The organism is Streptomyces sp. NBC_01003, from assembly GCF_045162695.1.
GTDB lineage: Bacteria > Actinomycetota > Actinomycetes > Streptomycetales > Streptomycetaceae > Streptomyces.
In genome coordinates, this window is sequence record NZ_CP108707.1 from 3,378,705 (window position 1) to 3,427,500 (window position 48,796).

Annotated in this window: 36 protein-coding genes, 1 tRNA gene and 2 rRNA genes (2 of these 39 only partly in view); 17 read left to right on the top strand and 22 right to left on the bottom strand. The window is 70.6% G+C overall.

Going from position 1 to position 48,796, the window contains the following annotated elements; genetic code table 11:
- The 6 genes from OG698_RS15465 to OG698_RS15490 all read left to right on the top strand — a co-directional run.
- Positions 1-359, top strand: partial view of a glutamate ABC transporter substrate-binding protein gene (locus tag OG698_RS15465; protein ID WP_406103556.1) — the end only. It extends 562 nt beyond the left edge of the window; only the last 359 of its 921 coding nucleotides appear in the window; its start codon lies off the left edge, out of view; the stop codon is at positions 357-359.
- A gap of 135 nt (positions 360-494) precedes the next feature.
- Positions 495-1,142 carry an amino acid ABC transporter permease gene (locus OG698_RS15470; RefSeq protein ID WP_399981942.1) on the top strand — a complete coding sequence of 216 codons (648 nt, stop codon included), beginning with the start codon at positions 495-497 and terminating at the stop codon, positions 1,140-1,142.
- Entirely contained in the window at positions 1,139-2,038 is a 900-nt protein-coding gene (locus tag OG698_RS15475; RefSeq protein ID WP_406103557.1) for an amino acid ABC transporter permease, read from the top strand. The genes OG698_RS15470 and OG698_RS15475 overlap by 4 nt, the downstream gene beginning before the upstream one ends.
- Before the next feature lie 173 nt (positions 2,039-2,211).
- Positions 2,212-3,822 (top strand): FAD-dependent monooxygenase, encoded by a 1,611-nt coding sequence (locus tag OG698_RS15480; protein ID WP_406103558.1) that lies wholly within the window; start codon positions 2,212-2,214, stop codon positions 3,820-3,822.
- Positions 3,823-4,039: 217 nt separating this feature from the next.
- Positions 4,040-4,567 (top strand): cysteine dioxygenase, encoded by a 528-nt coding sequence (locus tag OG698_RS15485; protein ID WP_406103559.1) that lies wholly within the window; start codon positions 4,040-4,042, stop codon positions 4,565-4,567.
- A 44-nt stretch (positions 4,568-4,611) separates the two neighbouring features.
- Positions 4,612-5,034, top strand: a complete 423-nt coding sequence (locus tag OG698_RS15490; RefSeq protein ID WP_406111082.1) for a rhodanese-like domain-containing protein — start codon at positions 4,612-4,614, stop codon at positions 5,032-5,034.
- Between the two features lie 77 nt (positions 5,035-5,111).
- On the opposite strand, the gene OG698_RS15495 is transcribed toward OG698_RS15490, so the two are convergent.
- The 4 genes from OG698_RS15495 to recA all read right to left on the bottom strand — a co-directional run bounded on the left by OG698_RS15495 (position 5,112) and on the right by recA (position 10,492).
- On the bottom strand, positions 5,112-7,652 hold the full coding sequence (locus tag OG698_RS15495) for an FtsX-like permease family protein (protein WP_406103560.1): 2,541 nt from the start codon (positions 7,650-7,652) through the stop codon (positions 5,112-5,114).
- Complete coding sequence (locus OG698_RS15500; RefSeq protein ID WP_406103561.1) at positions 7,649-8,374, bottom strand: ArsR/SmtB family transcription factor; 726 nt, start codon at positions 8,372-8,374, stop codon at positions 7,649-7,651. Before OG698_RS15500 ends, OG698_RS15495 begins: the two co-directional genes overlap by 4 nt.
- A 210-nt stretch (positions 8,375-8,584) precedes the next feature.
- Positions 8,585-9,364, bottom strand: a complete 780-nt coding sequence (gene recX / locus OG698_RS15505; protein WP_406103562.1) for a recombination regulator RecX — start codon at positions 9,362-9,364, stop codon at positions 8,585-8,587.
- Between the two features lie 3 nt (positions 9,365-9,367).
- A complete protein-coding gene (recA, locus tag OG698_RS15510) occupies positions 9,368-10,492 on the bottom strand; it encodes a recombinase RecA (protein ID WP_326773806.1) in 1,125 nt (374 codons plus the stop codon).
- A gap of 363 nt (positions 10,493-10,855) precedes the next feature.
- On the opposite strand from recA, the gene OG698_RS15515 reads away from it, so the two are divergent.
- From OG698_RS15515 to OG698_RS15525, 3 genes are all read left to right on the top strand, one after another.
- A complete protein-coding gene (locus tag OG698_RS15515) occupies positions 10,856-12,082 on the top strand; it encodes a hypothetical protein (RefSeq protein WP_406103563.1) in 1,227 nt (408 codons plus the stop codon).
- A gap of 151 nt (positions 12,083-12,233) precedes the next feature.
- Complete coding sequence (locus tag OG698_RS15520) at positions 12,234-12,671, top strand: hypothetical protein (RefSeq protein ID WP_406103564.1); 438 nt, start codon at positions 12,234-12,236, stop codon at positions 12,669-12,671.
- Between the two features lie 50 nt (positions 12,672-12,721).
- Positions 12,722-13,489: a hypothetical protein gene (locus OG698_RS15525; protein WP_406111084.1), complete on the top strand. Its 768-nt coding sequence runs from the start codon at positions 12,722-12,724 to the stop codon at positions 13,487-13,489.
- 25 nt (positions 13,490-13,514) lie between these two features.
- On the opposite strand, the gene OG698_RS15530 is transcribed toward OG698_RS15525, so the two are convergent.
- Together OG698_RS15530 and OG698_RS15535 are read right to left on the bottom strand one after the other, a co-directional pair.
- Positions 13,515-14,795, bottom strand: a complete 1,281-nt coding sequence (locus tag OG698_RS15530) for an AI-2E family transporter (RefSeq protein ID WP_406103565.1) — start codon at positions 14,793-14,795, stop codon at positions 13,515-13,517.
- 59 nt (positions 14,796-14,854) lie between these two features.
- Positions 14,855-15,049, bottom strand: a complete 195-nt coding sequence (locus OG698_RS15535; protein ID WP_399981918.1) for a DUF3046 domain-containing protein — start codon at positions 15,047-15,049, stop codon at positions 14,855-14,857.
- Between the two features lie 79 nt (positions 15,050-15,128).
- Here OG698_RS15535 and OG698_RS15540 point away from each other — a divergent pair, with 79 nt between their 5' ends.
- Complete coding sequence (locus OG698_RS15540; protein ID WP_406103566.1) at positions 15,129-16,082, top strand: hypothetical protein; 954 nt, start codon at positions 15,129-15,131, stop codon at positions 16,080-16,082.
- 19 nt (positions 16,083-16,101) lie between these two features.
- Here OG698_RS15540 and OG698_RS15545 read toward each other — a convergent pair whose 3' ends face one another.
- On the bottom strand, positions 16,102-17,286 hold the full coding sequence (locus OG698_RS15545; protein ID WP_406103567.1) for a PucR family transcriptional regulator: 1,185 nt from the start codon (positions 17,284-17,286) through the stop codon (positions 16,102-16,104).
- A 164-nt stretch (positions 17,287-17,450) separates the two neighbouring features.
- Here OG698_RS15545 and OG698_RS15550 point away from each other — a divergent pair, with 164 nt between their 5' ends.
- Both OG698_RS15550 and OG698_RS15555 read left to right on the top strand, forming a co-directional pair.
- Entirely contained in the window at positions 17,451-18,842 is a 1,392-nt protein-coding gene (locus OG698_RS15550; protein WP_406103568.1) for an alkyl sulfatase dimerization domain-containing protein, read from the top strand.
- Entirely contained in the window at positions 18,842-20,143 is a 1,302-nt protein-coding gene (locus tag OG698_RS15555; RefSeq protein ID WP_406103569.1) for an MFS transporter, read from the top strand. Before OG698_RS15550 ends, OG698_RS15555 begins: the two co-directional genes overlap by 1 nt.
- A 48-nt stretch (positions 20,144-20,191) precedes the next feature.
- Here the strand turns inward: OG698_RS15555 and OG698_RS15560 are convergent, their stop codons facing one another.
- Genes OG698_RS15560 through OG698_RS15570 form a run of 3 tightly spaced genes read right to left on the bottom strand, consistent with a single transcriptional unit; the run spans position 20,192 to position 22,268 of the window.
- Positions 20,192-20,500, bottom strand: coding sequence for an AzlD domain-containing protein (locus OG698_RS15560; RefSeq protein WP_406103570.1), 309 nt, complete (start codon positions 20,498-20,500; stop codon positions 20,192-20,194).
- Positions 20,497-21,270 (bottom strand): AzlC family ABC transporter permease, encoded by a 774-nt coding sequence (locus OG698_RS15565; RefSeq protein WP_406111086.1) that lies wholly within the window; start codon positions 21,268-21,270, stop codon positions 20,497-20,499. The genes OG698_RS15560 and OG698_RS15565 overlap by 4 nt, the downstream gene beginning before the upstream one ends.
- Complete coding sequence (locus OG698_RS15570; protein ID WP_406103571.1) at positions 21,177-22,268, bottom strand: AraC family ligand binding domain-containing protein; 1,092 nt, start codon at positions 22,266-22,268, stop codon at positions 21,177-21,179. The genes OG698_RS15565 and OG698_RS15570 overlap by 94 nt, the downstream gene beginning before the upstream one ends.
- Before the next feature lie 111 nt (positions 22,269-22,379).
- Here OG698_RS15570 and OG698_RS15575 point away from each other — a divergent pair, with 111 nt between their 5' ends.
- From OG698_RS15575 to OG698_RS15590, 4 genes are all read left to right on the top strand, one after another.
- Positions 22,380-27,305 carry an ATP-dependent helicase gene (locus OG698_RS15575; RefSeq protein ID WP_406103572.1) on the top strand — a complete coding sequence of 1,642 codons (4,926 nt, stop codon included), beginning with the start codon at positions 22,380-22,382 and terminating at the stop codon, positions 27,303-27,305.
- Positions 27,306-27,447: 142 nt separating this feature from the next.
- The gene (locus tag OG698_RS15580) at positions 27,448-28,281 is read left to right on the top strand and encodes an Fpg/Nei family DNA glycosylase (protein WP_406103573.1); all 834 of its coding nucleotides are present in this window, start codon (positions 27,448-27,450) and stop codon (positions 28,279-28,281) included.
- A gap of 80 nt (positions 28,282-28,361) precedes the next feature.
- Positions 28,362-29,138 (top strand): SDR family NAD(P)-dependent oxidoreductase, encoded by a 777-nt coding sequence (locus OG698_RS15585; protein ID WP_406103574.1) that lies wholly within the window; start codon positions 28,362-28,364, stop codon positions 29,136-29,138.
- Entirely contained in the window at positions 29,135-29,623 is a 489-nt protein-coding gene (locus OG698_RS15590) for a hypothetical protein (protein WP_406103575.1), read from the top strand. The genes OG698_RS15585 and OG698_RS15590 overlap by 4 nt, the downstream gene beginning before the upstream one ends.
- 185 nt (positions 29,624-29,808) lie before the next feature.
- Here the strand turns inward: OG698_RS15590 and OG698_RS15595 are convergent, their stop codons facing one another.
- From OG698_RS15595 to OG698_RS15630, 8 genes are all read right to left on the bottom strand, one after another.
- On the bottom strand, positions 29,809-30,183 hold the full coding sequence (locus OG698_RS15595) for a helix-turn-helix domain-containing protein (RefSeq protein WP_100591071.1): 375 nt from the start codon (positions 30,181-30,183) through the stop codon (positions 29,809-29,811).
- A gap of 109 nt (positions 30,184-30,292) precedes the next feature.
- Positions 30,293-30,946, bottom strand: coding sequence for a CinA family protein (locus OG698_RS15600; RefSeq protein ID WP_406103576.1), 654 nt, complete (start codon positions 30,944-30,946; stop codon positions 30,293-30,295).
- Positions 30,943-31,623 carry a CDP-diacylglycerol--glycerol-3-phosphate 3-phosphatidyltransferase gene (gene pgsA, locus OG698_RS15605; RefSeq protein ID WP_100591070.1) on the bottom strand — a complete coding sequence of 227 codons (681 nt, stop codon included), beginning with the start codon at positions 31,621-31,623 and terminating at the stop codon, positions 30,943-30,945. The genes OG698_RS15600 and pgsA overlap by 4 nt, the downstream gene beginning before the upstream one ends.
- Positions 31,620-33,080, bottom strand: coding sequence for a 30S ribosomal protein S12 methylthiotransferase RimO (gene rimO, locus OG698_RS15610; RefSeq protein WP_406103577.1), 1,461 nt, complete (start codon positions 33,078-33,080; stop codon positions 31,620-31,622). Before rimO ends, pgsA begins: the two co-directional genes overlap by 4 nt.
- 78 nt (positions 33,081-33,158) lie before the next feature.
- Positions 33,159-34,040 (bottom strand): helix-turn-helix domain-containing protein, encoded by an 882-nt coding sequence (locus tag OG698_RS15615; RefSeq protein WP_399981893.1) that lies wholly within the window; start codon positions 34,038-34,040, stop codon positions 33,159-33,161.
- 280 nt (positions 34,041-34,320) lie between these two features.
- Complete coding sequence (locus OG698_RS15620) at positions 34,321-37,089, bottom strand: DNA translocase FtsK (RefSeq protein WP_406103578.1); 2,769 nt, start codon at positions 37,087-37,089, stop codon at positions 34,321-34,323.
- A 115-nt stretch (positions 37,090-37,204) separates the two neighbouring features.
- On the bottom strand, positions 37,205-37,888 hold the full coding sequence (locus tag OG698_RS15625; RefSeq protein ID WP_406103579.1) for a two-component system response regulator: 684 nt from the start codon (positions 37,886-37,888) through the stop codon (positions 37,205-37,207).
- Positions 37,889-38,162: 274 nt separating this feature from the next.
- Positions 38,163-43,676 carry a HAMP domain-containing protein gene (locus OG698_RS15630; protein WP_406103580.1) on the bottom strand — a complete coding sequence of 1,838 codons (5,514 nt, stop codon included), beginning with the start codon at positions 43,674-43,676 and terminating at the stop codon, positions 38,163-38,165.
- Between the two features lie 270 nt (positions 43,677-43,946).
- On the opposite strand from OG698_RS15630, the gene OG698_RS15635 reads away from it, so the two are divergent.
- Positions 43,947-46,625, top strand: coding sequence for a SpoIIE family protein phosphatase (locus OG698_RS15635; RefSeq protein WP_406103581.1), 2,679 nt, complete (start codon positions 43,947-43,949; stop codon positions 46,623-46,625).
- Positions 46,626-46,677: 52 nt separating this feature from the next.
- Here the strand turns inward: OG698_RS15635 and OG698_RS15640 are convergent.
- The 4 genes from OG698_RS15640 to OG698_RS15655 form a co-directional block, all read right to left on the bottom strand.
- Positions 46,678-46,750 (bottom strand) — tRNA-Thr (locus OG698_RS15640).
- A gap of 85 nt (positions 46,751-46,835) precedes the next feature.
- Positions 46,836-47,498 carry a DegT/DnrJ/EryC1/StrS family aminotransferase gene (locus OG698_RS15645; protein ID WP_406111088.1) on the bottom strand — a complete coding sequence of 221 codons (663 nt, stop codon included), beginning with the start codon at positions 47,496-47,498 and terminating at the stop codon, positions 46,836-46,838.
- Between the two features lie 114 nt (positions 47,499-47,612).
- Positions 47,613-47,729, bottom strand: a 5S ribosomal RNA gene (gene rrf, locus OG698_RS15650).
- 89 nt (positions 47,730-47,818) lie between these two features.
- Positions 47,819-48,796: ribosomal RNA gene (locus OG698_RS15655) — 23S ribosomal RNA — on the bottom strand; it runs 2,143 nt beyond the window's last position.

The following is a 48,796-nucleotide window of genomic DNA, read 5'->3' on the forward strand; positions in this document are numbered from 1 at the left end:
CGACCCCGCTCCAGGAGATCAAGAAGCCCAAGTACGGTGCCAAGACCGTCGAGCTCTCCAAGTACTCCGAGTGCGTGCAGCAGCTGCTCAACAACGAGGTCGACGCCGTCACCACCGACGACGCGATCCTCAAGGGCTACGCCGCCCAGCGCCCGGGCAAGCTGAAGGTCGTCGGCAAGCCGTTCACCGAGGAGCCGTACGGCGTCGGCATGAACAAGGACGACAAGGCGCTGCGCGAGGCCGTCTCGAACGCCATCGAGGCCCACGAGAAGAACGGCGACTACAAGAAGGCGTACGACGCGACGCTCGGCCTGTCCAAGTCCGCGTACACCGCGCCGCCGGCGCTCGAGCGCTACTGACGCGCTGACGGTGCGGGCCCCGGCCCGCACCGTACGACCCCCCGGCAGTGAACGGCCCGCCACGGGCGCAACCGCACAGTGCGCCCGTGGCACGGCCCGCGCTGCCTGTCCGCCGCCGCCCACGAGGACATCCCCGTGAACGTATTGCTCGACCATCTCGCGGAATTCCGCGAGGGGTTCATAGGCACCGTCCTGCTGACCCTGGCCAGCGGGCTCCTCGCGATGGTCCTGGGTGTCATCATCGCCGGGTTCCGTGTCTCACCCGTACCCCCGCTGCGCTTCTTCGGCACCGCCTGGGTCACGCTCTTCAGGAACACCCCGCTGACCCTGCTCTTCCTTGTGGCGTGGTTCGTCGTTCCGGTCATCTTCGTGCCGGGCCTCAGCCCGTGGGCCAAGGCCCTCATGGCGCTGAGCTTCTACACCTCGGCGTTCGTGTGCGAGGCTGTCCGGTCCGGCATCAGCACAGTGCCGCTGGGACAGGCCGAGGCCGCCCGGTCCATCGGGATGACCTTCTTCCAGACGCTGCGCCTGATCATCCTTCCGCAGGCCACCCGGACCGTCCTGCCGCCGCTCAGCTCGATCTTCATCGCGCTGACGAAGAACTCGGCGATCGCGGGCGCGTTCAGCGTCACCGAGCTGTTCGGCGTGCAGAAGCTGCTCAGCGACCAGGGCTTCGCCATCGCCTGGATCTTCCTCTGGGTGGCTCTCGGCTACCTGGTCATCACCTTCACCATCAGCGGTCTCTTCCGGCTGCTCGAGCGGCGCATGGGGGTCGCACGATGAGTTCGAGCGTCCTGTACGACGCACCGGGCCCCAAGTCCCGGGTGCGCAACCGCATCTACACGATCGTCGGCTCCCTCGCCGTGCTCGGCCTGATCGCGTTCACCGTCTACCGGATGAACGTCAAGGGGCAGCTGGAGCCCGAGGTCTGGAACATCTTCAACAACGCCGGTGTGCGGACCAGCATCCGTGACGGCGTCCTCACCACGCTGAAGGTGTTCGCCGTCGCCGGCGTGCTCTCCCTGGTGCTCGGCCTGCTCCTGGCCGTCGCGCGCCTGTCCGAGCACAAGACCGTCCGCTGGGCCGCCACGGGCTTCATCGAGCTGTTCCGTGCGATCCCGCTGCTGATCACGATCTACGCCCTGTGGGTCCTGTTCCTGACCTACAAGAACAGCCTCGGCATCATCGGCGACAACACCGCCTTCTGGGCGCTCGTCATCGGTCTGACCGTCTACAACGGCTGTGTACAGGCCGAGGTGATCCGGGCGGGCGTCAACGCCGTGCCGCGCGGACAGGTGGAAGCCGCGTACGCACTGGGGCTGCGCAAGTCTCAGGTCATGACGATGCTGCTGCTCCCGCAGGCCGTGCGTTCCATGATGCCGACGATGATCAGCCAGCTCGTGGTGACCCTCAAGGACACCTCGCTCGGCTACGTCATCACGTACGCGGAGCTGCTGTTCGCGGCCCGCACGATGGCCAACAACATCATCGTCAACGGCGAGAACCCGATCACCGCGGTGGTCATCGTCGTCGGTGCCATCTACGTGGCGCTGTGTCTGGCCCTGGCCGGGCTCGCCAACTGGATCGAGCGACGCGGCCGGCGCGCAAAGACAGGCATCACAGTGGCGGCCGCCACCGAGCCCTCCGTCGTGGACAGCACCGACGGAGCGGCTGCGTAGAAGAACTGACGAGATGTGAGCAAACGGAGGCAGTGGCGTGATCGCCACTGCCTCCGTCACTTGACGCAAGCACCAGCAATGGGTTGCATACGTTCTGTGATCGCGCACCCCGCTCCAACTGCCCTTTCTTGTACGCCTCCCACCGCACTCCCAGGGGCAGGAGGAGCCGCGCCGTGGACCCGGTGATCGTCGTCGGCGCCGGGCCCGTCGGGCTCACGCTCTCCCTCGCTCTCGCCCGCCACGGCGTGCCCTCCGTGGTGCTCGACGAGGGCCCCGGCAAGGACGAACAGCGCCCCGCCCGGACCGTGATCCTCCGCGAGGACACCGCCGCCCTCGTGGAGCGGCTCGCCCGGACGTCGTTCGACAAGACGGGCGCGCGCTGGACCGGCTGGCGTTCCCTGCGGCGCAAACAGGTGATGCGGGAACTCACCTTCGGTGAGCAGATGCCCTCGCCCCTGCATCTGGCCCAGCACGAGCTGACCGGCTCACTGCGGGAGGCCGCCGACGGCGAGCGGCTCATCAAGATCGCTGTGAACAGCCGCCTCGACTCGATCGAGCAGGAGCGCGGCGCACTGACCGCACACACGCGCGGGCCGAAGGGCACCTGGTGGCGCGGGAGCTTCCTGGTGGGCTGCGACGGCCCGCGCTCCACGGTCCGCAAGCTGCTCGACATCCGCTTCCCCGGCCGCACGTCCGTCGAACGGCACGCCGTCGCCGCGCTGCGCACGGAACTTCCCTGGCCCGGCGAGGCGTTGCTCCATCGGAGCCTTCCCTGGCGGACGTCCGGCCTGTCCGGCGGGGAGGTCGTCGGCCGCCCCCTCGCCGACGGCGTCTGGCGCCTGGACTGGCTGCTGCCGCCCCGCAGCGAGCTCGTCACGCCCGACATCCTCGTGACCCGCATCCGGGAGACGCTGGCCGGCTGGTGCGCCGGCTCGACCCCGCCGTACGAGCTGCTCGACACGGGGGTGCACACGGTTCACCACCGGCTGGCCCGGCGGTGGAGGGTCGGCCGGGTCTTCCTCGCCGGTGACGCGGCGCACCTGCTCGGCGCGCTCGGCACCCAGGGTCTCGACGAGGGACTGCGGGACGCGGACAACCTCGCCTGGAAGCTGGCCCTCGCCTGGCACGACGGGGGCGCGCACGAGGCGCTCCTCGACAGCTATCAGGCCGAGCGCCGCGCCGTCGTCGCGGGCCGGCTGCGCGCCGCCGACCAGGCGCTGCCGATACTGCGGGGCGGCAAAGGGCTGCGCTCGTACGTCGCCGGATCAGCGCGCGGCCATGACGTGCTGCTCACGGACGGTCATCTGGGGCACGGGGCGCTGGGCGGTCTGGGGGCGTACGCCGAGTCGCCTCTCGCGCCGGAGCCCTCGGAAGCCGAGGTCGACGTGGGTACGGCTCCGGGCGCGCCTGTCCAGGACGTGCGGGTCACAGCGCCCGACGGGTCCTTCGCCCGGCTGCGGGACCGGCTCGGCCTCGGGCGCCTGCTCGTCGTTCTGATCGCGCCCGGCACTGGCGTGTGGGAGCGGCGGCACTGGGTCTCGGCCGGGGTCATGCCACGGCTCGCGGCCGCCGTCACGGCGCTGCCGCACGAGGCGGAGCTGCTCGTTGCGGAGAGTTACCCGGGCGCCCCGGCGCACTCCGTGCTGCTCGTGCGCCCGGACGGCCACCTGGTCACGGCCCTGAGCGGGGTGCATCCCGCTCAGCTGTACGCGGCCGCGCAAGCCGCGCTCGGGGGGCCCGCGGAGAACGGCGCGAAGGCCGGGAGCGCCGCCGGAACGAGTTGACCGACCCCCTCCGCCATGGTGTACTCCGGAGCGTGACCGACACCGATGTGCGCCTGTGGCGGAGGGTCCATATGGACCTCGTCCGCTATGTGGGCTGCGTGTGTCGCCCGTCCTGCTGAATTCGCCTCTTCCTCTGCGCGATCCCCCCTTTTTCCCGGGTTCACCGGTTCTTCCGGGGCTTCCAGCGCGCTCTCCGCGAACCTTCAGGACGGTATCTGTGTCTGCCTCACCCTCCCCTTCCCTGGCGACCGCCGCGCCCACGCAGCGTGACCTCCTCGACTTCGTACGCCGTACCGCCGAGGACCACGAACTCATCGCCTCGCTCCCCCTGGACCCCGAGGGCCGCACGTGGGTGCGGCTCGAAGGGCCCGGCGGCAGCGAGGCCTGGCTCATCGGCTGGCCGCCCGGCACGGGCACCGGATGGCACGACCACGCCGAATCCGTCGGCGCCTTCCTCACGGCGTCGGGCGAGCTCGAGGAGAACTCACTCGCGGCCCGGCTGCCCGCCGACGGCTGGAAGACGCTCGAGCTGTCCGAAGGCGTCGACCGCGAGCGGAGGCTGGCCGCGGGCCAGGGCAGGGCCTTCGGACAGCACCACGTGCACGAGGTCCTCAACGAGTCCACGAGCGAGCACGCGATCTCCGTGCACGCCTACTACCCGCCGCTCCCGCAGATCCGCCGCTACAGCCGCACCGGCCAGGTGCTGCGGCTCGAGTCGGTGGAGCGGCCCGAGGACTGGCAGTGATCGGAGAGGGCAGGGTGAGTGACGTGACGACTGGGACGAGCGGCGTGGACGGCGCCGGCGGCGTGAGCGGTTTGCGGGGTGAACGGCCCGAGGGAATCGACGAGTTGCTCGACCGGGTGCGCCTCGGTCTCGACCGGGTCGAGGCCGGTGATGCGTACGCGGCCGCCGCGGCGGGCGACGCGCTTCTGGTCGACATCCGGTACGCGGCACTGCGTGAGCGGGACGGGCTGATCCCCGGGGCGCTCGTGGTGGAGCGCAATGAACTGGAGTGGCGGCTCGATCCGCAAGGCAGCCACCGCGCGGCCGAGGCCACGAGCCACGATCTGCGCGTCGTGGTCGTCTGCAACGAGGGCTACGCGTCCAGCCTCGCCGCCGTCTCCCTACGGCAGTTGGGGCTGCACCGGGCCACCGATCTGGTGGGCGGCTTCCAGGCGTGGAAGGCGGCGGGACTGCCGGTGGCCGGGTGACGGTCGCGCGAGGTTGTAGGTGTACGTGGCGGTGGGCGCCCCCGAGGTAAGGGGCGCCCACCATTGCATACCGCCCCTTACTCCTTGGCTGTTGCCACCTCGACCGGGCGGGGCTTCAGGGCGGCGCGGCCGGGCAGCGCGGTCGCGGTGAGCGCGAGGAGTCCGGCGGCGGCGACCACGGCCACGTAGACGAGGGGTGCGACAGAGGGGGCTGCGCTGCCGGTCATGCCGACACTGAACGCCGTCAGGACGGCCAGAGCGATACCGCTGCCCAGAGTCGTGCCGATGAACAGCACGGCGAGGGCCTCGGTGCGCAGCATCCTCAGGACCTGACGGCGTGTGGCGCCGGCGAGACGGAGCATCGCGAACTCCCGGATGCGTTCGGAGACCGACATCGCGAGGGTGTTGACGACCGCGATCGCGGTGAACGCCAGGATCAGGCCCATGGCGAGGAGGTTGACCTCGGCGTTGCCCTGCTGGCGTTCGGCCTGGAGGTCGTCGGCCGCCGCGGGAGCGAGGACGCGCAGACCCGGGAACTCCTGAACGGTGCCCGCGAGTTGTTTCTGTGTACGGCTGGTCCTGACGAGTACGGAGGAGGCGAGGGGATTGTCGACGTGCCGGGCCACCAGGTCGTGGGCCAGGGTCAGATCGCCGAAGCCGAGACCCTTCGCGTAGACGGCCTCCACGGTGAGGGTGGCCGGTGTGCCGTCCCCGAGCGTCAGCTTCAACCTGCTGCCGGGCTTCAAGTGGAGCTGGTCGGCGGCGAGTTCGCTGACGGCGACGCCGTCCTGCCGGAAACCCTGCAGCGATCCCGCCGTGACGTCCGGGTCCCACGTGCGCGTGAGGCCCTCGCGGGTGACTCCCTGAGCCGGGTACTTGGCAAGTCCTACGCGCACGGTGGTGCGGACGACCTCGGTCGCGACGGTGCCCTTGGTTCTACGGATCTTGCGTGCGGCGTCGGCGGGCACACCGGGACCCTGCGCCGCGACGATCCAGTCTGCCCGGATGCCTTCGCGTACCTGGGCGCGGGCCGCGTTGCCCAGGGTCGGCTGGGCGAAGAGGACGGTGCAGGTCATGCCGATGAGGAGGGCGAGCGGGGTGAGGACGGCGGCCATCCGGGCCGCGTTGCCGCGGAGGTTGGCGGTGGCCAGTTTGCCGCCGGGTCCCGCAAGGCGCAGAGGTCCGGCGAGGAGGGCCGCGGTGCCCTTCACCAGGAGCGGGCCGAGCAGCGCGACGGAGGAGGCGAGGACGACAACGGCGAGGAACGTAACGGGAGTTGACGCGGGTTCGGTGCGCAGCACGCTGAGTACGGCAACGAGGACGGCGCCGCCCGAGAGAAGCGCGATTCCGGCTGCGATGCGGCCCCAGGTGGGCCGAGAACGCTCGACGCCGGCCTCCGCGAGCGCTTCGGCGGGGCGGATACGGGCGATGCGGCGGGCTGAGATCTGGGCGGCGGCCCAGGCGCCGAGCAGCGTGGCGCCGACTGCCGCGAACAGGGGGAAGACGCTGACGGTCCGTTCGAGGGTCGGCGGCACCGCTCCGAGCTCGACGAAGCGGTGGTACAGCCATCCTCCGAGCGGGAGCCCGGCGAGGGAGCCGAGGACGCCCGCGGCGGCGCCGACGATGAGCGCCTCACGTCCGAGGAGCTTGCGGATCTGCCCGGGCGTGGCGGCGATGGCGCGCAACAGGGCGAGTTCGCGGTGGCGTTGCTGGACGGAGAGCGCGAAGGTGCCGACGACGACCAGGACGGCGACGAGGAGGGAGGTGCCGCCCATCGCGCCACCCATGCTGACGAGCTTGATCCGGGCCCCCGCGGCGTCGAGGAATTCGACGGGGCCTCGGGCGTCGCCGATGGTGACCTGGGCGGTCGTGCCGTCGAGAGCCTTCGCGACAGCACGCGCCAGCCCTGCCGGCTTCTGGCCGGGGGCGGGGATGACGCCGAGGGCGGTGACCTGGCCGGGGTGGTCGGCGAGGCGCCGGGCCTCTGAGGTGGTGAAGAACAGGGAGGTCTGGTGGGTCACTGACGCGTGCCCGGCGGGCGCGGCGATTCCGGTGACGCGGTAGGTGCGCGGTGCCTGGGTGGACTGGACGGTGAGGCTGTCTCCGGGCGCGAGGTGGGCGCGGTCGGCCAGATCCCGGTCCACGACGAGGTCCTGGGGCTTGGTGGGTGCGGTGCCGGCTGTCAGCGCGTAGGGGGTCAGCGCGGCGGAGTCCCAGGCATGCCCGTACGCGGGCCTGTCGGGGTCGGCGGCTCGTGGCGGCAAGGGCTGGGCCAGGAAGGTGAGTTCGGGGACGACCCGCTCGACGCCCGGGAGGTCGCGGAGCCGTCGCACGGTGTCCTGAGGCAGCCAGGCCCGCTCGGCGATCGGTTTGGCCTTGTGCTTGACCTTGGTCTTGCCCTTCTTGTGCTTGACCGTGGTCTTGTGGACGTTCTGGTCGGCGGAGACGACGACGGGGGCGGCCGCGTACCGCTCGGTGCGGATGGTGCCGCGCAGGCCGGTCTCCAGAAGGGTGCCGCAGGCCGTGATGAGGGCGGCCGCGCACATGAGGGCGAGGAAGGCACCGAGGAACCCCCCTTTGCGGTCCCGGACGGTGTGCAGTGCGTAGCGCAGCATCATGGCGTGTCCGTCTCTGCGGTGTTGTCGAGGGCCTGGATTCCCTCGGTCGGGGCCTGATTTCCGACGGCCGGAACCCGGCGCGCCGGGGCCTGGGCGTCGTCGGGGCGGGCGTCGTCGGCGTCGTCGGGGTGGGCCGGCGCGGGGAAGGCGAGCAGGCGGGTCAGGACGGTGCGTGCGCCGTCCGGAGTCTCGCTCTCGGGGCGCTTGTAGCGGTTGAGGAGCGCGATGAACTCCTCGAAGAACGCGCGGAGTTCGGGCAGCGTGAGTCGGATCGTGCCGCGTGAGTACGGGAAGGCGTCGGCCCACTCCCCCAGGTCCTGCCCCTGCCGCTGGAGCCGCTCGAAGAGTTCGAGGTCGGCGGCGTACGAGAGGTGGTTCAACTCGTCCATGACGAGCCGGGTTTCGGGGTTCTGGCGGCTGCGGGGTGGGAAACGGCGGTCGCCCGGGACGGCTCGCCACCAGCGCTCGCGCCCGCCCAGACTCCGGTTCTGGGGCGAGCTCTCCTCGGTGAATCCGTAGCGGGCCAGCTCACGCAGGTGGTAGCTGGTGGCGCCGGTGTTGAGTCCGAGGTCGCGGGCCAGCATCGCCGAGGTCGCGGGGCCGTGGAGGGTGAGGTGCTGGAGGATCTGCTGGCGGCGAGGCTGAGCCAGCGCCTTCAGAGCGCTGAGATCGCTCAGCTCCTGGCCGCCCGCGGGAGCGGCGGAGCCGGGTTCCGGTGTCATGCGTACACAGTCGCCTGTGCACACATCCCTGTGCACTGCGGCGACCAGGCGTCATGACCCGGGGGTTAACCCCACCTGGGTGAGGGCGAGTTCGGCGTCGGACCCCCGTACCGACGCCGCCCTCCCCCTCACCAGGCGGAGCTCACCACCCCCTCACCCGGCAGAGCTCGGCCCCTTACCGAGGGAAGCTCAGAATCCTCACCTGGGGGGCTAGAAGTCCCCCAGCCCGAGGTCCTCGGTCTCCTCGCCCTCTTCCTCCAGCGCCTGGCGGACCACCCTGAGCGCCATGCCCTCCGGGTATCCCTTGCGGGCGAGCATGCCCGCAAGGCGGCGCAGGCGCTTGTCGCGGTCGAGACCGCGTGTGGAGCGGAGCTTGCGGGCCACGAGCTCGCGGGCGGTGTCCTCCTCCTGCTCGGAGTCGAGCTGCCCGACGGCCTCGTCGATCACCGCGGAGTCCACCCCCTTGGTGCGCAGCTCCCGGGCGAGCGCCCGCCGGGCCAGCCCCCGGCCGTGGTGCCGCGACTCCACCCAGGCGTCCGCGAAGGCGCCGTCGTTGATCAGGCCGACCTCCTCGAAGCGGGACAGCACTTCCTCCGCCACCTCATCGGGGATGTCCCGCTTCGCCAGCGCGTCGGCGAGTTGCTTGCGCGTACGCGGTTGCCCGGTGAGCAGGCGCAGGCAGATGCCGCGCGCCCGCTCCGCCGGGTCGGCAGGCGGCTCCCCCGTCTCGGCCCTCGACGAGGATGGGGAGCCGCTGCCCTGTCGCCCTTCGGCCGCTTCGCCGAAGCTGCCGCGCCGACGGCCACGGCTGCGCCCGCCGTCACGAGTACCGCCACGGGTACCGCCACCGCCCCGTGGACTGCCGCCGTCACTCGGTCCGTCGCCGTCACGCGGCGCCCCGCGCCCGTCCAGGTCGCCCGGGCCCCCGTCGCCCAGGTCCGCCGGGGAGGCGGAGTAGGCGTGATCGGCCCAGTCGGTTCGTCGCGTCACGGACTAGCTCTTGGCCGCCGCGGCCTTGGACTTGGTGGCCTTGGCCGCGGGCGCGGGCACCGTCTTGGCCGCGTCCTCGGCGGGGGTGGCACCCGCCGCGTCGGCACCGGGCTCGGCCGTGGGCGCCTCCGGCTTCACACCGACGCCCAGCTTCTCCTTGATCTTCTTCTCGATCTCGTTGGCCAGGTCGGGGTTGTCCTTCAGGAAGTTGCGCGCGTTCTCCTTGCCCTGGCCGAGCTGGTCGCCCTCGTACGTGTACCAGGCGCCGGCCTTGCGCACGAAGCCGTTCTCCACGCCCATGTCGATCAGGCCGCCCTCGCGGCTGATGCCCTGGCCGTAGAGGATGTCGAACTCGGCCTGCTTGAAGGGCGGCGCGACCTTGTTCTTGACGACCTTGACGCGCGTGCGGTTACCGACCGCGTCGGTGCCGTCCTTCAGCGTCTCGATACGGCGGATGTCGAGTCGCACCGAGGCGTAGAACTTGAGCGCACGGCCACCGGTCGTCGTCTCCGGGGAGCCGAACATCACGCCGATCTTCTCGCGCAGCTGGTTGATGAAGATCGCGGTGGTCTTCGACTGGTTGAGCGCGCTGGTGATCTTCCGGAGCGCCTGGCTCATCAGGCGGGCCTGCAGACCCACGTGCGAGTCACCCATCTCGCCCTCGATCTCCGCGCGCGGCACCAGGGCGGCGACGGAGTCGATGACGATCAGGTCGAGCGCGCCGGAGCGGACCAGCATGTCGACGATCTCGAGCGCCTGCTCGCCATTGTCCGGCTGGGACAGGATGAGGTTGTCGATGTCGACGCCGAGCTTCTTCGCGTACTCCGGGTCGAGCGCGTGCTCGGCGTCCACGAACGCCACGGCGCCGCCGGCCCGCTGCGCGTTGGCCACGGCGTGCAGCGTCAGGGTCGTCTTACCGGAGGACTCCGGCCCGTACACCTCCACCACACGGCCGCGCGGCAGACCGCCGACGCCGAGGGCCACGTCGAGCGCGGTCGACCCGGTGGGGATGACCTCGATGGGCTCATTCGGCCGCTCGCCCATGCGCATCACTGCGCCCTTGCCGAATTGCCGTTCAATCTGTGCGAGCGCGGCGTCGAGCGCCTTCTCGCGGTCAGTACCTGCCATGGGTTCCACCCGATTTGCTTGAGTCGATCGCTTCACGTCAATGACGCTAGCGCCTGCCACTGACAATCGGCCTCGGCGCCCGTCCGCCTGTGGATAACTCGAGGCTCACAGCCCTGCCGCTCTCACCGAAATCCCCGGAAACACTGGGGAGAGAGCCGCCAGACACTCCATAAGAATGGATGTTCGATTTTGATGTCAAGCGCACCACGCGCACCACGCACCCTGCGATGCGGAAGCTCGTAGACTCTGGCGCTCCCCGAGGCGACTCCGGGGCTCCCGAGGCCTGGAGGGTCCGCAGATGCCCTTGCCCCTGCGCTGCAGAACCGCGGTGCTGTCCGCTGTACTCATCCTCTCTCTGGCCGGGTGCGGGCCGGATGCGAGCGACTCCGGGAAGGCCTCGCGCACGCGCGCTTCGCCCACGTCTGCCTCCCCTCCGCCGGTCCGCCGGAGGGGGACAGCTGGCGCAGCGCGTACGTCAGCGAGTCCGACGACGCCGAGATCAGGGATGTCGCCGCCGCCTCTGCCACCGAGGGCTGGGCGATCGGCCGCGACAGGATCCATGTCAGCACCGCTATCGAGAAGGCCTCCGGGTACTCGACGTTCTTCCTCCACTACGACGGAAAGAAGTGGCGGGACTACGACGCCGCCGCCGAGCTGCCGAAGCTCGCCACCCTCGGGCTGACCGTCCTGGAGGCATCCGGGCCGGACAACGTCTGGCTGTTCAGCACCGACCTTCCGCTGGGCACCCTGGGGACCGATCCGGCCTTCGCGCGCTGGGACGGCAAGCACTGGCGGGAGGTGCCGCTCCCTCCGTCGATGACGGACAAGGTGAAGGACGCGGCGGTCTTCGCCCCCGACGACGTCTGGCTGCTCGCCGGAGAGCAGAGGAGGTCGCCCCCGGGCCATCGCCTGGCCAGCGAGCAGGCGGCGTGGCACTGGGACGGCCGCCGGTGGACCTCCGTCCCGCTGCCCGCCCAGGCCGAAGCCATCGACGGACGGTCCGGCGACGACATCTGGGCAGTGGGCAACGCACCGGACGACGTGGAGCTGACGAAGCTCGCCGCCATGCACTACGACGGGCACAGCTGGCGGCTGACCGAGACCCCGCGGTACCGCTTCACGGACCCGAGCCTTTTTGAGCCCCGAGCCGGCCTGGATGAAGTCCTCGTGTCCGAGACAGGTGGGGTGTGGGCGACCGGACAGCACACCTTCGACCGGGGGGACGAAGGCAACGAGCCCGACGACGAGGCCATCCTTCTGCGCTGGGACGGCCGCCACTGGGTGAAGGAAGCGGCCCCCGACGTGTCCCTGTGCTGCGTCCCCGTGGCCTCGGACGGCGCGGGAGGACTGGTCTTCGGGGAGGCGCAGCGGACGGCTGAGGGCAAGGTGATCGGCATTGGACGGCCTCCCTACCTGCCGGGCAAGACAGGCAAGGTCACAGAGGCCGACCGCCGGCAGCGACTGCTGCTTCACGAAATCGAGCGGGTACCGGGCACCCAACAGGTCTGGGGCGTTGGGGACATCGGGTCGGGCGGGGCCGGCGAGGAGAACTTCTACCACGGCGTGGTGGTGACCTACGGCTCCTCCTGAGAGCCCGGTCTCGACCAGCAGCCCAGCCTGAAGCCAGGCCATCACCGGCAGGCCACCAGCCACTCCCCCGCCGGGGATACTCCCCCCGGCGTACAGGCGGTGTCTTCGGCCGTGGGACGACGGCGCGTCCCCCGTTCGCGAGGCTTGCGCCATGGAGAACGCGCAGAACCACCTCCCGGGGATCCCGCAGGACCAGCTCCTGGAGCGCCCGCGAGACCGCCGCCCGGTCCGGCGCCCCACCGTCGTCGCCACGCTCGCCGCCCTGGCGCTGCTCGCCCTGTCGATCGTCGGCCAGATCGTGGCCGGCGCGGACTACCCCGCCGTGCCGCCCGGCCTCGTCATCCCGGTGGTGGCCGCCGCGCTGCCGGCCTGGCGGCCGAACCGCTGGACCGCCGGGCTCGCCCTGGCCGTCGGCCTGTTCATCGGCGTCGGCGCAGCCGTCACCCCCAACACCGGCGACCACCTGTCCTCCGGCGACTCCCTGCTGATCGTCTCCACTCTGGCCGAGCTCCTCGCCCTCGCCGGCACGGTCGTGGCCGGCGCCGTGTCCGTACTGCCGTTCGGCCGTCCCAAGGAGGTGCGCGTCTGATGTCCTCGCCCACTACAGCCACTCCCCTGCCGGGCCCGACAGCCCCTGCCATGACCGGCGCGGTACGGGAGCTGTGGCGCGCCGCCCGCCCCTCCGAGCGCCTCTGCTACGCCACCGGCGCCGTACTCACCCTCTCCGGCCTCGCCCACCTGCTGGTCTTCGCGGTCGACGGAGGGCCCTGGGACGGCCCTGTCTCGTGGCGCAAGCCGGTCACGTTCGGCGTCTCCTTCGGCCTGACGCTGATCGCGCTCACCTGGGTGACGTCGTATCTGCGGATCGGCGCCCGCGCCAGGAACGTACTGCTCGTCGTGTTCGCCGCCGACTGCGTCCTGGAGGTCGGCGGGATCACCCTCCAGGCATGGCGGCGGGTGCCGTCGCATCTCAACATGGAGTCCGGCTTCAACACCGCCGTGTCCATGTCCCTCGCGGTGGGCGGCGGGATCCTGGTCGTGCTGCTCTCCGTGTTCGCGGTCGCCTCGTTCCGGCGCCGGCCGTCGGGGCCCACGGGGATGCCGCTCGCGCTGTGGTCCGGGTTCGCGATTCTGCTCGTCGCGCTGGCGTCCGGCGCCGTGATGATCGCGCGCGGGGTGATCCTGACCAAGACCGGCCACCAGGAGGCGGCCTACCACTCGACCGCTCCCCTCAAGCCGCTGCACGGCGTCAGCCTGCACGCCGTGCTCGTCCTGCCCGCGCTGGCCTGGCTGATGTCCCGTACGGCATGGAGCGAGAGGACCAGGAACGGCGTGATGCGCGGTGCGGTCGCCTGCTACGCGGCAGCCGTCGCCGCCGCCGGGATCTGGGCGGCGATCACCTACTGAGACCTAGGAGGCCCACCTGGGACGCCTACTCAGAGCCGTCGCGGGTATCGTCCGCGTCCCCTTCCGGTTCCGGCCCGGGCGCCGCTTCGCCCCTCGGATCGTCCGGCTTACGCAGGGCGGCCCGCATGCGCGCGAAGGGGGACGAACCGGATCTGGTCCGATGGCCGTGCACCCGCGGGTCGTCCGTGACGGCGTAGCGCTTCACGTACGCCCCGAGGAAGGCCTGCAGCGTCGCCACCGCGGGGATGGCGATCAGCGCGCCGACCGCGCCGAGGAGCGCCGTGCCCGCGATGACGGAGCCGAAGGCGACCGCCGGGTGGATGTCCACGGTCTTCGCGGTCAGCTTGGGCTGGAGCACATAGTTCTCGAACTGCTGGTAGACGACTACGAAGATCAGCACCCACAGCGCGTACCAGGGGTCGACCGTGAAGGCGATCAGCATCGGCAGGGCGCCCGCCAGATACGTGCCGATGGTCGGGATGAACTGGGACACGAGACCGACCCAGACGGCGAGCACGGGCGCGTAGGGCACGCCCAGGGCCTGGAGCAGGATGTAGTGCGCGATCCCGGAGATCAGTGCCATCAGGCCGCGTGAGTAGAGATAGCCGCCGGTCTTGTCGACCGCGATCTCCCAGGCGCGCAGCACCTCGGCCTGCCTGGCGGGCGGCAGCACCGAGCACAGCGCGCGCCGGAGCCGGGGGCCGTCGGCTGCGAAGTAGAACGAGAACAGCAGAATCGTCAGCAGCTGGAACAGGCCTCCGAGGACCTGCCCCGACACATCGAGGACGCCGCTCGCGCTGTTCTGCACGTACTTCTGGAGCCAGTCGGAGTGCAGCAGGCTGTCCTGGATCGCGACCCTGCTCAGTTCCGTGTGGAACGTCTGGTTGATCCAGTTGATCACCGAGTCGAGGTAGGCGGGAAAGTCCTCGACCATGCTGACGATCTGGCCCGCGAGCATCGAGCCGAGCAGGACCACGAAACCCGCGCCGGCGATCGTGACGCCCAGGAAGACGATCCCGGTGGCCAGCCCCCGGCGCATGCCGCGCCCGGCCATCCAGCTGACCGCCGGCTCCACGGCGAGCGCCAGGAAGAATGCGATCAATACGTTGATCAACAGCCCGGTGAGCTGGTGGAACGCCCAACTGCCCAACTGGAAACAGGCGATGAGGGCCAGGGCGAGCACCATGGCCCGCGGCAGCCAGCCCGGCATCCGCGCACGCGCGCTCGCGGCCCCGCCCCCGGGGGGCGTCGGGCCGGGCGGGGCGGCGTCGGCTGTCGCCTGCAAGGTCTCGTCTATGGGTGCCACGGAGCCAGTCTCGCCCACGCCACCGACAGCCGGGCACCGCCCCCGCTCGTTCGAGCAGGTCAGCGGCTCTCCGACGGAACATTCATCGTGGCGCACACCGCACGCCACACGTCCTTCGCCTCCCAGCCGGCGTCGAGCGCCTCGTGCACGGTGCGCCCACCGAGTTCCGTCATCACATGATCACGCGCGAATGTTTCGGCGTAGCCAGGACCGAAGTGATCCGCCATCCGCTGCCAGAAGACCGTCAACCGCATGCCACCAGTATCCCGCCCCTGAGAGTGCAGCCCGGCACGGAAGGCTCACCGAGAACGCTTTCCGTCCTACGGTCGGTGCATGGCCGAAAACGGAGCATCCCCACTCCCTCAGACCACCTCGGCACCCTCCCCGCTCTCCCGTGCCGAGCACTTCATCTGGATGACCGCGCGCGTGCTGGAACAGCGCCGCTTCGCCTACCACTTCCTCGGCGCGGGCCGGGCGGGCGCAGACGCCGTCGAGACCGCCCTCGCCGCCTACCGCAACGAGGACGAGGGGTACGGTCACGCCCTCGAACCCGATCTCCGCGGCCCGGTGAGCCAGCCGCTGCACACTGGGCACGCGCTGCAGGTCCTCGACTCGATCGGCCGCTGCAGCGGCCAGCGGGTGGAGCGGGTGTGCCGTTACCTGACGTCCGTGTCGACCCCCGAGGGTGCTCTCCCGGCGATCCATCCCAGCCAGCGCGGCTACCCGTGCGCGCCCTTCATGCCCGTGGTGGACGACCCGCCGAGCGAGCTGCTCGCCACGGGCCCCGTGGTCGGCCTGCTGCACCGCAACCAGGTGTGGCACGCGTGGCTGTTCCGGGCGACCGACTTCTGCTGGGCCGCGGTCGAGTCGCTGAAGAAATCCCATCCCTACGAGATCGAGGCGGCCGTGGCCTTCCTGGACGGGGCGCCCGATCGCTCGCGCGCGGAGGCGGCCGCCGACCGGCTCGGCCGGCTCGTGCGCGAGCAGCGGCTTGCGCTGCTCGATCCCGAGCGCCCGGAGGAGTACCCCGTAGCGCCCGGGTACGCGCCGGGTGAGCACCACCTTCCGCACGACTACGCGAAGACTCCGGAGTCGCTGGCGCGCGCGTGGTTCACGGACGAGGAGATGGCGCGCTCGCTGGACTTCCTCGCGGGCGAGCAGCAGGACGACGGCGGGTGGCCGATCCGCTGGCGCGAGTGGGCTCCGGCGGTCGCGCTGGAGGCGCGCCCGATGGTGACGGTCGAGGCACTGCGCACGCTGCGGGCGTACGGGCGGCCCATTGCCTGACGCGTTCGTGGGCGGCACCTCAGGAGGTGTCGGCCGCGTCCCTCAGTAGAAGCGCGGCGATGGCGAGTGCCGTCCCGCGCGGAGCCGACAGGTCGATGCCCGTCTGCTCGCCGATACGGGCGAGCCGGTTGTCGACCGTGTTGGGATGCAGGCCGAGCGCGGCGGCTGTCGCCCTGCGGTCCTGCTGGTGGGCGAGATGGGTCCGCAGGGTCTCCAGGAGTTCGGGCCGGTCGGCCACCGGGTCCAGGAGGGCCGCTATCCGGTGGCTCGTCTCGCTGGGACGGGACAGGTGGTACTCCAGGAGCACGTCGTCCAGGCGGTGCAGTCCGGCCGGAATGCCGCACGCGCGCGTGATGCGCAGGATCTCGGTCGCGGTGCGGGCCGCCGCGGTCACCTCTTCGGGTCCGGCCGCCTGCACGGCGGCCACCCGGACCTCGAACCCGCCGGCCTTGGCGAGGCGGCCGGCCAGATCGTCGGGGGCCGGGCAGTCCTTGGGCACGATGACCCGCCCGCCGTCGGCCTCCAGGAGCGCGAACACTTCCACTCCGAAGGCGTGGTCCAGGGCGGTCTGCACCCGACGCAGCCTGCGCCGCACGGCGACCCGGCCCTCGGCGGGATCCGCGTCGAGGCCGAGGGCCAGTACGAGCGCGGGCCCTTCGAGGCGGAGCTGGTCCAGGAGGACGTGCCCGGGCGGGACCATCCCGTCGAGCAGGCCGCGCACCAGGGAGCGGACCTGGGCCCGCTGCTCGGCCTCCAGGGCGGACCGCTCGTCGAGATACGTCTCGGCCACGGCCCCCACGATCCCCGGATGCGACTGCAGCAGTACGTCGACGAGTTCGACCAGCGCGCCTTCCTCCCCGGGGCCCGCAGCGTCACGCAAGGCCCGCCACAGGACGTAGACGCCGTGTGCGTGGGTGCGCAGGAGGAGGTGCAGCGGCATGCCCTCCTCGGCCCGCTGAGCGGCGCGCTCGCGGAACAGCCGGTGACTGCCGGGCTGGACCAGGTCCGGCTCGCTGACACTGCGCAGAAAGAGCCGTACGCCGTGCCGGGCGGTCGCGGCGACTTCCAAGTCCTTCACGTCATCGGGGAGTTCGGCGTATCCGGGCAGTTCCTCGAACGACTCGCGAGCCATGCGGCGGGCGAGTTCGTTGACTCTCGGTTCGCAGCGCGCGGCCAGGGAGCGGGCTTCGGGCGACAGGGCCACTGTTCCTCCATTCCCCCATGGACGTGGACCGGGCACGGCGTTTGTGACGCGTCACATTACCCACGGGTGGGACATGTGACGTGAGGCGGTGTTCGATCTCACATCGGGGGCGGAAACTCGTGGCCGGTGGCGATCGACCCCACTGCGCACAAGGAGCCGATGACATGACCGAACACAAAGAGCAGGACACCCAGCACGCCGCGTACACCGACTACATCGACCGGGTCTGGCAGGGCACCGAGACGCTGCTGCCTCATCTGACGGGCACGTACTCCGGGAGTGAACTGGTGCGCCTGCGTGACCGCGTGGGCTTCTTCCCGGCGTTCGCCAACGTGGCGGCCTTCGACACGGGCGACGGCGTGGTCCTCGTCGACTCGGGCGACTTCCGTACGGCGGGCCAACTGCACGAGGCGGTCGCCGGGTTCGGCGCGGGACCGGTGCGCTCCGTGGTGTACACGCACGGTCACGTGGACCATGTCTTCGGAGTGGCCCCCTTCGACCAGGAGGCCGACGCGAGCGGCGGACCGCGCCCCGAGGTGATCGCCCACGAGGCCGTCCCCGCGCGGTTCGACCGCTACATCAGGACGGCGGGTTACAACTCCTGGATCAATCGCAGGCAGTTCGGAGTGCCCTTTTTGGAGTGGCCCACCACGTACCGCTATCCGGACGTCGTCTACAGGGACCGTCTCACCGTGCGGCGCGGGGAGCTGACGTTCGAGCTCGTGCACGCGCGCGGGGAGACCGACGACCACACCTACGTATGGATCCCCGAACTCAGGACGCTGTGCACGGGCGACCTGTTCATCTGGAACACGCCGAACGCGGGCAACCCCCAGAAGGTGCAGCGCTATCCGGAGGACTGGGCACGCGCCCTGCGCGCGATGCAGGAGCTCGGCGCCGAACTCCTGCTGCCTGGGCACGGCGTTCCCGTCGTCGGCTCCGACCGCGTGCACCAGGCTCTCGACGACACCGCGCGCCTCCTGGAGTCGCTGTGCGAGCAGACCAGGGAGCTGATGAACGCGGGCCACCGCCTCGACTCGGTCATCCACGGGGTCAAGGCCCCGGAGGACCTGCTGGCGAAGCCGTACCTCCACCCGGCCTACGACGAGCCGGAGTTCGTCGTGCGCAACCTGTGGCGCCTGTGGGGCGGCTGGTACGACCAGAATCCTGCGCACCTCAAGCCCGCCCCGGAAGCGGACGTCGCGGCCGAGTTCGCACGGGCCGCGGGCGGGGCGTCCGCGCTGGCGCTGCGCGCCTCCGAGCTGCTCGCCGCCGGGGAGCTGCGCCTCGCCTCGCATCTGGCGGAGACGGCGGCTCTGGCAGCGCCCGCCGACCAGGAGGTGGCACGCGTGCGTGCTGACGTGTTCGCACAGCGTGCCCTCCAGGAGACGTCGACCATGGCCCGCGGTGTCTTCCACTGGGCCGCGGCCGAGTCGGCGGCCGTGGCCGCCGGCACGGACGTACAGACGGAGTTGACGCGCTCCCCGGAGGGACGCAAGCGGGCCGAAGGGGCGATCAGCGTCGGTGTGGTCGACGACGAAGACGGCTGCTGCTGATGAGCCGGGCGTGGCGCACCACGTGGCTGCTGCTCGCCTTCATGCTCGTGAACTTCGCGGACAAGGCCGTGCTCGGCCTCGCGGGCCCGGAGATCCGGGCGGACTTCGGCATCACGCGCCAGGAGTTCGGCACGGCGCAGTCGGCGTTCTTCGCGCTGTTCTCGCTGGCCGCGCTCGGGGTCTCGGCCCTGACGCGGCGTGTGCGGACGACGGCCCTTCTGCTGGTGCTCGCGCTGCTGTGGTCGGTCGCACAACTGCCGATGCTGTGGGGAGCGGCTGGGTTCGGCACACTGCTGGCCACGCGCGTGCTCCTCGGTGCGGCGGAGGGGCCCGCCTCCCCGGTCGCCATGCACCACGTCCACGGCTGGTTCCCGCAGCGTGAGCGGGCCCTGCCCACCGCGGTCCTCCTGGTCGGCGCAGCGGCGGGAGTGGCCGTCGCGTCGCCGGTGCTCACCTGGGTGATCACGCACTGGGGCTGGCGCTGGTCGTTCGGTGTCGTCGGTCTGGCGGGACTTCTGTGGGCCGTCTGCTGGCGGCTGTGGGGCACGGACGGGCCGCTGGCCCCGTCGGTCACCAAGAAGCACTCCGAGGCCGCAGAGCGGACGTCCACGACAGACACAGTGCCGTTGCGCGCCATCCTGCTCTCCGGCACGTTCCTGACCGCCGCGTTCGGCTCGTTCGCCGCCTACTGGTCGATGAGCACCATGCTGACGTGGGCACCGGACTACCTGGAGAGCGTCGTCGGCTGGGACCTGCACCAGGCGGGCACGATGGTCGGCCTGGGCGCCCTCGCCAGCGGGGCGATCATCCTCGGCCACGGCCTGATCGCCCAGCGGTCCGCCCGCAAGGGCACACCCCGGCGCCTGCCCCCAGGGGCTGGTGCGGGTCTCCTCGTCACCGTCGCGGGCTGCGCCACCGCCGTGTACGGCACGACGGACTCCCTGGCGGTCAAGGTGCCCATGATGCTCGGCCCCATGGCGCTCGCCATGGTGATGCTGACGGTGGCATCCACGGCCTGTGCCCGCATCGCTCCTCCGGCCCAACGCGGCGTCGTCCTGGGCACCTTGACCTTCGTCTACGCGCTGGGCGGCATCCTGTCGCCCCTCGTGCTCGGCGGCATGGTGGACCGCGCGAGGACGGTGTCGGCCGGTTACGAAGAGGGCTGGCTCCTCACCGCCGGGCTGCTGGTGACGGCGGGGGTGCTGGCGGCGCTCTTCTGCCGCCCGGAGACAACGGCCCGGAGACTCGGCCTACCGGAACCCGCGGCAGGGTCGGTGCCGCAGGTGACCGTGGCGCACTGAGTGTGGGTGGGTGGCAGGCACGCAAGGGGTCCACGCGCGCGTGGGGGCTCAGCCCGTGACGGCGCGCAGTCCGGCCGTCACCACGACGGCCGCCGCGACGACGACGAGGAACGGCGCGCGCAGGATCAGTGCGACCGCCGCCGCGGCCAGCCCGGCCGCCTTCGCGTCGAGGACGAGCGTGGTGCCTTCGGCGAAGGTCTGCTGGGCCGTGAGCGCGGCCAGCAGGGCCACGGGGAGCAGCGCCGCCAGTCGTCGGACCACTGGCCGTTCCAGGACACCGGCGGGCACGAGGAGGCCGATGAGCTTGACGGCGTAACAGCCGACTGCGGTCACCGCGACCGCGATCCAGATGTTCATCGGCCCTCTCCTTGTCGGCCGTTGGCCTTCTGCGAGGTCGCTTGTGAGTTCTCGTCCGGGCTCTCGTGCGAGCTCTCCCCGGTCTCTCTCCGTGCCGCCCGGCGCCCCTCTACGTAGAGCACGGCCGGTGCGGCGAGTGCGGCCACCAGGACCGGCACACCGGCCGGCAGGACGGGCAGCAGCCCGAGGCCGAGGACGACGGCGATACCGGCCACGGCCCGTTCCGTCGATGTCCTCAGCATCGGCGCGAGCAGCGCCAGGAAGACCGCTGGGCCGGCCGCGTCGAGCCCCCAGGCGTCGGTGTCGCCGATGGCCTCCGCGCCGAGCGCCCCGAGCAGGGTCGTGAGGTTCCACAGCACGTACAGGGTGAGGCCCGTGACGGTGAAGCCGATACGGGCGCTGCGGCGCGTGGGCTGGGCGAGCGAGACGGCCGTGGTCTCGTCGATGACCCAGTGCGCGGCCAACGGGCGCAGCACGCGCGGGAGGGCGAGCAGCTGGGACAGGCGCAGCCCGTAGAAGGAGTTGCGCACGCCGAGGAAGAAGGCGCCCGCCGCGGCGGTGAGTGGGTTGCCCCCGGCCGCGATCGCGCCGACGAGGGCGAACTGCGAGGCCCCGGTGAACACGAGCAGGCTGAGCGCGCAGGTCTGGAGCACGCTGAGGCCGCTGCCGGCCGAGGTCACGCCGAAGGCGAATCCGGAGAGTCCGACGGCGACGCCGACGCCGAGCGCGTCCCGGACGACAGCGGAATCGGCCTTCTCAGGCCCTGTGATCCCAGGCCCACCTGCTCCGGGCCTGCCCTCCCCGGGAGTCCTGCCTTGCCCAGGCTCGCCCGGCTCCCGTTCTGATCGGGCGCGTCCTGATCCGGTGCGTATCGCTGCGAATGTTGTCTGTTCTGCCACGCCTCCGACGGTACGAGGGAGCGCGCGGCCGGGTCTTGTACGTTCTTGCGCTCCCGCTGGTAGGCGCCGGGCGGTACGCCGACGATCCGCGTGAAGTGCCGGTTCAGGTGCGGCTGGTCCGTGAAGCCGACCGTCACGGCCGCGTCTGCCGGTGCCGTGCCGCCGTCCAGGAGGCGGCGGGCGGCCCGCACGCGCGCGTCGGTGAGCCAGGTGTGCGGCGGCATGCCGTACGCGTCCCTGAAGGCGCGCAGCAGAGCGAACGGGCTGGTGCCGAGTTCGGTGGCGAGGGTCTCCAGGGACGGCGGCTCGGCCATCCGCTCGACGAGCACGGCACGCGCGCGTGCCGCGATCGAGGCGCCGGCGGACCGCATGGGGCGCGCAGTCATGGGCTGCCCGTGATCGCGCAGCAGCCGCGCGACCACGATGCGCAGCAGGCTGTCGGCGGCGAGCGCGTTGCCCTCCTCGGCGGCGCGGTGCACCTCACTGATGAGGTGAGCCGCCTGCGGGTCACTCACGATCGGCTCGGCGAACGCCGCGGTCCCTCGGACCGCCATGGTCTCGCCCGCGATCTCGGCTATGACATCGGCCGACGGGTAGAGCGTGTGGTAGGCCCACCCTTCGGGTTCCCCCGCCCGCGCAGTGTGCGCCACCTCGGGGTTGATCATGACGACGGTGCCGGGGCCCGCGTGCACCGTGCCCGTCGGCAGGCCCACGTCCTCGACCCCGCTGTTGACCGCACCGAAGACGTACCCGTCGTGGCTGTGACGGGGGAAGGTGTGGCGGACGTAGCGCGCCCGCAGCAGATCGAGGCCCGGCAGCTGTTCGTAGCGCCAGTGCCTGGCCCATTCCTTCGTTCCCGAACCTGCCATGTGTTCCATTCTGCGCCACGACCGGGCCGCTCCGCCCCGCCGCCGAGGTCAGGATGCGGAGCGTTTGCGCAGGTCCGGGCCATTGTCAGTGGGGAGGTGCACGATGGGTGCATGGTCAGGTCCGCACGCAGCCCGCTCGACGGTTTCTCCCCCGCGACCCGCAGTTGGTTCACGGGGGCGTTCTCCGCGCCCACGTCCGCGCAGGCCGGGGCGTGGCAGGCCATCGGCGAGGGCTCGGACGTGCTGGTCGTCGCGCCGACGGGTTCCGGCAAGACGCTGGCCGCGTTCCTGGCCGCCCTGGACCAGCTGGCGTCGACGCCACCGCCGGCCGACCCGAAGAAGCGCTGCCGCGTCCTGTACGTCTCCCCGCTCAAAGCCCTCGCGGTCGACGTGGAGCGCAATCTGCGCAGCCCGCTCACCGGTATCCGGCAGGAGTCGGTGCGCCTCGGGCTGCCCGAGCCCGAGGTGAAGGTCGGTATCCGCTCCGGGGACACTCCCCCGGCCGAGCGCCGCGCCCTGTCGACCCGGCCCCCGGACATTCTGATCACGACCCCCGAGTCGCTGTTCCTGATGCTCACGTCCGCCGCGCGTGACGCGCTGACGGGCATCGAGACGGTGATTCTCGACGAGGTGCACGCGGTCGCGGGCACCAAGCGCGGCGCCCATCTCGCGCTGTCCCTGGAGCGCCTCGACGAGCTGCTGCCCCGGCCCGCCCGCCGGATCGGACTGTCGGCGACGGTCCGCCCTGTCGACGAGGTGGCGCGCTATCTGTCGCCCCAGCGCAAGGTGGAGATCGTCCAGCCGCGCTCGGGCAAGGAGTTCGACCTCTCGGTGGTCGTCCCCGTGGAGGACCTGGGCGAGCTCGGCGGCTCTCCCGTCGCCGACTCCGACCAGGGCGCGGAGCGGCCGTCGATCTGGCCGCATGTCGAGGAGCGCATCGCCGACCTGGTCCAGTCGCATCGCTCGACGATCGTCTTCGCCAACTCCCGCCGCCTGGCCGAGCGCTTGTGCAACCGGCTGAACGAGATCGCGTACGAGCGGGCGACGGGCGAGGCGCTCCCCGAGGACCACACACCGGCCGAGCTGATGGGCGGCTCGGGCGCGGCGAACGGAGCGCCGGCGGTCATCGCCCGCGCCCACCACGGATCGGTCTCCAAGGAGCAGCGCGCCCTCGTCGAGGAGGACCTCAAGGCGGGCCGGCTGCCCGCCGTGGTGGCCACGTCCAGCCTTGAGCTGGGTATCGACATGGGCGCGGTGGACCTCGTCGTCCAGGTGGAGTCCCCGCCCTCCGTGGCCTCCGGCCTCCAGCGCGTGGGCCGCGCGGGACACCAGGTGGGCGCGGTCTCCACGGGCGTGGTCTTCCCGAAGTACCGGGGCGACCTCGTCCAGGCGGCGGTGGTGACCGAGCGGATGCGCACGGGCTCCATCGAGTCCCTTCGTGTCCCCGCCAACCCCCTGGACGTGCTGGCGCAGCAGCTGGTCGCGATCACGGCCCTCGACACGTGGCAGGTGGACGACCTGCTCGCGCTCGTCCGCCGTGCGGCCCCCTTCGCATCGCTTCCGGAGTCCGCGTTCACCGGCGTTCTCGACATGCTCGCGGGCCGCTATCCCTCCGACGCGTTCGCCGAGCTGCGTCCACGCGTGGTGTGGGACCGCATCGCCGGCACGGTCTCCGGACGCCCCGGTGCCCAGCGCCTGGCCGTCACCTCCGGGGGCACGATTCCGGACCGCGGCCTCTTCGGGGTGTTCCTCGCCGGATCCGACCCCAAGAAGGGCGGCGGGCGGGTAGGTGAGCTCGACGAGGAGATGGTCTACGAGTCACGGGTGGGCGACGTGTTCACCCTCGGTACGAGTTCCTGGCGCATCGAGGACATCACGCGCGACCGCGTGCTGGTCTCTCCCGCGCCCGGCGTCCCGGGCAGGCTCCCGTTCTGGAAGGGCGACCAGCTCGGCCGCCCGCTCGAACTGGGGCGCGCGGTGGGCGCGTTCCTGCGCGAGGTCGGCTCCCTGTCCACGGAGGACGCGCGGCTCCGGCTCCTCGCGGCGGGCCTCGACGCGTGGGCCGCCGACAATGTGCTGGCCTATCTGTCCGAGCAGCGCGAGGCCTGCGGCCACATCCCGGACGACCGGACCATCGTGGTCGAGCGGTTCCGTGACGAGCTGGGCGACTGGCGGGTCGTCGTGCACTCCCCCTTCGGCGCGCAGGTGCACGCCCCCTGGGCGCTCGCTCTCGGCGCCAGGCTCGGCGAGAAGTACGGCATGGACGCCCAGGTCATGCACGCCGACGACGGCATCGTGCTGCGCCTTCCCGACGCCGACCTCATGAGCCTCGACCTCCTGGACCAGGAGCCCTCGAAGGCCGGTTCGGAGTACGACGCCGACCAGGCGCCCCTCGGGGCCGCCGACGTCGCCTTCGACAAGGGCGACGTCAGCCAGATCGTCACCGACCAGGTCGGCGGCTCGGCCCTGTTCGCGGCCCGCTTCCGCGAGTGCGCGGCCCGCGCCCTGCTGTTGCCCCGCCGCAACCCCGGCAAGCGCACCCCCCTGTGGCAGCAGCGCCAGCGCGCCTCCCAACTCCTCCAGGTGGCCAGCGAGTTCGGCTCGTTCCCGATCGTCCTCGAAGCCGTACGGGAGTGTCTCCAGGACGTCTTCGACGTGCCCGGCCTCGCGGAGTTGATGGGTGACATCGAGTCCCGCAAGGTCCGCCTCGTCGAGGTCACCACCCCGGAGGCCTCCCCATTCGCCCGCTCCCTCCTGTTCGGCTACGTCGCCCAGTTCCTGTACGAGGGCGACTCCCCGCTCGCCGAGCGGCGCGCCGCCGCCCTCTCGCTGGACTCGCGGCTGCTCGCCGAACTGCTCGGGCAGGCCGAGCTGCGCGAGCTCCTCGACGCGGACGTGCTCGCCGAGCTGGAACAGGAGCTCCGGTGGCTCACCGACGACCGCCGCATCAGGGACGTCGAGGGCGTCGCGGACCTGTTGCGCGTCCTCGGGCCGCTCACGGACGCCGAGTTGGCCGATCGGGGCGCCGAGCCGGGGTGGGCCCCGGAGCTGGCGTCCGCCCGCCGCGCCATCCGAGTCCGTATCGCGGGAGCCGACCACTGGGCGGCGATCGAGGACGCGGGCCGGCTGCGGGACGCGCTCGGCACCGCGCTGCCCGTGGGCGTACCCGAGGCCTTCACGGAGCCCGTCAAGGATCCCCTGGGCGACCTTCTCGCCCGGTACGCGCGCACGCACGGCCCGTTCACCTCGGCCGCGGCCGCCACCCGCTTCGGCCTCGGCGCGGCGGTCACGGACGGCGCGCTGCAACGCCTGGCGGCGAACGGGCGGGTGGTCCAAGGCGAGTTCCACCCGGCCGGCATCGGCCAGGAGTGGTGCGACGCGACGGTGCTCCGGCGGCTGCGCAGGCGTTCGCTCGCGGCCCTGCGGCACGAGCTGGAGCCGGTCCCGCCCGCCGCCCTCGCCCAGTTCCTGCCCCAGTGGCAGCACTTGGGCGGGCACGGACTGCGCGGTGTCGACGGTCTGGTGCGCGCGATCGAGCAGTTGCAGGGCGCGTCCGTGCCGGCGTCCGCCCTGGAGAAGCTCGTCCTGCCGTCCCGGGTCTCGGGCTACACGCCCGCGATGCTCGACGAACTCACGGCGTCGGGCGAGGTCGTGTGGGCGGGCGCGGGCTCCCTGCCCGGCAAGGACGGCTGGGTCTCCCTGTACCTGGCCGACACGGCACCTCTACTGCTCCCCGCGCCGCACCCCCTGGAGCTCACCGCCCTCCACCAGTCCGTCCTGGACACGCTCTCCGGTGGCTACGGCCTGTTCTTCCGCCAGATCGCCGACCAGATCCGCGCGACGACGCACCCCGACGCCACCGATCCTCAACTGGCGGACGCACTCTGGGACCTGGCCTGGTCAGGGCGGCTCACGAACGACACGCTGGCCCCGATGCGCTCGCTCCTCGGGTCGGGCCGCACCGCGGGATCCACGGCCCATCGCGCCCGCCGCGCGATCCCGCGCGGGCGCTACGGGGGCCTCACCGCCGCCGCGCGGACCGCCTCCCGCTCGGGCCCGCCGACCGTCGCGGGCCGCTGGTCACTGCTGCCCACAGTGGACCCCGACCCGACAGTGCGCGCCCACGCCCTGGCCCGCACGCTCCTCGACCGGCACGGTGTGGTGACCCGGGGCGCCGTCGCTGCGGAGGGCGTGGAGGGCGGATTCTCCGCGGTGTACCGCATCCTGTCCGCCTTCGAGGAGAGCGGCCAGGCCCGGCGGGGGTACGTCGTCGAGGGCCTCGGCGCCGCGCAGTTCGCGATGGACGGGGCGGTGGACCGCCTGCGCGCGGCCGCGAACGCACGCGACCGCGGGGATGCCCCGCCCGACCCCTACGCCGGTCCGCCCGGCGCGCCCACGCCCCCCACGACCGACCCGTCGGCCATCTGGGACCCGTCGTGGTCCACCGCCACCGGACCGCACACCATCCCGGACTTCCCCCCGGATTTTCCCCCCGGCTTCTCCCCGGACGCCGTCCCGGACTTTCCCCCGGACTTCGCGGAACACAACGCCTGGCACGCACCCGGCCGCCCAGGCCCCGGCCCTGCACCCGGCCCCGATCGCACCCCGCGCCGCCGAAGAGCCGCGTCCAGAGCCGTCGTTCTCGCCGCCGCAGACCCGGCGAACGCCTATGGCGCTGCCCTGACCTGGCCCGACTCTCCCACCGGCGCCGGACACAAGCCGGGCCGCAAGGCGGGCTCCCTGGTCGTGCTCGTCGACGGCGAGCTGACCCTCTACATGGAGCGCGGCGGCAAGACCCTGCTGGCCTGGCCGGCGTCCGAAGGCGACGCCGGCGCGCTCTCCGCGGCCGAGGTCTCCGAGGACGCCCGGCTGCCCGCCGCCGCGGAGGCGCTGGCCGACGCCGCCAGAGCGGGTTCCCTCGGCACGATCACCGTGGAACGGATCAACGGCTCCGCCGCTCTGACCTCACCGTTCTCGCCCCTCCTGGAATCAGCCGGCTTCCACGCAACCCCGCGAGGCCTACGCCTGCGCGCATAGGCCCGGCCCCGCACGGAACACGCCCATCCGAACCCCCACGACGCCACCCCAAACCCTCACCGGCCCACCGCTCCGCCGATGCCTACCCACCGCTGCCCCACGCCGACGACCCCACCGCTGCCACCCGTGCCACCCTTGACCCATGCCCGAAGGAGACACCGTCCTGCAGACCGCGCGGCGTCTGCACACCGCCCTCGCGGGCCAGGTGCTCATCCGCTCCGACCTGCGCGTCCCCCGCTTCGCCACGGCCGACCTGACCGGCCGCACGGTCCTCGACGTCACCCCGCGCGGCAAGCACCTCCTCACCCGCATCGAGGGCGGCCTCACCCTGCATTCACACCTCCGGATGGACGGCTCCTGGAAGGTGTACGCACCGGGAGAGCGCTGGACCGGTGGCCCCGGCCACCAGATCCGCGCGATCCTCGGCAACGCTACCCGCACCGCCGTCGGCTACCGCCTCCCCGTCCTCGAACTCATGTGCACGGCCGACGAGATCAAGGTGGTCGGCCACCTCGGCCCCGACCTGCTCGGCCCGGACTGGGACGCCGAAACGGCCCTGCGCAACCTCCTCAGTGACCCGGCCCGCCCCCTCGGCGAGGCACTCCTCGACCAGCGCAATCTCGCGGGCATCGGCAACGTCTACAAGTCCGAGCTGTGCTTCCTCCTCCAGGTCACCCCATGGCTGCCCGTCGGCAACCTCCCCGACGACACCGCCGCTCGACTCCCCGAGCTCGCCAAGAAGCTCCTCGAAGCCAATCGCGACCGCCCCGCACGCGTCACCACCGGCAGCGGCCGCCCCGGCCAGCGGCTCTACGTCTACGGCCGGGCGCCTCGCCCCTGCCTGCGCTGCCGCACCCCGATCCGCGTGGCCGACCAGGGCGACGGCTCCCGCGACCGCCCCACCTACTGGTGCCCCTCCTGCCAACACGGCCCGGCCCCACGCCCGTATGCCAAGCAGCCCACGCACGCCAGATAGCGCGGCCACCTCCAGAACCACACCGGATAGCCCGTACAAGCTAATTGACGATCCGTCAGAAATGCTCGTACGGTCCCCTCATGCCCGTCACCGCGTACGACCTCACCGGACGCACTGCATTCGTCACCGGCGCCGCGAGCGGCATCGGACGCGCTTCCGCCCTGCTCCTGGCTGACGCCGGAGCCACCGTGCACTGCGCCGACCGCGACGCGCAGGGCCTGCACGAGACGGAGACGCTGATCAAGGCCAGGGGCGGCACGGCCCGCACCCACGCCCTCGACGTCGCGGACCGCACCCAGCTCGCCGAGGCGGTGGCCGCGGCCGTCGACGCGACGGGCCGTCTCGACGTCATGGCCGCGATCGCCGGGATCATGCACAGCAGCCCCGTCCTGGAGACCCGCGACGAGGACCTCGACCGGGTCCTCGGCATCAATTTCAAGGGGGTGCTGTACGCCTGCCAGGAGGCCGCCCGCGCCATGATCGCGACGGGCACTCGCGGCAGCATCGTCACCATGGCGTCGGGCGCCGTGGACACCGGCGGCCCCGGACTGCTCTGCTACGGCGCCTCGAAGGCCGCGGTCGTCCAGCTGACGAAGACCCTGGCGACCGAGGTCGGCCCGCAGGGCATCCGCGTCAACTCGGTCGCGCCCGGCTGGATCCGTACGCCCATGACCGGCCGCCACGACGCGTCGGAGCAGTCGCACACCGAGGCTCTGATGGTCCGGATGTCCCCGCTGGGCCGCGTAGGAGAGGCGGACGACATCGCCCACGCCGTCCTGCACCTGGCGTCGGACGCGTCATCGTTCACGACGGGCCAGATCCTCCGCCCGAACGGCGGCGTCGCCATGCCCTGGTGAGCAGGCCGGCCCCGGCGGACCGCCTCGCCCTCATAGCCGCCCCATCGGCCCCCGTCGCCCCCACAGCCGCCCCAGAAGACCGCTTCGCCCCCACAGAAGTCCCGCCCCGCCTCACGGCCCCCACCGCCCTCGCGGCCCGGGCCTTGGGCACACAGTGCACCGGCAGCAGGCTCAGCCCCCACCCACCGGCCGTCACGGCTCCCTCGAACGCTCCCGCGTCCGACGAGAAGGCCAGCCGCAGCAGGCCCCACCACCACAGCGCCCCGAAGGCCGCGGCCGGTATCCAGCGCGCGTTCCGCCACACCCCGGCCGGTATTCCGCGCACGGTCCGCCACGCCACGCCGCCACCTCCTGCCCGATGCCGGATCGGATCGAACCCGAACGCCGGCGCCACCCGGCGGCAGGGCGCTACGGAGGCGTTCCCGCACACCGAAGGCGCTCCCGCGCACGTCGAAATCCCCTTCACCATGGCACGGATGCCCTGATGCGGGCATGTTGAGCCCGCCCCGGCACCCCTGGCCCACCCCTCCAAGCACCCCGGCCCGCCCCTCCTGACACCCCGCTCCCGCCACCCAGCACCCTCGACATGCAAAAGCCCCGGCCGATCTCCCGGCCGGGGCTTTCACACACTTATGAGTGACACCTGCACGAGGCGTCACGCCGCGCGAACTCACGCAGCGACGACGTCCACCGCTTCCGCAGGCGCCTTGATGGTCACCCGTTCCGGTGGGACACCGGCCACGGAGACAGAATTGAGCCGCGGGCGCACCGGTGCGGGCACCGGATCAGTAGCCGCTGCCGACTCGGCCAGCTCGGCGAGAGCGAGCTCGTCGCTCACCTCGCGCATGAGCTCGGACATCCGTACGTCAAGCGCGTCGCAAATAGCGGACAGCAGCTCGGAGGATGCCTCCTTCTGCCCCCGCTCCACCTCGGAGAGATAGCCGAGCGAGACTCGGGCGGACGAGGAGACTTCGCGCAGAGTACGGCCCTGGCGCTGGCGCTGCCGACGCAGCACGTCACCCAGCAGGCGACGGAGCAGAATCATCGGTGGCTCCCTCCTCGGACCGCGTAGCCGCATCCTTCACGCCCCACCGTACCGCCTTGCGCCGCGGCCGTGCGGGGAGCGATGTCGTGTTCACTCAGGGCTGTTAACATCAAAACCCCCCGTTCTGTTCCGTATCCTGTGCCCGCTCATTCTCTGCGCGTTCGCTCAAGAGCCGCTCAAGCAGCAGCTCAAGCACACTCCGTACACTCTTCATACGGATTTCCGAACGGTCGCCGTTCAACCGCAACGCGGCCACTTTCCGGCTACGAGCGAAACTGCCGGCCTGAGCCCCGGACCCCTCAACCCCGGCGCCGGCTCCCGCGTCAGCCCCTGCGGAGCCCGCCTCGAAGAGCGTGGAATCCCCCGGCCCGGCGACGGCCACGAACACCGTCCCCACCGGCTGCCCGTCCTGCTCGTCGGGCCCGGCCACGCCTGTGGTCGCGATTCCCCAGTCCGCGCCGAGGACCCTGCGCACCCCGGTCGCCATCTGCAGGGCGACCTCGGGATCCACCGCCCCTCGCTCGGCCAGGAGAGTGCCGTCGACGCCGAGGACGTCCCGTTTCAGCTCGGTCGCATACGAGGTCACGGACCCGCGGAAGACGCGCGAGGCGCCCGGTACCGAGGTGATGTCGGCCGCCACGAGGCCGCCGGTGAGCGACTCGGCGACCGCGAGGGTCTCGCCGCGCTCGGTGAGCAGCCGGAGCACCACGGCGGCGGTGGCGAGGCCGTCCGCCCCGCCACCGCCGACCGCTCCGGACGTCACTGCTCCGCCGCCGCCTCACGTTCGTCGCGGGCGGCACGCTCGGCCGCCATGCCCTGCCGCCGCAGCACCACGGCCTGCTTCACGTAGTCGAGGCCGGTGAGCACGGTCAGCGCGACCGCCACCGCCATCACCCAGAACCGGAAGGTGGCCAGTGGCCCGGTCAGCGCCAGGACGTACATCCCGACCGCCGTGCCCTGCGCGAGGGTCTTCATCTTGCCGCCGCGGCTGGCCGGGATCACCCCGTACCGGATGACCCAGAAACGCAGCAGGGTGATCCCGAGCTCACGCCCGAGGATCACTCCCGTCACCCACCAGGGAAGGTCGCCGAGGCTGGAGAGACAGATGAGGGCCGCCCCCATGATCGCCTTGTCGGCGATGGGGTCGGCGATCTTCCCGAAGTCCGTGACCAGGTTGTACGTGCGCGCCAGATGCCCGTCGAAGACATCCGTGATCATGGCGACGGCGAAGGCCGCCCAGGCCCAGGCGCGCCAGACGGGGTCGTAGCCGCCGTCGGTGAGCAGGAGCACGACGAAGCCCGGCACGAGGAGGAGCCGGACCATGGTCAGGATGTTCGCGATGTTCCACAGGCTGGCCTGGTTGACGGCCGCGGCGCCCAGCTTCCCGCCGGGCGCCGGCCTACCGGAACCGCCCGTAGCGGACGCCGGGACTCCGGTCATCTGCCCGCCTCCTCAGAACACCCGAGCGGCTCGGCGACCAGGTCCACGCCCTGGGTGCCGATCACCTTTGCCTCGACGATACGACCCACGCTCAGGCCCTCGCTGCTCGTGAGCAGCACCTGTCCGTCCGTCTCGGGCGCCTGGTGCTCTCCGCGCCCGACAGCGCCGTCCTCGTCGTCGATGGACTCGACGAGCACGTGGACCGCCTCGCCGACGCGCTCGTCCGCGCGCTGCGAGACCAGCTCCTCGGCGAGCCGCGACACGCGCGCGAGGCGCTCGGCGACGACGTCCTCGTCGAGCTTGTGCTCGTACGTCGCAGCTTCGGTGCCCTCCTCGTCGGAGTAGCCGAAGACGCCGATCGCGTCGAGGCGAGCGCCGGTGAGGAAGCGCTCCAGCTCGGCCAGGTCGGCCTCGCTCTCGCCGGGGAAGCCCACGATGAAGTTCGACCGGACACCGGCCTGCGGCGCCTTGTCGCGGATCGTGGAGAGCAGGTCGAGGAACCGGTCGGTGTCCCCGAAGCGCCGCATGGAGCGCAGCACGGCGGGCGCCGAGTGCTGGAACGAGAGATCGAAGTACGGGACGACCTTGTCGGTGCCCGTGAGGACGTCGATGAGGCCGGGGCGCATCTCGGCGGGCTGGAGGTAGCTGACGCGCACCCGCTCGATCCCTTCGACGGCGGCCAGCTCGGGCAGCAGCGTCTCCAGGAGTCGGATGTCGCCGAGGTCCTTGCCGTACGAGGTGTTGTTCTCGGAGACGAGCATGACCTCCTTGACGCCCTGTTCGGCGAGCCAGCGCGTCTCACCGAGGACGTCGCTGGGCCGGCGCGAGATGAAGGAGCCGCGGAAGGACGGGATGGCGCAGAACGAGCAGCGGCGGTCGCAGCCGGACGCCAGCTTCACCGACGCGACGGGGTTCGTCCCGAGGCGGCGGCGCAGCGGGGCACGGGGGCCGGACGCGGGCGCGAGGCCGTCGGGCAGATCCACGGGGGCGTGTCCGGGAAGCGCCACCTCGGCGCCCGCGTCCTGCCGCTCGGCAGGGCTGATCGGCAGCAGCTTGCGCCGGTCGCGCGGGGTGTGGGAGGCGTGGATGCCGCCGTTGAGGATGGTCTGGAGCCGGTCGGAGATGTCGGCGTAGTCGTCGAAGCCGAGCACGCCGTCGGCCTCGGGGAGGGCTTCCGCCAGGTCCTTGCCGTAGCGCTCGGCCATGCAGCCGACGGCCACGACGGCCTGGGTTCTGCCATGGCCCTTGAGGTCATTGGCTTCGAGAAGGGCGTCGACGGAGTCCTTCTTGGCGGCTTCGACGAAGCCACAGGTGTTGACGACAGCGACGTCTGCGGCCTCGGCGTCCTCGACGAGCTCCCAGCCGTCCGCCTCCAAGCGGCCTGCGAGCTCCTCCGAGTCCACCTCGTTACGGGCGCAGCCAAGAGTGACAAGGGCGACGGTACGGCGTTCGGGCATGGGCTCAAGACTACTTCGTCCCACCGACAGCCCCGCCCGCGAGGGTTACCCGGAGATCATCACCGGGCAACCTCCCGCTCATCCGACCTCGGGATCACCCTTGGTGTAGGTAAGGCGCTCGACCTGTCCGGGCTCGAACTCGTTGTCCACCTGCTTGCCGTTCACGTACAGCTGGATGGCGCCCGCGTCGCCGAGGACGAGGTCGACCTTCTGGTTGTCCTGGAAGGTCTTCGACTCACCCTGTTCGAGCAGGCCGTCGAACATGATCCGTCCGTTGTGGTCCTTCGCGGAGATCCAGCTGCGGCCGTCCGCCGCGTTGATCTTGACAGTGACCTTGTCGCGGGGCGCGGCCGCGATCGCGCTGTCGGACGGGTCGGGCTTGGGGTCGGTGGTCTTGGTGGGCTTGGGGGTCTGCGTGGGCTTCGGCTTGCCGGTGGCCGGTGTCGCACCCTCGGCGGCCTGCTGCTTGGCACCGTCGTCGTCGCTGCCGCCGAACGCGGTGAACCCGACGAAGCCGATCACCGCGACGATCGCAGCGACCATGGCCGCCGTCCAGTTCGGCCGGCGCGGCTCGGACCTGATCCGCTCGGCCTCGAACAGCGGAGCCGCCGGAGTCGGCGCGGGCCGCCCGCCGTGCTCGTCGGCGAACTGGGCGAGAAGCGGCTCGGGATCGACGCCCACGGCGCGCGCGATGGTCCGGATGTGACCGCGGGCGTACACGTCGCCGCCGCACCGCGAGAAGTCGTCCTCCTCGATCGCGTGCACGATCGGGACGCGCACCCGGGTGGACGTACTGACTTCGTCGACGGTCATCCCGGCGTCGACGCGCCCCTGACGGAGGACGTGTCCGATCGAGGGACGGTCGTCCGCGGGCATGGGCGCCTGCTCGACGGCCGGTGGGGGCGTCGCGTGAAGGTCATCCGAAGGACGGTCGTCTTCAGGGGAGTTGCCGATGGACACGGGGGCGCCTTTCGAGCGTGTAACCACCTGCTGGAGGTTCAGTCTAGGGGGGGTACGAAAGGGTGGGGCAACCGGGCGGTCAGACTTTGTACGCCATCGGAATGGCCGGACACAACGGCCGGTCACCCCGATGCTGGGACACGTACCTGACCCCTCCCTCAACTTGACGTACGAGGAGGGGAAACGGTTGCCTCACGCTCCCTTACGAGTGAGCGTCGATCGCGAGTGTGAGCCGTCCGTTCTTCCTGCGGGGGCGCGCGCTGTCCCTTCGACGCGCGCCTCAGGGTTGAGCCTCCCCGCGGATCACGGCGAGCACTCCATCCAGTTCGTCAGGCTTCACAAGAACGTCACGTGCCTTCGAACCCTCGCTCGGGCCGACGATGTTCCGCGACTCCATGAGGTCCATGAGCCGCCCGGCCTTCGCGAAGCCGACGCGCAGCTTGCGCTGGAGCATCGACGTGGACCCGAACTGCGTGGAAACGACCAGCTCAGCGGCCTGGCACAGCAGGTCGAGGTCGTCGCCGATGTCCTCGTCGATCTCCTTCTTCTGCTTGGTCCCGACGGTGACGTCCTCCCGGAAGACGGGCGCCATCTGGTCCTTGCAGTGCTGGACGACGGCGTGGATCTCGTCCTCTGTGACGAACGCGCCCTGCATACGGGTGGGCTTGTTCGCGCCCATCGGGAGGAAGAGCCCGTCGCCCTTGCCGATCAGCTTCTCGGCGCCGGGCTGGTCGAGGATGACGCGGCTGTCGGCGAGCGAGGAGGTGGCGAAGGCGAGCCGGGAGGGGACGTTGGCCTTGATGAGGCCGGTGACGACGTCGACCGACGGGCGCTGGGTGGCGAGCACCAGGTGGATGCCGGCCGCGCGCGCGAGCTGCGTGATGCGCACGATCGAGTCCTCGACGTCCCGCGGCGCGACCATCATCAGGTCCGCGAGCTCGTCGACGATGACCAGCAGATACGGGTACGTCTTCAGCTCGCGCTCGCTGCCCTCCGGCGTCTTGAGCTTGCCGTCGCGGATCGCCTGGTTGAAGTCGTCGATGTGCCGGTATCCGAACGCCGCGAGGTCGTCGTAGCGCAGGTCCATCTCGCGCACGACCCACTGCAGCGCCTCGGCGGCCCGCTTGGGGTTGGTGATGATCGGCGTGATCAGGTGCGGGATGCCCTCGTACGCGGTGAGCTCGACGCGCTTGGGGTCGACAAGGACCATGCGCACGTCCTCGGGGGTCGCCCGGCACATGATCGAGGTGATCAGGCAGTTGATGCAGGAGGACTTTCCGGAGCCGGTGGCGCCGGCGACGAGGATGTGCGGCATCTTCGCCATGTTGGCCATGACGTAGCCGCCCTCGACGTCCTTGCCGAGCGCGACGAGCATCGGGTGGTCGTCCTCGGCCGCGTCGGCGAGGCGCAGCACGTCGCCCACGTTGACCATCTCGCGGTCGGTGTTCGGGATCTCGATGCCGACGGCTGACTTGCCGGGGATGGGCGAGATGATCCGGACGTCCGGGGACGCGACGGCGTAGGCGATGTTCTTCGCCAGCGCCGTGATCTTCTCGACCTTCACGGCGGGGCCGAGCTCGATCTCGTAGCGAGTGACCGTCGGGCCGCGCGTGAAGCCGGTGACGGCGGCGTCGACCTTGAACTCGGAGAAGACGTTGGACAGCGAGTCGACGACGGCGTCGTTGGCCGCGCTGCGCGACTTGCCGGGGCCGCCGCGCTCCAGGAGGTCGAGCGAGGGCAGCGAGTAGGTGATGTCGCCGGACAGCTGGAGCTGCTCGGCTCGCGGCGGGAGGTCGCGCGGGGCGTCGGGGGCCGACTTCGTCAGGTCGGGCACGCCGGCCTTGGCCGCCGCGGCCGCGGGTTCCGGAGCCGCCTCCTTGGTCTCCTTCACCGGAGTCTTCGCCCGCGCGGTCGGTACGGGCGCCGTGCGCTCCGGAGCACTTTCCCGCTCCGTACCGACCCCCTGCGTCAGATCGGCGACGAGCGGCGACGGCGGCATGCCGTGCAGCACGGCCCCGTCGAGCGCGGCAGCGGCCGCCGCGGCCACGTCGACCGCGTCCATGGGCCGGGTCACGACGGGCTGCACAGGCGTGCGCCGGGGCCTGCGCCGCTTGGAGAGCGCCTCCTGCTCCGCCTGGTCGGGGTCGTACGCCTCCGGGGCCGCCGGGCGCCGCCTGGAGCGCGCGGGCAGGGACTCGCGCCACTGGTCGTCGTAGCGCTCGTCGTCCGTCGCACCGTCGGCGCCGAGAAGGTCGTCCTCGGGGTCCGGATGGACGACGCCGAGCTTCACGCCGAGCAGCCGCAGCCGCTGCGGGATCGCGTTCACGGGCGTCGCGGTGACCACGAGCAGTCCGAAGACGGTGAGCAGGACGAGGAGCGGTACCGCGAGCACCTCTCCCATGGTGAAGCTCAGCGGGGTGGAGGCGCCCCAGCCGATGAGCCCTCCGGCGTCCCTTATGGCCTGCATGCCGTCGGTGCGGGCGGGTGAGCCGCAGGCGATGTGGACCTGGCCGAGCACGCCGATGACGAGCGCGGACAGGCCGATCACGATGCGTCCGTTGGCCTCGGGCTTCTCGGGGTGCCGGATGAGGCGTACGGCGATGCCGCCGAGCAGCAGGGGTACGAGCAGGTCGAGGCGGCCGAACGCGCCCGTGACGAGCATTTCGACGAGGTCACCGACGGGTCCGCGCAGATTGGACCAGGTGCCCGCCGCGACGATCAGCGCCAGGCCGAGGAGCAGGAGTGCGAGGCCGTCCTTGCGGTGGGCCGGGTCGAGCCCCTTGGCGCCACGTCCTATGCCGCGGAACATCGCGCCCACGCTGTGCGCGACGCCGAGCCAGAGCGCGCGTGCGAGCCGGTACACGCCCCCGGTGGGGCTGGGCGCCGGCTTGGGCGCGGGCTTCTTCGCCGCGGCTTTCCTCGGGGGCGCCTTCTTGGCCGCGGGCTTCTTCGCGGCCGCCTTCTTGGCAGGGGCCTTCTTCGCCGGAGCCTTGGTCGGCGCGGCCGCCTTCTTCGCGGGCGACTTCTTGGCTGCGGGACGTGAGGCCATGGGTGTGAGGTTACCGGTGGAGACCACCGCGGACACGTGTGCCCACTGCTTCACCCGTCCGTGTCGCGGATCGGTGTGCCCGAAGGTGACGCTTCCTCAAAAGGTGGGCTGCTGCTCAGTTCTGCGAGGGAAGTGACGGTGCGCCGCTTCCCGTGCCGGGCTCCAGGGCGTCAAGAGCGCGGCGCAGTCCGGTGAGTTTGCGCTCGAGATGAGCTGCCGTGGCGACCGCCGCGGCGTCCGCCGACTCGTCGTCGAGCTGCTTCGAGAGCGCCTCGGCCTGCTCCTCAACGGCCGCGAGCCGCGCGGAGAGTTCGGCCAGCAGCCCGGCCGGCTCCTTGGGGTCGCCGACGTCGGACTTCCCGCTGCCCTCGAGCTGGAGCCGCAGCAGTGCTGCCTGCTCCCGCAGTTGGCAGTTCTTCATGTACAGCTCGACGAAGACCGAGACCTTCGCGCGCAGGACCCACGGGTCGAACGGCTTCGAGATGTAGTCCACCGCACCGGCCGCGTACCCACGGAACGTGTGGTGCGGGCCGTGGTTGATGGCCGTGAGGAAGATGATCGGGATGTCGCGTGTCCGCTCACGGCGCTTGATGTGCGCCGCAGTTTCGAAACCATCCATTCCCGGCATCTGAACATCCAGCAGAATGACCGCGAAATCGTCCGTGAGTAGCGCTTTGAGTGCTTCCTCCCCGGACGATGCCCGAACCAGTGTCTGATCGAGCGCGGAGAGGATGGCCTCCAGCGCCAGCAGATTCTCCGGCCGGTCATCGACCAGGAGGATCTTGGCCTTCTGCACCATGGCCCGCCCTCCTCGCCCCGGCGTGGGGCCGCCCCTGTCCGCAGGACTTGGGACGGCTCCGGAAGCCGCCCCAGAGGGCGACTCCCTTGCGTCGCCCGTCCTTGTGCCGGTCATGGTAGCCGCACCCCGCCTGTCGCCACACCCTGTCACCGCGATGTCACTGTGCACGTAGCACAAACGCAGTGGGAGACCAGAAGGTTCCCCGAATACCGCACTTCTACACGGCTTCGGCCACACTCAGTCAACAACTGCTCAGTAACGCACACCTACCCGGTCACTCCCCGCGCATCCACTGCTCCATCACCGTAAGCAGATGATCCGGATCGACCGGCTTCGTGACGTAGTCGGAGGCCCCGGACTCGATGGCCTTCTCCCTGTCGCCCTTCATCGCCTTCGCCGTGAGCGCGATGATCGGCAGCCCGGCGAACTGCGGCATCCTGCGGATCGCCGTCGTCGTCGCGTAGCCGTCCATCTCCGGCATCATGATGTCCATGAGGACGACCGTCACGTCGTCGTGCTGTTCGAGGACCTCGATCCCCTCCCGGCCGTTCTCGGCGTACAGCACGGACAGACCGTGCTGCTCCAGGACGCTGGTGAGCGCGAAGACGTTACGGATGTCGTCGTCGACGATGAGCACTTTCTCGCCACCGAAGAGGAACGTGCGGCGCTCCTGCGGCGCCCCTTCCTGTCCGGTCCCCGCCCACTGCTCCTGGGCACGGTCCTGCGCGGGCGCCGTCGGCGCCTGCTGCCCGGGCTGTCCCGGCAGCGCCGGTCGCTGTTCGGGCGCGGCCACCTGCCTGCGGCGCCGCCTGAAGAGCGCGGCGGGACCGTGCTGGGTGTCCTGGTACGACCTGACCTCCGGCGGCATCGACGCCTCGGGCGGCATGGCACCCTCCATCGGCACGGCGTGCATCCCCGGCTCGATGGACGGAGCGAGCTGCGGGTAGCCCTGCGGCGGCAGTTCGCTCGCGTGCAGCGGCATGTACAGCGTGAACGTGGAGCCACGGCCCGGCTCGCTCTGCGCGTGGATCTCACCACCGAGGAGCCGCGCGATCTCACGGCTGATGGACAGGCCGAGGCCCGTACCGCCGTACTTGCGGCTCGTCGTCCCGTCGGCCTGCTTGAACGCCTCGAAGATCACCCGCATCTTGCTGGCCGCGATGCCGATGCCGGTGTCGGTCACGGAGAAGGCGATCAGGTCGCCGTCCGCCTCCCGCAGGGAGCCCGCCTCGAGGAGCTGCTCACGGATGGCGTTGGGCACGTCCGCGCCCGCCGGCCTGATGACCAGTTCGACGGCTCCGGAGTCGGTGAACTTGACCGCGTTGGACAGCAGGTTGCGCAGCACCTGGAGCAGGCGCTGTTCGTCCGTGTGGAGCGTCGCGGGCAGTTCGGGAGAGACCCGTACCGAGAAGTCGAGGCCCTTCTCCGCGGTCAGCGGGCGGAAAGTGGCCTCTACGTAGTCGACGAGTTGCACCAGAGCGATGCGGGTCGGCGACACGTCCATCTTGCCCGCCTCGACCTTCGACAGGTCGAGGATGTCGTTGATCAGCTGGAGCAGGTCGGAACCGGCGCCATGGATCGTCTCGGCGAACTCGACCTGCTTCGGGGTCAGGTTCGAGTCCGCGTTGTCGGCGAGCAACTTGGCCAGAATCAGCAGGGAGTTGAGCGGCGTACGCAGCTCGTGCGACATGTTCGCCAGGAACTCGGACTTGTACCGCATGGAGACCGCGAGCTGCTCGGCGCGCTCCTCCAGGACCTGCCTGGCCTCTTCGATCTCGGTGTTCTTGACCTCGATGTCGCGGTTCTGCTGGGCGAGCAGCTCGGCCTTCTCCTCCAGCTCCGCGTTGGACTCCTGGAGCGCCTTCTGCCGGTTCTCCAACTCGGCGGAACGCTCACGCAGTTGCTCGGTGAGCTCCTGCGACTGCTTGAGCAGCACCTCCGTCTTCGTGTTGACGGAAATGGTGTTCACGCTCGTCGCGATCATCTCGGCGATCTGGTTCAGGAAGTCCTTCTGGATCTGCGTGAACGGCTGGAACGTCGCCAGCTCGATCACACCGAGGACCGTCCCCTCGAAGAGCACCGGCAGCACGATGACATGTGCGGGCGGCGCCTCCCCGAGCCCGGAAGCGATCTTCAGATAGCCCTGCGGCACGTTCTCCACGAGGATCGCGCGCCTCTCCTGGGCCGCGGTCCCGATCAGCGTCTCACCGGGCCGGAAGGACGTCGGCATGGACCCCATCGAGTAGCCGTAACTCCCGAGCATGCGCAGCTCGTACGCGTCCTCGGGCGCGCCACCGGCCTCGGCCTCGTCCGTCGGCAGCGCCAGGAAGAACGCGCCGTGCTGGGCGGAGACGACCGGCGTCAGCTCGCTCATGATCAGCGAGGCCACGTCCTCGAGGTCGCGGCGGCCCTGCATGAGGCCGGAGATGCGCGCCAGGTTGCCCTTCAGCCAGTCCTGCTCCTCGTTGGCGATCGTGGTGTCGCGCAGGTTGGAGATCATCTTGTTGATGTTGTCCTGAAGGACCTGGATCTCGCCCGCCGCGTCGACGTCGATCTTGAGGTTCAGGTCACCGCGGGTCACCGCCGTGGCGACGGCCGCGATGGCGCGCACCTGACGGGTCAGGTTCCCGGCCATCTCGTTCACGGACTCGGTCAGGTCGCGCCAGGTGCCGTCGACGTCGCGCACGCGCGCCTGGCCGCCCAGCTGGCCCTCCGTACCCACCTCACGGGCGACCCTGGTCACCTGCTCGGCGAACGAGGACAGCTGGTCGACCATCGTGTTGATGGTCGTCTTGAGTTCGAGGATCTCGCCGCGGGCGTCGATGTCGATCTTCTTGGTCAGGTCGCCCTTGGCGATGGCGGTCGTGACCATCGCGATGTTGCGGACCTGTCCGGTCAGGTTCGACGCCATGCCGTTCACGGACTCGGTGAGGTCCTTCCACGTACCGGAGACTCCCGGTACGCGGGCCTGCCCGCCGAGGATGCCGTCGGTGCCCACCTCGCGGGCCACCCGGGTCACCTGGTCGGCGAACGAACTCAGCGTCGTCACCATGGTGTTGACCGTGTCGGCGAGCTGCGCGACCTCACCGCGCGCCTCGACCGTGACCTTCTTGGTGAGGTCTCCGTTGGCGACGGCCGTCGCGACCTGCGAGATGTTACGCACCTGGCTGGTCAGGTTGTTGGCCATCAGGTTGACGTTGTCGCTGAGGTCCTTCCAGATGCCCGTGACGCCCCGCACGCGCGCCTGGCCGCCCAGCTGGCCCTCCGTACCCACCTCGCGGGCCACGCGGGTCACCTGTTCGGCGAACGACGACAGCTGGTCCACCATCGTGTTGACGGTCGTGACGAGTTCGAGGATCTCGCCCTTCGCGTCGACGGTGATCTTCTTGGACAGGTCGCCCCGCGCGACGGCCGTGGTGACCTCGGCGATGTTGCGCACCTGAAGGGTCAGGTTGTTGGCCATGCCGTTCACGGACTGCGTGAGGTCCTTCCAGGTGCCGGAGACACCCTGGACCTCGGCCTGCCCGCCGAGGATGCCCTCCGTACCCACCTCGCGGGAGACCCGCGTGACCTGCTCGGCGAAGTTCGAGAGCTGGTCCACCATCGTGTTGAGGGTGTTCTTCAGCTCCAGGATCTCGCCGCGCGCGTCCACGTCGATCTTCTGCGACAGGTCACCCCGCGCCACCGCCGTGGCGACCTGTGCGATGTTGCGCACCTGGGCGGTGAGGTTGCCGGCCATGCCGTTCACGGAGTCGGTCAGGTCGCGCCACACACCGGCGACGCCGGGCACCTGCGCCTGACCGCCGAGCCGGCCCTCCGTACCCACCTCGCGGGCCACCCGGGTCACCTGGTCGGCGAACGCGGAGAGCTGGTCGACCATCGTGTTGATGGTGTTCTTCAGCTCCAGGATCTCGCCGCGCGCGTCCACGTCGATCTTCTGCGACAGGTCACCCCGCGCCACCGCCGTGGTCACCTGCGCGATCTGGCGCACCTGCGAAGTCAGGTTCCCCGCCATGAAGTTGACGGAGTCGGTGAGTTCCTTCCAGGTGCCGGACACGCCGTCCACGCGCGCCTGACCGCCGAGCCGGCCCTCGGTGCCCACGTCGCGCGCCATGCGCGTCACCTGGTCGGCGAACGAGGACAGCTGGTCCACCATCGTGTTCACGGTGTTCTTCAGCTGGAGCATCTCGCCGGACACGTCGACGGTGACCTTCTGCGACAGGTCGCCGTTGGCCACCGCCGTCGTCACCTGCGCGATGTTGCGGACCTGGCCCGTCAGGTTGCGGAAGGCGGTGTTGACGGAGTCCGTCAGGTCCTTCCACGTACCGGCCGCGCCCTGGACGTGCGCCTGGCCGCCCAGCTCACCCTCGACACCGATCTCCCGCGCCACGCGCGTGACTTCCGAGCCGAACGCGGAGAGCTGATCGACCATCGTGTTGACGGTGTTCTTCAGTTCGAGCATCTCGCCGGCGACATCGACGGTCACCTTCTGCGAGAGATCACCGTTCGCCACCGCCGTCGTGACGGTCGCGATGTCGCGCACCTGAGTGGTCAGATTCCGGAAGACCGTGTTCACCGAATCGGTGAGGTCCTTCCACGTACCCGCCGCACCCGGCACATTCGCCTGGCCGCCGAGCTGCCCTTCCGCACCGACCTCGTTGGCCACGCGCGTGACCTCGTCGGCGAAGGTGCGCAGCGTCTCGGTCATCTGGTTGATGGTCTCGGCGAGTTGGGCGACCTCGCCGCGTGCCGACACCGTCACCTTCTGCGACAGATCACCGTTGGCGACCGCCGTCGTGACCTGCGCGATCCCGCGCACCTGGGCCGTCAGGTTGCCGGCCATAAGATTTACGGAATCGGTGAGGTCCTTCCACACACCCGCCACACCCGGCACCTGCGCCTGGCCGCCGAGCTCGCCCTCCGTGCCCACCTCGCGGGCCACCCGGGTCACTTCGGAGGAGAACGACGACAGCTGGTCCACCATCGTGTTGACGGTGTTCTTCAGCTCGAGCATCTCGCCCGCGACGTGAACCGTGACCTTCCGGGACAGATCGCCCTTCGCCACGGCTGTCGTCACGAGAGCAATGTCACGCACCTGGGCCGTCAGCCGGTACGCCATGGTGTTGACCGAATCCGTGAGGTCCTTCCACGAACCAGACATACCACGCACCCGGGCCTGACCGCCCAGCTTGCCCTCCGTGCCCACCTCGCTGGCCACCCGCGTGACCTCGTCGGTGAACGTCGACAGCTGGTCCACCAGGTTGTTGACGGTGCGCCCGACCTTCAGGAACTCGCCCCGCAGCGGATGGCCGTTGCCGTCCGGCACCTGCGAGCGCAGCTCCATACGCGGCGACAGATCGCCCTCCGCGACCGCCGTGAGCACCCGTCCGACCTCGGAGACCGGGCGTACGAGGTCGTCGACCAGGGCGTTCGAGGCGTTGATCGCCGCGGCCCACGAGCCCTCACAGGCGCCCGTCTCGAGCCGTTCGGTGAGCTTTCCCTCGCGCCCGACCATCCGCCGCACCCGCGACAGCTCGCCGGTGAGGTGCAGATTCCGGTCCGCGACCTCGTTGAAGACCGCCGCGATCTCGGTCATGAGGCCGTCGCCCGACACCGTGAGCCGCTTGCGGAAGTTGCCGTCCCGCATCGCCACAAGCCCGGCGAGCAGTCTGTTCAGGGCAGCGGTGTCCACCGCTGTGGTCCCATTGCGCGGTTTACGCTGTTTCGCCAGGGACTGTCCGCCCTTTGCGCGCGTATTCGTGCCTCGCGACGCTGCGCCAGACTCCACTGTGTCCCTCCCGCAAGGGTCGGCCGTACTGCTCGGATTGCTCGGGTTCTCTTCGGAAGCCTGCCCAGTGTTTCACCATGGCAGAACCAGGCCATAACAGTTCGGCAGCTTCGCACACCGTCCGCACACCCTCCGGACGGAAACACTGGCGACCGGCATCCGCATGGACGGCGAAGGTAAGTAACCTTGCATGCGGCTGTCCACCCACCCCGGTCCGCCCGGCCAGGGCGGTGGCACGAGGACAACGGGCATCGGAGGGGCGGCCGCGCCATGAGTTCGGGAGACCTGGGCGTCGAGACTCGTACGACTGATACAGGGAGTTCTGTGATCACCGCGCGCGCGGCTGCCACCTTCGACCCCGTCGGGCGGTCCGTCGCGACCGCCCGCGCCTTTGTGCGCGACACCCTCCAGGGGTGGGGCTTCCCCGACATCATCGACGACGCGGTCGTCCTGACCAGCGAGCTCGTGACGAACGCCGTGGTGCACGCCGGCACCTCCGCGGAGGTCCTGTGCCTGCGCACCGACGACGGCGTACGCATCGAGGTCGCCGACCGCTATCCGGAGCGCGAGATCCCGCTCCAGCAGTCCGCGATCAACATGGGCAGCCCCGACCGCGAGGGCGGCCGCGGCCTCCAGCTCTGCGCGGCCCTCGCCACCCGCTGGGGCGTCGACTACACGCCGACGCACAAACTCGTCTGGTTCCAACTCGCCCTTCCCCAGCGTTCGGTGGGCACCCGCACCGCGGGCCCCGCGCTCCCGACCGACCTCCTCCCGCTGGCTGACGGCAGAGTCCGGGTCGCCGTCGTCCAGATCGACCGCACGGGAGCCGTCGCCGCCTGGAGCGAGGACGCGGAGCACCTGTTCGGATATGTCGCCGAACAGGTCCTCGGCAAACCCCTCACCGACTTCGCGGCCTGGCCGCACACCCCCGGCACGAGCACGGGAATCGCCGACGCGCTGCAGTTCTCGCGCTGGGAGGGCAGTTACGGCATCCGCGGCGCCAACGGCCGCGTGACGCCCGTCTACGCGTCCCACCTCCGCGTCCGCGACGCCGACGGCGATCCCTCCACGGTCTGCCTCCTCGTACGCGACCACGAGCGCGCCGTCCTCCAGACCCCGCTGCGCGGCCAGACCACCTCGGAGAGCGGCACGCTGTCCGAGGGCAACGCGTCCGACCCGTTCCAGGTCTTCATCGGCTCACCCGCCCCCGACGACCTCGACGGCCTGCTCCAGCGCACGGTCGAACGCGCCCGCGACATGCTCGACGGCGACGCCGCCTTCCTGCTGCTCGCGACGGACGACGAGACCGAACTGGAGGTCCGCGCCTCCACAGGCCTTCCCTCGGCCCGCCAGCGCTTCGCCCGCGTCCCCGTGGAGGTGGGGCCCGGCCGCTACGGCTCGGCCCGCATGCCGGCCGTCCACGAGGACCTCACGGTCGTCCCCGGCGCCGTCCCGCTCCTCAACGGCACGGGCATGCGCTCGGTCGTCACGGTCCCGCTCAAGGTCGAGGGCCGCCTCACCGGCTCCCTCGGCGTCGCAGCCGAGGCACCCGACCGGTACTCGAACGAGGAGGCTCTGCGCCTCCAGTTCGCTGCCGACCGCATCGCACTGGCCGTCGAGTCGGCCCGCCTCGGCGAGCTCGAAAAGCTCCGTCGCGGCTCCCTCAGCTTCCTCGTCGAGGCCTCCGACCTCCTCGCCGGCACCCTCGACCGCGACCAGACGCTGGCCCTGATGGCCCAGATGACGGTCCCGACGCTCGCCACCTGGTGCGCCGTCTACACGATCGCCGACCAGTCCTCGGAGCCGTACCTCTCGTACGTCCTGCACGAGGACGAGGAGCGCATCGACGGCCTCAAGGCACTCCTCTCCAAGATCGCCCCGCCCGACCCGGTCCCCACCCCCGGAGCCCGCGTCTGGGCGGCGCCCGGCGAGGCGGCCCACCAGGCGGCTCTACGGACGTCGATGCGCAGCCTCGGCCTCGCCGCACCCGCCAGCGTCAGCTCGGGCATCGGCACAACCCTCGCGACGGCCTCCGCGGTCGGCGGCGAGACGGTCGTCCTCCCCCTGGTCGCCCGCAACCGCGTCATCGGCATGCTCACGCTCGGCACGCCGTCCGACGAACACTTCCGCCAGGAAATCCTGGAACTGGCCGAGGACTTGAGCCGCCGTGCCGCGCTCGCCCTGGACAACGCGCGCCTCTACTCGGAGCGCATGGCCATCAGCCAGTCCCTCCAGCGAAGCCTGCTCCCACCGGAGCTCCCGAACATCCCGGGCGTCGAGGTGGAGGTCATCTACCGCGCGGCCGGCGAGGGCAACGAGGTGGGCGGCGACTTCTACGACCTGTTCCCGATCCGCGACGGCGCCTACGGCTTCGCCATCGGCGACGTCTGCGGTACGGGCCCCGAGGCCGCGGCAGTGACCGGCCTGGCCCGTCACGCCCTGCGCCTCCTGGCCCGCGAGGGCTTCGGCGGCCCCGCGGTCCTGGAGCGCCTGAACGCCGCGATCCTCGACGAGGGCGCCCGCAGCCGCTTCCTCACGCTCCTCTACGGCGAGTTGTGGCCGCAGGAGGACGGCTCGGCGGTCCTGAAGATGGTTTGCGCCGGCCACCCGCTCCCCCTGCGCCTGCGCCAGGACGGCACGGTCGAGCCGTACGCGGAGCCGCAGCCGCTCCTCGGCGTCATGGAGGACCTGGAGCTCTACGAGCAGACGATGACGCTCGACCCGGGCGACGTCCTCCTCTGCGTCACGGACGGCATCACCGAGCGCCGCGAAGGCACCCGCATGCTCGGCGACGACGGCCTGGCTGACGTCCTGACGACCTGTACGGGCCTGACGGCCGGCGCGGTGGCTGCTCGCATCATGCGCGCGGTCGAGCGTTTCGCGTCTGACGCCCCTTCGGACGACATGGCCATCCTGACGATGCGCGTCCCGGAACTCCAGAAGGACTGAGAGCCCCAACGCAAAAGGCCCCCGCCCGAAAGGGCGGAGGCCTTTATGTCTGAGCCCCCAAGCGGAATCGAACCGCTGACCTTCTCCTTACCATGGAGACGCTCTACCGACTGAGCTATAGGGGCCTGTTGCTTTCCCGGGGTTTCCCCCGCAGCAACGAAATAAAGCATACCCGAACTTCAGCTCGGTTCGAACCGCCCCGCCTGCGCGTCAGAAAGCAGGCTGCAGCAGCCCGCCGAGCGCATTGCACGCGGAGACGACCTTCTGGAGCTCGCGCCGCGACAGCGTGGCACTGACGGGCAGCGCCAGAGTCTCGTCGGCGGCCCGCTCGGTCTCCGGCAGCGCGACGTCACGCCGGAACCGCGGCAGCCGGTGCACGGGCGTCTTCACCGGCACGCGACACTCAATTCCCCTGGCCCGCACGGCATGCGCGAACGCGTCACGGTCGGGCCGCCCGTTGCCGGGCACCCGGACGACGTACTGCTGGTAGGTGTGCCGCTCGCTCCCGGCGGGTGTCTGCACGCCGCTGAGCCGCGCGTTCAGATAGCCGGCGTGCGCCCGCCGCTTGGCGAGCCCGTCGTGCGGCTGCTCCGACTCGCCCTGCTCCAGGACGAGCAGCCCGCGCCGCCCACCGATCTCCCGAAGCCGCGCCACATCGGCCGGCTGCCCGAAGCGGTGTACGGCGATGATCGCCGCGGTGTGTGCGCTGACACCGGCCTCGACCGAGGCGGGGGCGAGGCAGTATGTGTCCGGGTCTATGTCCGCGAACACCGGCCTGGCTCCGGCCAGTTCGACGGCCTCCGCGACCTCGACGTTTCCGTAGGCGGGCACGATGACCTCGTCACCGGTTCCGATACCGGCGGCCCTCAGCATTGCAACTGTCCCCATGGCACGGGATGTTGGCCGCGCAACGTGAACGACAAGTGACGCAAAACAAAAAAGAGCCGGTCCCTGAACCGAAGTTCAGGGACCAGCTCTTCAAAAATAGTTCGGCGGCGTCCTACTCTCCCACAGGGTCCCCCCTGCAGTACCATCGGCGCTGTGAGGCTTAGCTTCCGGGTTCGGAATGTAACCGGGCGTTTCCCTCACGCTATGACCACCGAAACACTATGAAACTGTCAACCGCACCACGCTCTGTGACAAACGTGGGGTTGTTCGTGGTTTCAGAACCAACACAGTGGACGCGAGCAACTGAGGACAAGCCCTCGGCCTATTAGTACCAGTCACCTCCACCCGTTACCGGGCTTCCAGATCTGGCCTATCAACCCAGTCGTCTACTGGGAGCCTTAACCCCTCAAGGGGTGGGAATACTCATCTCGAAGCAGGCTTCCCGCTTAGATGCTTTCAGCGGTTATCCTTTCCGAACGTAGCCAACCAGCCATGCCCTTGGCAGGACAACTGGCACACCAGAGGTTCGTCCGTCCCGGTCCTCTCGTACTAGGGACAGCCCTTCTCAATATTCCTACGCGCACAGCGGATAGGGACCGAACTGTCTCACGACGTTCTAAACCCAGCTCGCGTACCGCTTTAATGGGCGAACAGCCCAACCCTTGGGACCGACTCCAGCCCCAGGATGCGACGAGCCGACATCGAGGTGCCAAACCATCCCGTCGATATGGACTCTTGGGGAAGATCAGCCTGTTATCCCCGGGGTACCTTTTATCCGTTGAGCGACGGCGCTTCCACAAGCCACCGCCGGATCACTAGTCCCGACTTTCGTCCCTGCTCGACCCGTCGGTCTCACAGTCAAGCTCCCTTGTGCACTTACACTCAACACCTGATTACCAACCAGGCTGAGGGAACCTTTGGGCGCCTCCGTTACTCTTTAGGAGGCAACCGCCCCAGTTAAACTACCCATCAGACACTGTCCCTGATCCGGATCACGGACCCAGGTTAGACATCCAGCACGACCAGAGTGGTATTTCAACGACGACTCCCCCTGAACTGGCGTCCAGAGTTCAAAGTCTCCCACCTATCCTACACAAGCCGAACCGAACACCAATATCAAACTGTAGTAAAGGTCCCGGGGTCTTTCCGTCCTGCTGCGCGAAACGAGCATCTTTACTCGTAGTGCAATTTCACCGGGCCTATGGTTGAGACAGTCGAGAAGTCGTTACGCCATTCGTGCAGGTCGGAACTTACCCGACAAGGAATTTCGCTACCTTAGGATG

Excerpts from the sequence above, each read along its gene's own strand:
- OG698_RS15645 (WP_406111088.1), bottom strand. The coding sequence starts at position 47,498 with ATGCTGAGGGCCGCCGGTATCGGAACCGGTGACGAGGTCATCGTGCCC.
- pgsA (WP_100591070.1), bottom strand. The coding sequence starts at position 31,623 with ATGACCGGAGTCCCGGCGTCCGCTACGGGCGGTTCCGGTAGGCCGGCG.
- rimO (WP_406103577.1), bottom strand. The coding sequence starts at position 33,080 with ATGCCCGAACGCCGTACCGTCGCCCTTGTCACTCTTGGCTGCGCCCGT.
- OG698_RS15620 (WP_406103578.1), bottom strand. The coding sequence starts at position 37,089 with ATGGCCTCACGTCCCGCAGCCAAGAAGTCGCCCGCGAAGAAGGCGGCC.
- OG698_RS15550 (WP_406103568.1), top strand. The coding sequence starts at position 17,451 with ATGACCGAACACAAAGAGCAGGACACCCAGCACGCCGCGTACACCGAC.
- OG698_RS15625 (WP_406103579.1), bottom strand. The coding sequence starts at position 37,888 with ATGGTGCAGAAGGCCAAGATCCTCCTGGTCGATGACCGGCCGGAGAAT.
- OG698_RS15575 (WP_406103572.1), top strand. The coding sequence starts at position 22,380 with ATGGTCAGGTCCGCACGCAGCCCGCTCGACGGTTTCTCCCCCGCGACC.
- OG698_RS15495 (WP_406103560.1), bottom strand. The coding sequence starts at position 7,652 with ATGATGCTGCGCTACGCACTGCACACCGTCCGGGACCGCAAAGGGGGG.
- OG698_RS15500 (WP_406103561.1), bottom strand. The coding sequence starts at position 8,374 with ATGACACCGGAACCCGGCTCCGCCGCTCCCGCGGGCGGCCAGGAGCTG.
- OG698_RS15570 (WP_406103571.1), bottom strand. The coding sequence starts at position 22,268 with ATGGCAGGTTCGGGAACGAAGGAATGGGCCAGGCACTGGCGCTACGAA.
- OG698_RS15555 (WP_406103569.1), top strand. The coding sequence starts at position 18,842 with ATGAGCCGGGCGTGGCGCACCACGTGGCTGCTGCTCGCCTTCATGCTC.
- OG698_RS15580 (WP_406103573.1), top strand. The coding sequence starts at position 27,448 with ATGCCCGAAGGAGACACCGTCCTGCAGACCGCGCGGCGTCTGCACACC.
- recA (WP_326773806.1), bottom strand. The coding sequence starts at position 10,492 with ATGGCAGGTACTGACCGCGAGAAGGCGCTCGACGCCGCGCTCGCACAG.
- OG698_RS15540 (WP_406103566.1), top strand. The coding sequence starts at position 15,129 with ATGGCCGAAAACGGAGCATCCCCACTCCCTCAGACCACCTCGGCACCC.
- OG698_RS15535 (WP_399981918.1), bottom strand. The coding sequence starts at position 15,049 with ATGCGGTTGACGGTCTTCTGGCAGCGGATGGCGGATCACTTCGGTCCT.
- OG698_RS15595 (WP_100591071.1), bottom strand. The coding sequence starts at position 30,183 with ATGATTCTGCTCCGTCGCCTGCTGGGTGACGTGCTGCGTCGGCAGCGC.
- OG698_RS15560 (WP_406103570.1), bottom strand. The coding sequence starts at position 20,500 with ATGAACATCTGGATCGCGGTCGCGGTGACCGCAGTCGGCTGTTACGCC.
- OG698_RS15475 (WP_406103557.1), top strand. The coding sequence starts at position 1,139 with ATGAGTTCGAGCGTCCTGTACGACGCACCGGGCCCCAAGTCCCGGGTG.
- OG698_RS15520 (WP_406103564.1), top strand. The coding sequence starts at position 12,234 with ATGGAGAACGCGCAGAACCACCTCCCGGGGATCCCGCAGGACCAGCTC.
- OG698_RS15525 (WP_406111084.1), top strand. The coding sequence starts at position 12,722 with ATGACCGGCGCGGTACGGGAGCTGTGGCGCGCCGCCCGCCCCTCCGAG.
- OG698_RS15585 (WP_406103574.1), top strand. The coding sequence starts at position 28,362 with ATGCCCGTCACCGCGTACGACCTCACCGGACGCACTGCATTCGTCACC.
- OG698_RS15635 (WP_406103581.1), top strand. The coding sequence starts at position 43,947 with ATGAGTTCGGGAGACCTGGGCGTCGAGACTCGTACGACTGATACAGGG.